General features: G+C 42.4%; 58 protein-coding genes (1 of these 58 running past the window's edge). 36 read left to right on the top strand and 22 right to left on the bottom strand.

The features are described from left to right. From AB4160_RS04270 to AB4160_RS04235, 8 genes are all read left to right on the top strand, one after another. On the top strand, nucleotides 1-627 hold the 3' portion of the coding sequence (locus AB4160_RS04270; protein ID WP_372003687.1) for a nitrite reductase. 12 nt of this gene lie to the left of the window's left edge; 627 of the gene's 639 nt are visible here — the last part of the coding sequence; its start codon lies beyond the left edge, outside the window; it ends in the stop codon at nucleotides 625-627. A 67-nt stretch (nucleotides 628-694) separates the two neighbouring features. Next, nucleotides 695-1,402, top strand: a complete 708-nt coding sequence (locus AB4160_RS04265; protein WP_102475886.1) for a 4Fe-4S dicluster domain-containing protein — start codon at nucleotides 695-697, stop codon at nucleotides 1,400-1,402. A 1-nt stretch (nucleotide 1,403) separates the two neighbouring features. Then, a complete protein-coding gene (nrfD, locus tag AB4160_RS04260) occupies nucleotides 1,404-2,351 on the top strand; it encodes an NrfD/PsrC family molybdoenzyme membrane anchor subunit (protein WP_303502688.1) in 948 nt (315 codons plus the stop codon). 105 nt (nucleotides 2,352-2,456) lie between these two features. Further along, on the top strand, nucleotides 2,457-2,957 hold the full coding sequence (locus AB4160_RS04255; RefSeq protein ID WP_303502687.1) for a nitrous oxide reductase accessory protein NosL: 501 nt from the start codon (nucleotides 2,457-2,459) through the stop codon (nucleotides 2,955-2,957). 110 nt (nucleotides 2,958-3,067) lie between these two features. Next, nucleotides 3,068-4,450, top strand: coding sequence for a nitrous oxide reductase family maturation protein NosD (gene nosD / locus AB4160_RS04250; RefSeq protein WP_102440248.1), 1,383 nt, complete (start codon nucleotides 3,068-3,070; stop codon nucleotides 4,448-4,450). Nucleotides 4,451-4,456: 6 nt separating this feature from the next. Then, nucleotides 4,457-5,359, top strand: coding sequence for an ABC transporter ATP-binding protein (locus AB4160_RS04245; protein WP_102440249.1), 903 nt, complete (start codon nucleotides 4,457-4,459; stop codon nucleotides 5,357-5,359). A 6-nt stretch (nucleotides 5,360-5,365) separates the two neighbouring features. Then, the gene (locus tag AB4160_RS04240; RefSeq protein ID WP_102440250.1) at nucleotides 5,366-6,190 is read left to right on the top strand and encodes an ABC transporter permease; all 825 of its coding nucleotides are present in this window, start codon (nucleotides 5,366-5,368) and stop codon (nucleotides 6,188-6,190) included. Between the two features lie 220 nt (nucleotides 6,191-6,410). Beyond that, nucleotides 6,411-7,688, top strand: a complete 1,278-nt coding sequence (locus AB4160_RS04235) for a transcriptional regulator (protein ID WP_372003684.1) — start codon at nucleotides 6,411-6,413, stop codon at nucleotides 7,686-7,688. 108 nt (nucleotides 7,689-7,796) lie between these two features. Here the strand turns inward: AB4160_RS04235 and fre are convergent, their stop codons facing one another. Both fre and ubiD read right to left on the bottom strand, forming a co-directional pair. Beyond that, nucleotides 7,797-8,495, bottom strand: coding sequence for an NAD(P)H-flavin reductase (fre, locus tag AB4160_RS04230; protein WP_372003683.1), 699 nt, complete (start codon nucleotides 8,493-8,495; stop codon nucleotides 7,797-7,799). A gap of 80 nt (nucleotides 8,496-8,575) precedes the next feature. Continuing rightward, nucleotides 8,576-10,057: a 4-hydroxy-3-polyprenylbenzoate decarboxylase gene (ubiD, locus tag AB4160_RS04225; RefSeq protein WP_102440093.1), complete on the bottom strand. Its 1,482-nt coding sequence runs from the start codon at nucleotides 10,055-10,057 to the stop codon at nucleotides 8,576-8,578. Between the two features lie 699 nt (nucleotides 10,058-10,756). On the opposite strand from ubiD, the gene AB4160_RS04220 reads away from it, so the two are divergent. Beyond that, the gene (locus tag AB4160_RS04220; RefSeq protein ID WP_372003681.1) at nucleotides 10,757-11,416 is read left to right on the top strand and encodes a hypothetical protein; all 660 of its coding nucleotides are present in this window, start codon (nucleotides 10,757-10,759) and stop codon (nucleotides 11,414-11,416) included. 1,158 nt (nucleotides 11,417-12,574) lie between these two features. Here AB4160_RS04220 and AB4160_RS04215 read toward each other — a convergent pair. The 13 genes from AB4160_RS04215 to AB4160_RS04155 all read right to left on the bottom strand — a co-directional run bounded on the left by AB4160_RS04215 (nucleotide 12,575) and on the right by AB4160_RS04155 (nucleotide 22,991). Continuing rightward, nucleotides 12,575-12,874 carry a transposase gene (locus tag AB4160_RS04215; RefSeq protein WP_102440095.1) on the bottom strand — a complete coding sequence of 100 codons (300 nt, stop codon included), beginning with the start codon at nucleotides 12,872-12,874 and terminating at the stop codon, nucleotides 12,575-12,577. A 476-nt stretch (nucleotides 12,875-13,350) separates the two neighbouring features. Beyond that, entirely contained in the window at nucleotides 13,351-14,712 is a 1,362-nt protein-coding gene (gene mgtE, locus AB4160_RS04210) for a magnesium transporter (protein WP_102440096.1), read from the bottom strand. Nucleotides 14,713-14,910: 198 nt separating this feature from the next. Further along, a complete protein-coding gene (locus tag AB4160_RS04205; RefSeq protein ID WP_102440123.1) occupies nucleotides 14,911-15,183 on the bottom strand; it encodes an HPr family phosphocarrier protein in 273 nt (90 codons plus the stop codon). 25 nt (nucleotides 15,184-15,208) lie between these two features. Then, nucleotides 15,209-16,057, bottom strand: coding sequence for an RNase adapter RapZ (rapZ, locus tag AB4160_RS04200; protein WP_102475893.1), 849 nt, complete (start codon nucleotides 16,055-16,057; stop codon nucleotides 15,209-15,211). Beyond that, complete coding sequence (gene ptsN / locus AB4160_RS04195; protein ID WP_102440098.1) at nucleotides 16,054-16,497, bottom strand: PTS IIA-like nitrogen regulatory protein PtsN; 444 nt, start codon at nucleotides 16,495-16,497, stop codon at nucleotides 16,054-16,056. The genes rapZ and ptsN overlap by 4 nt, the downstream gene beginning before the upstream one ends. A 2-nt stretch (nucleotides 16,498-16,499) precedes the next feature. Continuing rightward, entirely contained in the window at nucleotides 16,500-16,787 is a 288-nt protein-coding gene (gene hpf, locus AB4160_RS04190) for a ribosome hibernation promoting factor (protein ID WP_076539186.1), read from the bottom strand. A 23-nt stretch (nucleotides 16,788-16,810) separates the two neighbouring features. Next, nucleotides 16,811-18,295, bottom strand: coding sequence for an RNA polymerase factor sigma-54 (locus AB4160_RS04185; protein ID WP_102440099.1), 1,485 nt, complete (start codon nucleotides 18,293-18,295; stop codon nucleotides 16,811-16,813). A gap of 134 nt (nucleotides 18,296-18,429) precedes the next feature. Beyond that, the gene (gene lptB / locus AB4160_RS04180; RefSeq protein WP_076539182.1) at nucleotides 18,430-19,161 is read right to left on the bottom strand and encodes an LPS export ABC transporter ATP-binding protein; all 732 of its coding nucleotides are present in this window, start codon (nucleotides 19,159-19,161) and stop codon (nucleotides 18,430-18,432) included. Further along, nucleotides 19,161-19,871 (bottom strand): lipopolysaccharide transport periplasmic protein LptA, encoded by a 711-nt coding sequence (gene lptA, locus AB4160_RS04175; RefSeq protein ID WP_102440100.1) that lies wholly within the window; start codon nucleotides 19,869-19,871, stop codon nucleotides 19,161-19,163. Before lptA ends, lptB begins: the two co-directional genes overlap by 1 nt. Then, nucleotides 19,858-20,418, bottom strand: coding sequence for an LPS export ABC transporter periplasmic protein LptC (gene lptC, locus AB4160_RS04170; protein WP_303413838.1), 561 nt, complete (start codon nucleotides 20,416-20,418; stop codon nucleotides 19,858-19,860). The genes lptA and lptC overlap by 14 nt, the downstream gene beginning before the upstream one ends. Further along, nucleotides 20,415-20,981, bottom strand: coding sequence for a 3-deoxy-manno-octulosonate-8-phosphatase KdsC (gene kdsC, locus AB4160_RS04165; protein WP_076539176.1), 567 nt, complete (start codon nucleotides 20,979-20,981; stop codon nucleotides 20,415-20,417). Before kdsC ends, lptC begins: the two co-directional genes overlap by 4 nt. Nucleotide 20,982: 1 nt before the next feature. After that, on the bottom strand, nucleotides 20,983-21,960 hold the full coding sequence (locus AB4160_RS04160) for a KpsF/GutQ family sugar-phosphate isomerase (protein ID WP_076539174.1): 978 nt from the start codon (nucleotides 21,958-21,960) through the stop codon (nucleotides 20,983-20,985). Between the two features lie 68 nt (nucleotides 21,961-22,028). After that, complete coding sequence (locus tag AB4160_RS04155) at nucleotides 22,029-22,991, bottom strand: calcium/sodium antiporter (protein ID WP_102440103.1); 963 nt, start codon at nucleotides 22,989-22,991, stop codon at nucleotides 22,029-22,031. A gap of 183 nt (nucleotides 22,992-23,174) precedes the next feature. On the opposite strand from AB4160_RS04155, the gene AB4160_RS04150 reads away from it, so the two are divergent. The 7 genes from AB4160_RS04150 (at nucleotide 23,175) to murA (ending at nucleotide 27,853) form a co-directional block, all read left to right on the top strand. Beyond that, nucleotides 23,175-24,002 carry an ATP-binding cassette domain-containing protein gene (locus tag AB4160_RS04150; protein ID WP_102440104.1) on the top strand — a complete coding sequence of 276 codons (828 nt, stop codon included), beginning with the start codon at nucleotides 23,175-23,177 and terminating at the stop codon, nucleotides 24,000-24,002. After that, the gene (gene mlaE / locus AB4160_RS04145) at nucleotides 23,989-24,774 is read left to right on the top strand and encodes a lipid asymmetry maintenance ABC transporter permease subunit MlaE (protein WP_102440105.1); all 786 of its coding nucleotides are present in this window, start codon (nucleotides 23,989-23,991) and stop codon (nucleotides 24,772-24,774) included. The genes AB4160_RS04150 and mlaE overlap by 14 nt, the downstream gene beginning before the upstream one ends. A 73-nt stretch (nucleotides 24,775-24,847) precedes the next feature. After that, nucleotides 24,848-25,321, top strand: coding sequence for an outer membrane lipid asymmetry maintenance protein MlaD (mlaD, locus tag AB4160_RS04140; RefSeq protein ID WP_102440106.1), 474 nt, complete (start codon nucleotides 24,848-24,850; stop codon nucleotides 25,319-25,321). Between the two features lie 9 nt (nucleotides 25,322-25,330). After that, on the top strand, nucleotides 25,331-25,996 hold the full coding sequence (locus AB4160_RS04135; RefSeq protein ID WP_102440107.1) for a phospholipid-binding protein MlaC: 666 nt from the start codon (nucleotides 25,331-25,333) through the stop codon (nucleotides 25,994-25,996). Further along, the gene (locus tag AB4160_RS04130) at nucleotides 25,993-26,289 is read left to right on the top strand and encodes a lipid asymmetry maintenance protein MlaB (protein ID WP_076539162.1); all 297 of its coding nucleotides are present in this window, start codon (nucleotides 25,993-25,995) and stop codon (nucleotides 26,287-26,289) included. Before AB4160_RS04135 ends, AB4160_RS04130 begins: the two co-directional genes overlap by 4 nt. Before the next feature lie 25 nt (nucleotides 26,290-26,314). Then, nucleotides 26,315-26,566, top strand: coding sequence for a BolA family protein (locus AB4160_RS04125; protein WP_076539160.1), 252 nt, complete (start codon nucleotides 26,315-26,317; stop codon nucleotides 26,564-26,566). A gap of 27 nt (nucleotides 26,567-26,593) precedes the next feature. Continuing rightward, entirely contained in the window at nucleotides 26,594-27,853 is a 1,260-nt protein-coding gene (murA, locus tag AB4160_RS04120) for a UDP-N-acetylglucosamine 1-carboxyvinyltransferase (RefSeq protein WP_102440108.1), read from the top strand. Between the two features lie 110 nt (nucleotides 27,854-27,963). Here the strand turns inward: murA and degS are convergent, their stop codons facing one another. After that, the gene (gene degS, locus AB4160_RS04115; protein ID WP_102440109.1) at nucleotides 27,964-29,037 is read right to left on the bottom strand and encodes an outer membrane-stress sensor serine endopeptidase DegS; all 1,074 of its coding nucleotides are present in this window, start codon (nucleotides 29,035-29,037) and stop codon (nucleotides 27,964-27,966) included. Nucleotides 29,038-29,153: 116 nt separating this feature from the next. Then, the gene (locus AB4160_RS04110) at nucleotides 29,154-30,506 is read right to left on the bottom strand and encodes a DegQ family serine endoprotease (protein ID WP_102440110.1); all 1,353 of its coding nucleotides are present in this window, start codon (nucleotides 30,504-30,506) and stop codon (nucleotides 29,154-29,156) included. Between the two features lie 233 nt (nucleotides 30,507-30,739). On the opposite strand from AB4160_RS04110, the gene zapE reads away from it, so the two are divergent. The 8 genes from zapE to rlmB all read left to right on the top strand — a co-directional run bounded on the left by zapE (nucleotide 30,740) and on the right by rlmB (nucleotide 38,759). Next, entirely contained in the window at nucleotides 30,740-31,852 is a 1,113-nt protein-coding gene (gene zapE, locus AB4160_RS04105; RefSeq protein WP_102440111.1) for a cell division protein ZapE, read from the top strand. Nucleotides 31,853-32,094: 242 nt separating this feature from the next. Beyond that, complete coding sequence (gene rplM / locus AB4160_RS04100) at nucleotides 32,095-32,526, top strand: 50S ribosomal protein L13 (RefSeq protein ID WP_076539151.1); 432 nt, start codon at nucleotides 32,095-32,097, stop codon at nucleotides 32,524-32,526. Nucleotides 32,527-32,541: 15 nt separating this feature from the next. After that, a complete protein-coding gene (gene rpsI, locus AB4160_RS04095) occupies nucleotides 32,542-32,934 on the top strand; it encodes a 30S ribosomal protein S9 (RefSeq protein ID WP_076539149.1) in 393 nt (130 codons plus the stop codon). Nucleotides 32,935-33,101: 167 nt separating this feature from the next. Further along, a complete protein-coding gene (locus AB4160_RS04090) occupies nucleotides 33,102-33,290 on the top strand; it encodes a DUF2065 family protein (protein ID WP_303413844.1) in 189 nt (62 codons plus the stop codon). A gap of 67 nt (nucleotides 33,291-33,357) precedes the next feature. Next, nucleotides 33,358-34,653: an adenylosuccinate synthase gene (locus AB4160_RS04085; protein WP_076539144.1), complete on the top strand. Its 1,296-nt coding sequence runs from the start codon at nucleotides 33,358-33,360 to the stop codon at nucleotides 34,651-34,653. A gap of 194 nt (nucleotides 34,654-34,847) precedes the next feature. Next, on the top strand, nucleotides 34,848-35,501 hold the full coding sequence (locus AB4160_RS04080) for a tetratricopeptide repeat protein (protein WP_102440124.1): 654 nt from the start codon (nucleotides 34,848-34,850) through the stop codon (nucleotides 35,499-35,501). Between the two features lie 35 nt (nucleotides 35,502-35,536). Then, complete coding sequence (gene rnr, locus AB4160_RS04075; protein ID WP_372003678.1) at nucleotides 35,537-38,011, top strand: ribonuclease R; 2,475 nt, start codon at nucleotides 35,537-35,539, stop codon at nucleotides 38,009-38,011. 4 nt (nucleotides 38,012-38,015) lie between these two features. Next, nucleotides 38,016-38,759 carry a 23S rRNA (guanosine(2251)-2'-O)-methyltransferase RlmB gene (gene rlmB / locus AB4160_RS04070; RefSeq protein ID WP_102440114.1) on the top strand — a complete coding sequence of 248 codons (744 nt, stop codon included), beginning with the start codon at nucleotides 38,016-38,018 and terminating at the stop codon, nucleotides 38,757-38,759. 104 nt (nucleotides 38,760-38,863) lie between these two features. Here the strand turns inward: rlmB and AB4160_RS04065 are convergent, their stop codons facing one another. Beyond that, nucleotides 38,864-39,607 carry a YdiY family protein gene (locus tag AB4160_RS04065; RefSeq protein WP_198590856.1) on the bottom strand — a complete coding sequence of 248 codons (744 nt, stop codon included), beginning with the start codon at nucleotides 39,605-39,607 and terminating at the stop codon, nucleotides 38,864-38,866. A gap of 365 nt (nucleotides 39,608-39,972) precedes the next feature. On the opposite strand from AB4160_RS04065, the gene rpsF reads away from it, so the two are divergent. From rpsF to rplI, 4 genes are read left to right on the top strand one after another with little or no spacing between them, the layout of a single operon-like run. Next, nucleotides 39,973-40,377: a 30S ribosomal protein S6 gene (gene rpsF / locus AB4160_RS04060; RefSeq protein WP_076539132.1), complete on the top strand. Its 405-nt coding sequence runs from the start codon at nucleotides 39,973-39,975 to the stop codon at nucleotides 40,375-40,377. Between the two features lie 7 nt (nucleotides 40,378-40,384). After that, nucleotides 40,385-40,687, top strand: coding sequence for a primosomal replication protein N (gene priB / locus AB4160_RS04055; protein WP_076539129.1), 303 nt, complete (start codon nucleotides 40,385-40,387; stop codon nucleotides 40,685-40,687). Nucleotides 40,688-40,699: 12 nt separating this feature from the next. Next, nucleotides 40,700-40,927 carry a 30S ribosomal protein S18 gene (rpsR, locus tag AB4160_RS04050; protein WP_055023454.1) on the top strand — a complete coding sequence of 76 codons (228 nt, stop codon included), beginning with the start codon at nucleotides 40,700-40,702 and terminating at the stop codon, nucleotides 40,925-40,927. A gap of 30 nt (nucleotides 40,928-40,957) precedes the next feature. Beyond that, nucleotides 40,958-41,410 (top strand): 50S ribosomal protein L9, encoded by a 453-nt coding sequence (gene rplI, locus AB4160_RS04045; RefSeq protein WP_076539126.1) that lies wholly within the window; start codon nucleotides 40,958-40,960, stop codon nucleotides 41,408-41,410. 145 nt (nucleotides 41,411-41,555) lie between these two features. Here rplI and AB4160_RS04040 read toward each other — a convergent pair whose 3' ends face one another. Beyond that, nucleotides 41,556-43,754, bottom strand: coding sequence for a S46 family peptidase (locus tag AB4160_RS04040; protein ID WP_372003676.1), 2,199 nt, complete (start codon nucleotides 43,752-43,754; stop codon nucleotides 41,556-41,558). Nucleotides 43,755-43,907: 153 nt separating this feature from the next. Here AB4160_RS04040 and dnaB point away from each other — a divergent pair, with 153 nt between their 5' ends. From dnaB to AB4160_RS04015, 5 genes are all read left to right on the top strand, one after another. Beyond that, nucleotides 43,908-45,317: a replicative DNA helicase gene (dnaB, locus tag AB4160_RS04035; RefSeq protein WP_076539121.1), complete on the top strand. Its 1,410-nt coding sequence runs from the start codon at nucleotides 43,908-43,910 to the stop codon at nucleotides 45,315-45,317. A gap of 127 nt (nucleotides 45,318-45,444) precedes the next feature. Then, nucleotides 45,445-46,536 (top strand): alanine racemase, encoded by a 1,092-nt coding sequence (gene alr, locus AB4160_RS04030; protein ID WP_102440117.1) that lies wholly within the window; start codon nucleotides 45,445-45,447, stop codon nucleotides 46,534-46,536. A 69-nt stretch (nucleotides 46,537-46,605) separates the two neighbouring features. Beyond that, nucleotides 46,606-47,991: a hypothetical protein gene (locus tag AB4160_RS04025; RefSeq protein ID WP_372003674.1), complete on the top strand. Its 1,386-nt coding sequence runs from the start codon at nucleotides 46,606-46,608 to the stop codon at nucleotides 47,989-47,991. 947 nt (nucleotides 47,992-48,938) lie between these two features. Further along, nucleotides 48,939-49,082 (top strand): hypothetical protein, encoded by a 144-nt coding sequence (locus AB4160_RS04020; RefSeq protein ID WP_351124943.1) that lies wholly within the window; start codon nucleotides 48,939-48,941, stop codon nucleotides 49,080-49,082. An 85-nt stretch (nucleotides 49,083-49,167) separates the two neighbouring features. Beyond that, complete coding sequence (locus AB4160_RS04015; protein WP_372003672.1) at nucleotides 49,168-51,432, top strand: ankyrin repeat domain-containing protein; 2,265 nt, start codon at nucleotides 49,168-49,170, stop codon at nucleotides 51,430-51,432. 397 nt (nucleotides 51,433-51,829) lie between these two features. On the opposite strand, the gene AB4160_RS04010 is transcribed toward AB4160_RS04015, so the two are convergent. Both AB4160_RS04010 and AB4160_RS04005 read right to left on the bottom strand, forming a co-directional pair. Then, nucleotides 51,830-53,512 carry a hypothetical protein gene (locus AB4160_RS04010; protein ID WP_372003671.1) on the bottom strand — a complete coding sequence of 561 codons (1,683 nt, stop codon included), beginning with the start codon at nucleotides 53,510-53,512 and terminating at the stop codon, nucleotides 51,830-51,832. Between the two features lie 14 nt (nucleotides 53,513-53,526). Continuing rightward, the gene (locus AB4160_RS04005) at nucleotides 53,527-54,198 is read right to left on the bottom strand and encodes a hypothetical protein (RefSeq protein WP_372003670.1); all 672 of its coding nucleotides are present in this window, start codon (nucleotides 54,196-54,198) and stop codon (nucleotides 53,527-53,529) included. A 165-nt stretch (nucleotides 54,199-54,363) separates the two neighbouring features. Here AB4160_RS04005 and AB4160_RS04000 point away from each other — a divergent pair, with 165 nt between their 5' ends. Next, the gene (locus tag AB4160_RS04000) at nucleotides 54,364-54,561 is read left to right on the top strand and encodes a hypothetical protein (protein WP_372003669.1); all 198 of its coding nucleotides are present in this window, start codon (nucleotides 54,364-54,366) and stop codon (nucleotides 54,559-54,561) included. Between the two features lie 267 nt (nucleotides 54,562-54,828). Here the strand turns inward: AB4160_RS04000 and AB4160_RS03995 are convergent, their stop codons facing one another. Next, nucleotides 54,829-55,836, bottom strand: coding sequence for a helix-turn-helix domain-containing protein (locus tag AB4160_RS03995; protein ID WP_372003668.1), 1,008 nt, complete (start codon nucleotides 55,834-55,836; stop codon nucleotides 54,829-54,831). A 352-nt stretch (nucleotides 55,837-56,188) separates the two neighbouring features. On the opposite strand from AB4160_RS03995, the gene AB4160_RS03990 reads away from it, so the two are divergent. Next, nucleotides 56,189-56,920, top strand: a complete 732-nt coding sequence (locus tag AB4160_RS03990) for an NYN domain-containing protein (RefSeq protein ID WP_372003667.1) — start codon at nucleotides 56,189-56,191, stop codon at nucleotides 56,918-56,920. Between the two features lie 134 nt (nucleotides 56,921-57,054). Continuing rightward, nucleotides 57,055-57,624, top strand: coding sequence for a DUF6998 domain-containing protein (locus AB4160_RS03985; protein WP_372003746.1), 570 nt, complete (start codon nucleotides 57,055-57,057; stop codon nucleotides 57,622-57,624). The last annotated feature ends 47 nt before the right edge of the window (nucleotides 57,625-57,671 follow it).

The raw sequence follows: 57,671 nt of genomic DNA, 5'->3' as shown, positions 1-57,671 counted from the left end.
AATAAAGTGGCTGACGGTAACAATGGCGAGCATTGCCTTAAATATGATGAATTTAAGCTTGCTGGTTCTTATCAAAGTCCATTATGGATGTCAGTCGCTGTATTGATTTTTTCGTTATCTATATATGCTAGTGGAGGACATTTCCAAGGTTGGGATAAAGGTCAGGCAGATGAATCGGTGGATTACTTGATTGCAGCCAGTATTACTAAAGGGCGAGATCAAGTTCAGCAACAACCACAAAATGAATTAGCGCTTATTTCGTTAGCACAATCATATGCAGAAGGCGGTTTATATGCTGACTCTGTGACGACGCTAGATCAGTTAATTGAGCTAGTGGGTGCTGATGCTGAGTTATTAGGCATAAAAGCGACATCAATGTATTACCGAGATAGTCGTCAGTTTTTACCTGAGACCAAAATGGTCATTGATACAGCGTTGAGTTTTCAACGTGATGAGCTTAATACCAGATTGCTACTCGCAACAGATGCTTACCTTAAGGGTGAATATGTTGACGCGATAGATCACTGGCGCATCTTACTATCCAATCAAACTCAATCTTTTAATAGACAATCTATTAATAACGCAATTATGAAAGCCGAATTTAAATTAGATGAATTGAGTCGATGATTCGTCATTTGAATTTGCAGCGAACCAATAAATACCAGTCAGCGATAGCTGCACTAGGGAGGATGTTGTGAGTGAAAATATAGAAAGACGGAGGTTTCTAAAAGGTATTGGAGCTGCTTCTTTAATTCTGGGCCCTATGGGCTGTACTTCAGTTAAAGATGACAACGAAGATGCTAACAAACCTCATTACGTTATGGTGTTTGATCAAAATAAATGTGTCGGTTGTGGTGAGTGTAAAGAGGCATGTAATGTCGCAAATAACTTACCTGACGGCAAATCAAGAATGTTGATGGAACATCAATCTGGCGGTGTTGAAGGGCAAGCATGTCCACATTGTGGCAAAGAAGAGTGTAACTGCGAACGTAAGTTTGTTCGTGTTTCTTGTCAGCAATGTAAAAACGCGCCATGTGTCAGTGTATGTCCTACAGGTGCGGCACATAAAGATCCTAAAACAGGGATCGTCACCATGGACGCAAGTAAATGTGCAGGTTGTAAATACTGTATTGGCGCCTGCCCATACAATGCACGTTTTATTAATGAAGAAACTGATGTGGCTGATAATTGCGATTTCTGTTTAAACAGCAAATTATCAAAAGGTGAGTTACCAGCTTGTGTACAACAGTGTAAATATGATGCGTTGATCTTTGGTGATGCTAACGATCCAACCTCATACGTTAATAAATTATTAGCGGTGAAAGACTCTGTGCGTATGAAGCCTCAATTTGGTACTGAACCAAGCCTTCGTTACATTCCAGTTGTTAAGTTGGGGGTATAAGATGGACGGTTCAATGGAGTTTACCATGGGGCTATCTGAAGGGGTTGCATGGCCTTGGCCAATTGCTGTTTACCTTTTCTTAGCCGGTATTTCAGGCGGTTCTTTAGTGGTTGCTTTAGCAATTCGCTTTTTTAAAGGCCAAACTGAAACTACCCCACTGTATAAAGCTGCCAGCTTAATCTCGTTTGTGACGATTGCACTGGGTATGTTATGTCTGGTTTTAGACTTAACCAACCCATTGTTCTTCTGGCGTATCTTGGTGTTCTACAACTTCACATCTGTGATGTCAGTAGGGGTTATCGCTTTATGTGTGTACATCCCACTTACGGCAGTGTTGTGTCTTTATGCCTTTGAAGATGAAATCAAATCGATTCCAGCATTAAGCTTCTTGCTACCTATTATTAATATGCTTAAACCAGTTCGCAAACCTTGTGAAGTGACAGCATTAATTTTAGCGGCATCTGTATGTGCTTATACCGGTTTCTTGATTTCAGCGTTAATCCGCTTCCCACTGATTAATACTGCAGTTTTACCAGCGCTATTTATAGCGTCAGGTGTCTCAGCAGGTGCGGCTGCATCAAAAATGTTGTCGGTATTCTTGTTCAAAGAAGACATGCACAGCAGTGAACTTAAAATCCTTCATGGGGCTGAATGGCCAATCATGATTGCTGAAATTTTGTTTATCTGCATGATCGCAATGTCGCTTGCAACGGGTAATGCTGGTGCGCAATCAGCTTTTGAAGCATTTACAGCTGGTGTATGGGCAAATCTATTCTGGATTGGTGTTGTAGGTGTTGGGTTCTTAGGGCCTATCTTGCTTAACTTCGCCACAGGTAAAACCTTTAGCCATTCAGCTAAAGCATTTTACTTATCAGGATTTTGTGCCATTAGCGGCATGATGTGTTTACGCATGTTTATCCTGTATGCAGGACAAACATACGCAATTTAACGTTTGCCAGAATCACCCTCAAGCCACATGACTTCCCTTAGTTATTTTTGAGGGTGATTCTTTTTAATATGAATGATTTACCCAGTGTTTCAGTTGGAAATTGATATGAAAAAAATACTATCTTTATTATTGGTGCCATTTTTATTTGCTTGTACTCCCGAAAACATAGTGGCTGAAGTTGACCGTCATGCTCACCAAATTCATGAGCATGATCGCTGTCATATGTGCGGCATGATAATCACCAAATATCCTGGGCCTAAAGGCCAATTAAAGCTGAATAATGTCGCTAATGCCCCATCATTTTGCTCAACACGAGACATGTTCAGCTTTTTGTTACAGCCAGAAAATACCCGTCAGGTGAACCAAGTTTGGGTGCATGATATGGCCAAAACAGACTGGGATAATCCCAAAGATGAATTCTTTATTGACGGTAAAACAGCGACATATGTTTATGGCACCAGTCGACAAGCGGTGATGGGCCCAGCTGTAGCCTCATTTAGTACTGAACAAGCAGCGCAAGATTTTGCCCGTGAGTTTGGTGGGGCTGTATTGAAGTTTGACGACATTACCATTGAATTATTAGGCGAGAATATGAGCCATCATTAAGCCTATAAAAACAAAGGTGCTAGCTTGGTAAAGTATTAATGTTTTTAATTTATTAAAAGTCATTAGCTAAGCAAATTCAGATAATTGGTTAGATGAAAGTGAGAAACTCCATGGGTAAATTTGTATTGATTTGGTGGTGGATTATTGGTGTATTTACTGCACCTATTACGCTTGCTGATTCAATGGAAATAAATGTTAATCCACTAGTCAAATCTGTTTTATTGCAAGAGATTATTGACGACGCGAGTGCTCATGACCGCATTGCTTTGAGTAATCAAACCTATCTTGGTAATGCGATTATTAATAAGCCCCTCACATTAATCGGTCATCCCAGGTCAATTATTGATGCTCAAGGTCAAGGTAGCGCCATCACGATTGCCAGTAATGACGTCAATATTAAGCAATTAAACATTCTCAATTGGGGAGACGATCAATATGAACTGAATGCAGGCATATTGATTAATGATGGCATGACAAACATTGTGATCGCTGACAATGTACTCACTGGCGATGGCTTTGGCATTCGCGCCGATAATAGCCATCATATTGAAATTTCTCACAACCTGATTAGCGGCGATGCTGAACGCTTTGTATTGGATAGAGGCGATGGTATTTATCTAAAACGTGTGGATCATGCTGTTATCAATGGCAATGTAATTAAAGATGTAAGAGATGGCGTGTATCTAGAATCAGGTAAACACAGTTTAGTCACCAATAATCAATTTTCTAAGCAGCAATACGGTATTCATTACATGTATACCGAAGATGACGAAGCCTTTAATAATGCAGCCACAAAAGTCGATGGTGGTTACGCATTAATGAACTCTAAGCGGATTAATCTACATCATAATCAAGTTAATGGTGCTGCGATATTTGGTGTGTTGCTAAACATGACCAATGACTCAGACGTTCAAGCCAATCATGTGAATAATATCGTTAATGCAAACCCTAAAATGCCAACGGGCGATGAAGGTAAAAGCATGTTCATTTATGGCGCCCGTGATAACCGTGTTTATAACAATGAATTTGCTAATAGCGAAATTGGTATTTATATGGCGATGGGCGGCGAAGGCAATCAAATATATCGTAACCAGTTTATTAATAATCAAGCTCATGTGAAGTATGTCGGCGATACGATTGTTGAATGGAGTCATAAAGAACAAGGGAATTATTGGAGCGGTTTTATCGGTTGGGATCGAACAGGTGATGGGTTTAGCGAGCAAGCTTATCAGCCAAGCGATCATTTAGATCGTTTGTATTGGCTTTATCCTGAAGCGCATTTTTTATTGAAAAGTCCTGTGGCTTCTTTGCTGCGCTGGACTCAGCAGCAATTTCAAATTATGCCGGAAGCAGGTGTGATGGATAGTTTTCCAATGATGAGTCCGACTGCAAATTCCAATATTGGTTATGCCGCTGAACTAGCAGATTATTCATATGTAAATTCAAACATAGTTTCAACAACTCAGCCTTCTGAGCATTCGTTAAATAAGTAGGTTTTTATGCCAAGAAATTCAGTTATTCAGGTTCAGAACCTCATTAAACAGTACGGTGAATTTACTGCCGTAGGCAATATCAGTTTACAGGTACATGCGGGGGAAACGTTAGCATTGCTGGGGCATAATGGTGCAGGTAAATCTAGCCTGATAAAAATGCTGTTAGGCATAGTAAAACCCACATCGGGCCAAATTACCATGATGGGTAAAACGGTGACTCATGAGAAAGATCGCCGTCAGATCAATCTAGGTTACCTACCTGAAAATATCAGTTTATATGAAAAGCTCACCGGCAAAGAGGTGTTGAATTATTTTGCCGCGTTAAAGCGGATTGATAAATCAAAAGTTCTACAAGTACTCGAAGAGTTTGGCCTTGAGCATGCGCAAGATAATCCGGTTAAAAGCTATTCAAAAGGCATGAAGCAGCGTCTAGGTTTTGCCCAAGCAATATTGTCATCTCCTGATATTTTATTACTTGATGAACCTACAGTTGGACTTGATCCACAGGCCTCACTGTTTATGTATCAAAAGATTGATGAACTCAAACGCCAAGGTTGCGCCATTGTAGTGTGTACCCATGAGTTGGCAGTTGTTGAAGATAATATTGATCGTGCTTTTATTATGGCTAACGGCATGGAATTAGCCTCTGGCTGTGTAGAGACGTTGCGCCAATTAACAGACTTAAAAGTGTTGTTTAAAGGAGAGGAAATTAATCAAGCGATAGCAGAGGATGAGTTTTTAAATACATTGGCTGTGAATAATCAATTATTGATTCATCAGGTAGATAAGCCAAGAGTCATGCAGTATCTCACGCAGCATTGTGGCGTTTATAACTTCTCTATTGAAGAACCTGGTTTAAGTGATATTTATCATCACTGCATGAATAACCGTCAGCAAAACGTTGCTTGAGGAATTATGATGTTTACACCTATTTTAACCATCGCCAGTAAAGAAATTAAAGACAACTTTCGTAATCGTTGGGTTGTGTTTATCGGTCTGATATTAACTAGTTTATCCTTAATAATTTCATTTTCAGGTTCAGTTGTCACGGGTGAGTTAGCTGTTCCAGAGCTGCCAATGTTAATGGCCAGTCTAAGTTCCATTGGAGTATTTATTTTACCATTAACGGCTATTTTGTTGAGTTATGACAGTTTTATTGGTGAAGAAGAGTCTGGTACCTTGCTGTTGCTATTGTCATACCCTTTAAGCCGCAGTCAGATATTATTAGGTAAGTTTGTTGGCCATATCACTGTGCTAGCTTGCACTATTGTATTTTCTTTTGGATTAACAGCTGCACTTATTCATGTGTTTACTGGCACTGAATTGTCATTATTGTTGCCGTTGTTCTGTCATTTAGTGTTTAGCAGTATTTTACTGAGTATGTGCTTTGTATTAGTGGGTTATGTGGTGAGTTTGCAGGTGGCTGAAAAAGCTAAAGCCATTGCTATTTTATTGTTTATTTGGGTAGCGGTTGTATTGGTTTACGACCTTATTTTACTCACACTTATGGTAGCGGAAACTGTGGAGCTTTCTAGTCAACTTTTACAGGTAATGATATTGCTTAATCCAAGTGACATTTTCCGCGCTCTGATGTTAGTTGCTGCCCCTCAACAGGATACTAGCAGTAGTTTATCGTCGTTAGTTCAATTTCCTCTGTCTAACTTGTATATCGCATTAACAATATGGGTTGGGGTAATGATGTTGATTTCACAAAGTTTATTTCATCGGAAAATATTTTAACTGCAATGCTTAATTTTAGAGAATGAAATGGTTATTCATTCACAATGTTAATAGCAGTAATTAACAAAAATATATTTTGAGGTATATCTATATAAGTGTTTGTATTATCTGATTTTAAAATATTTTAAGACTGAGTCGGTAATCACATATTTTTGATAAGATATGAATTATGATTCATGTGATTTCAATTGACTCAATAGTAAAACTTTAGGTGCAGGCAGTGCTAAAAATTACTTCATATTTAACACTCGATACTTCAGCCAAGCAGCTGATTAATCATCTTAATGATGAGAAAACCAGTCTGACTTTTTCTGAAAATGCAGTATTAATTAAATTATTAGATAATAGCGAAGAAATCTGGACAAAAGAGCACCTATTGGCGGAAGGATGGCCTGATAGGGTGGTTGCGCCTACTTCATTAACGCAGTGTATTAGTACATTACGCCGTAAATTAGAACCTTTCTCTGAGATTCATTTAAAAGCTGTCGCAAGACGTGGCTACCAGCTTCATATTGATGAACGCAGCCATGTGAAAATGGTTTCTTTAACTGACTCCGGTACGATTAGAGCTGCTTTTTTAGATGTCAGTGTGATGGTGAAAATTGCTGGTGCGTTATTTGTTATTGGATTAATCATTCTTGCTTGGTATCAATGTGAGTACCATAAAGTCCTTAAAAATACCGCATTTTGGAGCAGTGACAAGCAAGTTGAGATTAATATTGGTGGCTTAGAAGAAAGCGCAACTTTATTATACAAAAACGATACTGATCAACTGCATAAATCTAAGTGGCAGAAACATATTGCGCCTGAAAGTAACTTTGTCCAAGGATTAAAGGGCTTTAGTGCTTTTGCATTGACCAATGGCAACAATTATTCATTTGCTGCTTGTCCTGGTTATTCATTAGATGATTGTGATGGTGTTGGGATTATCAATATCAATGCGCTATCTCCAGAGCCTGCTGGCTTGAATATGCGTGAATTTGTACCGTTAACTAAAAAAATGGAAGAACGTATTCGATTTAATCGAGTGCTGATCCCAAAAGATAGCATTGGCAATATTATCGAGCATCATTACCATGCTGACGTGTATTTTCCCGCAGCAGGTGAGAAGCTTATCCGTGGTGATTTTAGTCTCTCACTTGTCTATGACGGTGAAAAGAGTGGCCAAATCTATACCACGATCTGCATCACTGACGAAGATTGCAGTACGACGCCAATTAAATGGAAAACCCGTGGTACGTTTAATCAATATGAACAAACCATTGGCGATTATGAGGTTGACGTTTTCTATAGCAAAATAGCTCAAAAAGAGTTTATAAAGCCAGACTTCGTTACCCCGTCGGCAATGCGCTTTTACCGTGAAATTCGTCGAATGGATATTCAAGAAACCGAATTGATTTTCTTTAGAGTGCATTCCACTGAGAATACCGCTGTATGGATATTCCCTTTTATGGATGGACTTGTAGCTTGGTCTAAATATGAGAAAGTACAATTCTAGCCATTAGTTTAGCGTACTGAATAATTGAGTTTTAGTGCGAAGAAATAATGGGGGTAAACAAAAAGCCGACTAAAATAGTCGGCTTTTTAATGGGTAAATCAATTAGGCTTATTTGATAAATGCGAAGGCATCACCATAAAGGTGAGCTTCATCAACGCCCATTTCACGAAAGACTTCACGGGCGGCGCCGACCATATCGAAACGGCCAGCAATATAAATGTCGTAACCCACTAAGCTGATATGATCTTGGTTAATTTGCTCAAGCAAGTTGGCTTGTTTACCATTCCAGTTAGCTGTCGCTTCTTCAACAACGGGAATAAACTCTAACCATTCATGGTTTGCATGCCATTGGCGGGCAATTTCTTGGTAGTACATTGCTTGCTCGTTACGACAACCCCAGTAAAACTGTGTTTTTATTGTATGGCCGCTAGCAATTTGCTGCTCAATAATACTCTTAATGTATGAAAACCCCGTGCCGCCAGCAATCATGATGCGAGGGCGTTGGCTGTCTTGACGTAAAAAAGCCTCACCAGCAGGGGCTTCAATATCAATAAACTCGTTGTTTTTTAGGCGCTCAACCACTTGCATTGGGTAGCTTTCAGAAACAGCAGCGCCGATATGCAGCTCAAGCAGTTCTGCATTTGGTGCAGATGCTATTGAGAAAGGACGTTTGTCTTTTTCTCCCATAACGATGGATAAGTATTGCCCTGCTTTGAAGTCAAAAGGGACTTCTGGTTTAAGTATGACCTGAAAAACAGCATCATTAAATGGGGTGATCTTTTCAATTTTACAGCGAATGGTGTTCATCTAACATCCTTGGTAGCCCTTTCTTTGAAGGGTGTTTTTATTTTATTTGTAGGGTAGAGGGTTAACTCTTTAGCTGGGCATTATAGCGTTGGGCTATCATCAATACCTAATTCGTCCCAGATTTGATCCACTTTATCTTTGACTGCTGGATCCATCACAATTGGCGTGCCCCATTCTCTGTCAGTTTCGCCTGGCCACTTATTGGTCGCATCTAAGCCCATTTTTGAACCTAAACCGGCAATAGGCGAGGCAAAATCAAGGTAATCAATCGGCGTATTATCCACCATTACGGTATCTCTTGTTGGGTCCATACGGGTGGTAATCGCCCAAATCACATCTTGCCAATCGCGGCAATTGACGTCTTCATCAACGATGATGATGAATTTGGTGTACATAAACTGTCGCAAGAACGACCAAGCGCCCATCATTACCCGTTTGGCATGACCGGCATATTGCTTCCGAATTGAAATTACTGCCATGCGATACGAGCAACCTTCAGGCGGCAAGTAAAAGTCGATAATTTCAGGATATTGCTTACGTAAAATCGGCACAAAGACTTCGTTTAACGCCACACCTAACATGGCAGGCTCATCCGGTGGACGACCTGTGTAGGTGCTGTGATAAATCGCATCTTTACGCTGGGTCATATGGGTGACGGTGAAAACTGGAAACTTGTCTGTTTCGTTATAGTAACCAGTGTGATCGCCATAAGGGCCTTCTTCAGCCATTTCTTCAGGGTCAATATAGCCTTCTAAAATGATTTCGCTGGTGGCTGGGACTTCTAAGTCGCAACTGATGGCTTTGCACACTTCGGTGCGTTCACCACGCAGTAAACCCGCAAAAGCATATTCGCTCATTGAGTCTGGCACAGGGGTTACCGCGCCTAAAATAGTCACCGGATCGGCGCCTAATGCCACTACCACAGGGTAGCGCTCACCTGGGTGTTTTTCTTTGAAATCTTTAAAGTCTAATGCGCCGCCGCGGTGATCAAGCCAGCGCATAATCAGTTTGTTTTTACCTAATAACTGCTGGCGATAAATCCCTAAGTTTTGTCTTTTTTGGCGCGGACCTTTAGTAATGGTTAATCCCCAAGTCACTAGAGGCGCCACATCGCCAGGCCAGCAATGTTGTACCGGTAATTTGGTTAAATCCACCTCGTCACCAGTTAATACCACTTCCTGACAAGGTGGGTTACGTACTGTTTTTGGCGGCATGTTTAACGCTTGTTTGAACTTAGGTATTTTGGCAATAGCGTCTTTAAAGCCACTTGGCGGCTCAGGTTCTTTTAAAAAAGCTAGCAATTCACCCACTTCACGCAAAGCCAGTGGGTCGTCTTTACCTAACGCCATAGCAACACGTTTTGGAGTGCCAAATAAATTCACTAAAACTGGCATGTCGTTATTGGTTGGGTTTTCAAATAACAACGCAGGGCCGCCAGAGCGCAAGACGCGATCGGCAATTTCAGTCATTTCTAGATTGGGATCAACAGCATAACTAATCCGCTTTAGTTCACCATTAGCTTCAAGGTGATCAATGAAGCTACGTAAATCCTTAAAACTCATGGCTTATTCACTCTATTGTTAATCGCTCTTTGGGGCGCACTATAGCATTTTTCTAAAATAGGGTTAAGCGATGTTTATTTGTTGGTCGTTGATTTTAATTAACCTGCTCATAGCTATTGCCCGCGTATCTATCAGCATTTTTATAAAACTGGGTTAAGCGATGATTATGGGTTAGATGTTGATTTGAATTAACCAGATCGCGCCGGTATCTATGAGCATTTTTCTAAAATAGGGTTAAGCGATGTTTATTTGTTGGTCGTTGATTTTAATTAACCTGCTCATAGCTATTGCCCGCGTATCTATCAGCATTTTTATAAAACTGGGTTAAGCGATGATTATGGGTTAGATGTTGATTTGAATTAACCAGATAGCGCCGGTATCTATGAGCATTTTTCTAAAATAGGGTTAAGCGATGGTTATTTGTTGGTCGTTGATTTTAATTAACCTGCTCATAGCTATTGCCCGCGTATCTATCAGCATTTTTATAAAACTGGGTTAAGCGATGATTATGGGTTAGATGTTGATTTTTATTAACCAGATAGCGCCGGTATCTATGAGCATTTTTCTAAAATAGGGTTAAGCGATGGTTATTGGTTATAGGTTGTTTTGAGCTAGACTTGTTTATAGGGTAATTGCCATTTAATTGCCCTATATTAGCTGCTGTAGAAAATGCTGCTTAGGTACAAAGGGGGGCGTGAGATGAACAAAGAAGCACAACAGACACTGCCAAAGACCTGCTTTACGGCTTTATATCTGATGAGCTTAAAAGGGTATATCTCAGTAACTGTAGGCTTGAGTTTAATGCTTGGCATAAGCACTAATGCCCAAGGGGCTAATGCTCAAGACGCGAGTCCCCACAAGATTTCAGCTAGCATGCAAGCTTTTGATGGCTTGCCGCAACTGCGATATCTTACATCCGATCGTCATCATGGTCATTCACGTCATTCACGTCATTCACGTCATTCAGGTTCATCAGTGCGCTGGGGCGTCGGTGTGGGGTGGAATAACGGTTGGCGTTACCCTTATTATAATCGGTGGGGAAATCGATGGAATAATGGCTGGGGCTATGGCTGGAATAATGGCATAGGCTGGAATAACGGCTGGCAAACGCCCTATCGCTATGATTACTATGATCGCCATTACCGCAGAAACTATGTGCAACCGCAGCAACATCAAGTGGTGTCTCCACCGAAACGATCCACCACCAGTATTGAATACGCCAGTGGCTTAACCCAGCTACCTGAAAATGCCCGCGCTATCCAAAGAGACGGCAGAACAATTTATCAGTGGCAAGGGCAAGAGTATTACTTTGACTGGTCATCACAACGCTATATGAGATTAGCCGCAGAAAAAGACTAATTGAGTGGCGCTGTTTCTACATAGGCTGAGAACGTTTATAACGTTTAAAGATAAAAAAGCCCTGATGGATCCTTCCATCAGGGCTTTTTGTGCATTGTCTACCGACAAAATGTATCGGCATTAAAACTGTTGTTGATGAAAACTTATTCATTCGCTCACTACGAAAACTGGGGAGAGAAGCAGTTGCTCATGTCCAAATAGTCGTCAACGGACTCAATAGGTTTGATAGTAGAAAGCAATTCCATGAAGTAAGGGGTATAGAATGTTTTCATAATCAATAGTCGCTGGGGACGACCATCAATCAAATCAAAGCTATTGGTTGTTAAATTAGTTAATACTCGTAATACATCTCCTAGTTTATGCTTTTTAATATTTCCCCTTATGACTTCCATTCATCAGGGTTACGCTGTTGCTTGCCTACGACATATTATTGTTATTATTCCTTGTTGCAGGTATTCGATTCAGTGACCATGCAAGCATGGGGGAGAGTGCTGTCACCTTGTTGAAACGGATAAATTAGCCATGTTGATAGAAGTATTACCTTGGGCGCTTAAGCCCTAATAAAACCTCTATAGCTCACTGCTGGGGAACAGTTAGCAACACATCAAATCTGCCTGAATCTATCTCCAATCACCCTAGTGACATCCTTACTTTAGGGTGGTTTACCTGCCTGTAGGCATACCTGCGACTTATAATTATTGTTAGCCTTGTTGCAGGTTTCAATTCAGTGATACTGCAATCATGGGGGGAATGCAGTCACTGAGCTTGAATAAAATTGACAAGCTTGATTGTTTAAAAGCCTTTATCGTCGGAATATTAGCTTCTTAATAAGTGCACTTGGGGTGGTGCGCTTATCGAATCAAACCTGCCGGAACAGTCTTAAAATCCATTCGTTTCGTATTCACGGGCACCAATGACATCCTTTCATTAGCACCGGCCTTACACTGCCTTTTGGCATTCCTGCGACCTATTATTATTGTTAGTCCCTGTTGCAGGTTTTTAGCTTACATAGCTGCTTTATATCAGCTTTTTATGTAATAAAATTGACAAACCTGAGGGTGAACAGCTCTATATTTTACAATAGATTTGTCGCTAATTAATTGCCGATGGGGGCAGCGTTTAATTCAATCAAGTTTGTCGGAACTGTGTTAATCCCCACTAATTGCTATTAATCGATAACAGCTGCTGATTCAGCTGAGATAACTTAAGTTGTAAGTGAGCTATCTCTGACACTAAAGCGCTTTTCTGTTTAGCTTGTGTACGCTTGCGAGTGGTCACGCCCTCGGCATTAGTTTTTGATGTCATCGCGGTTTCTTTATTTTTAACCCATTGGTAAACCGTTTTTGCTGAGATGCAGTATTGCTTAGCAACATCAGAAATTAATCGATTATGTTGCTTCACTTCAGCGATCACTTGCTGCTGAAAGCTCTCGGGATAAAACTTTGTTTGTGCTGACATATTAGCTCCAAGCATTTAAAAGCGATTAACTTCGTCGGCTTAACGATAAGACTATTCTACTTCCCATAGGCTACAGCCTACATGCTTATAAAAGTGGCACTGATTACGACAAAGATTCAAACATGTGTGTAATAATTTCATCATCGACTCCTGCTGATATTCAAATTTATAAGGCTTAAATTTATCCACTAAATTGGTCAAATTAAAAGCTACCTCTTTAGTGATACGTAACTCAATGGAATACTTGTGCCAATTATGAAATAAATATTTTACCCTTTTATTACAGTGACTTATTTTTTTAAAGTGTTAGCTCTAAAAAGTGAGCGTGAAACATCTTGGTGCAAAAGTACTATTTTGGTGCGAATTGGTTTTAATTGGTAAACAAAAGTAACCATTAAAACTCTATGGTTTTAAGGCACAAAAAAGCGGCAATAAATGCCGCTTTTTATGCTGATGAGAGAGGGGGTTTTACGGCGCTACATTAAGAAAATGGTCGCTAAGCCTAAAAAGGCGAATAAGCCAATCACATCGGTGACTGTGGTTAGTACCATACCGCCAGCCAATGCCGGATCGATATTGAGTTTTTTAAGTATGAGCGGAATACTGGCCCCCGCTAGTCCGGCAACGGTCATGTTAATGAGCATCGCGCCGCCAATGAGACCGCCCAGTGCCATATCACCTTTCCATAGCCACACTGCAAAGAAGACCAGTACCGACCACATGAGGCCATTAAGAAAACCAATGGCTAATTCTTTACCGATAAGCCAACGGGAGTTACTTTGGCCAATATGACCCAAGGCGATACCACGAATAACCAGAGCTAAGGTTTGATTGCCTGCCACACCGCCCATACTAGGGACAATAGTCATTAAAATCGCGATGGTGGCAAATTGCTCTAACGTGCCTTCAAACATATTACTTACTGATGCAGCAAGTAAGGCGGCAAACAAGTTAATGGTAAGCCATAGCGAGCGTCTGAAGGTGCTTTTCATTACGGGGCCAAAGGTATCTTCATCGTCATCCATACCCGCCATCCCCATCATTGAGTGTTCGGCGTCTTCACGAATAACATCGACCACATCATCAATGGTAATACGGCCTAATAATTTTTGTGCTTCATCTACCACTGGGGCCGAAATCCAGTCATGGCGTTCAAATAATTGCGCCACTTCATTATCAGGCATGTCCACAGGGATGCTTTCTAATTCAGGATCCATGATGCTGCGAATGGTTGAATTAGGATCACAGGTGAGTAGATCGGCAAGGCGCACCCCACCAAGCACATGATCGTTGCGATCAACCACATATAAGGTATCTGTGGTATCGGGTAAGTTGCCGCGCTGGCGCAAATAGCGTAATACCACATCAATATTAACGTCAGGACGCAAAGTGACCGTATCTGTATTCATGATACTGCCAGCGGTGTCATCAGGGTATGACAGTGCTTGTTCGACGCGATGGCGGTCTTGACTGCTCATGGATTGCAGTACTTTTTTATAAACAGCATCTGGCAAACTTCTTAAGATGTAAGCCAAGTCATCGGTATCCATCCCTGAGGTGGCTTGGGCTACTTTTTCTGGGGTCATAGCGCTGATGAGTGAATCTTTTAACTCTTCACCGAGTTCTTCTAGGATTTCACCCGCTTGCTCATGATCAATCAGTTGCCATAACACTTGACGAGTTTTCGGCGGTGATGATTCAAGAATTAATGCCACATCGGAGGCGGCCATGTCATGAAGCATATTTCTGACATGAACAAACATACCGCTACCTAATGCTTGTGTAAGCTGATTAAGACGTTGTTCGGTCAGTTCGCTGTCGATGACTTCAATACCCATTGGCTACTCCTGAAAAGACGATGATGAAATGTTAACTTAACTCACCGGAAAGAATGAAGAAATTTCTAATATCTGATGGCTTGATGCGCAATTCATAAACACGCTAATACTGCTTGGTGGTGTGTTGAGTATAGCTAATAAAATAATGGTAAAGGTGAGTCGCTGTGTTTCCTTGGAGATGTTACTGGGCGCAGGCGGTTAGCTTTCTTCGTCAAATTTATCGTTGATTAACTTGCATACGGCCTCAAGGGCTTTTTCTGCATCACGGCCTTGAGCTTCAACAGTAATGATTTTACCAATGCCACTTTCTAACATTAATAACCCCAATACGCTGGCAGCACTGGCTTGTTTCTCACCTTGGATAAGGGTGATAGTTGCGTCAAACTCGGTAGCTAAAATTGCCAATTTAGTCGCCGCTCGCGCATGCAAGCCTAGCTTGTTACTGATGGTAATTTGCTTTGAATAGGCCACCGTTTTGGCTGGCGTTGTGGTTAGCTTATTCAATGCCAAGCTCTCTATGGCGGGCGCTGACTTTGTGCTTAGAGTTGTTGAAACGTTTAGCGAGCTGATCGGCAATATAAACCGAACGGTGCTGACCGCCGGTACAACCAATGGCAATGGTCAGGTAGCTGCGGTTATTACGCTCTAAATGTGGCATCCAAGTGTCAAAAAGGTTTTCAATTTGCCAGATAAACTTATTCACCAAAGGCTGTCGCTCTAAGAACTCTTGCACGGGCGCATCTAGGCCTGTGTAGGGCCTTAACTCAAGCTCCCAGTGCGGATTCGGTAAAAAGCGCACATCAAACATAAAGTCTGCTTCAGCCGGCATGCCATGCTTAAAGCCAAATGACTCAAAATGTACCACTAATTCTTTATCAACACTGCCTAGCAAGATTTGCCGAACATGATCGCTCAATTCGTAGATATTAGTTTGCGAGGTGTCGATATAGTGATCAACCATTTTGGCTATGGGTTCGAGTAACCGCCCCTCAAGCTTAATGGCTTCTTGTAACGAAATTTGATTCTTAGACAGTGGGTGTAATCGGCGGGTCTCACTAAAACGCTTCAGTAACACTTTATCGTTGGCGTTTAAAAAGAAACTGGTAATGCTGGTATCGTCAGACAGTAAAGCAATTTGCTCTTTGAGTACTTTGCCTTGCTCTTCGATATTACGCACATCGACGCTAATGGCGACAAGCTCGTTACTATCTTTAAGCTGTTCAAGCAGGCTGCCAATCAGTGGCAGTGGCAGGTTATCAACACAGTAATAACCTAAATCTTCAAGCACTCTCAGTGCGACTGATTTTCCTGAACCTGAACGTCCCGATACGATGACAAGTTTCATGCAGTAATAACCTGATAAAGTTCTGTAGCGTCATGACTCTTTCGAAGTCGTTTAAGTATCAATTTATCACTGAGTTTCTCTGCCATGCTAGATAATGTGCTTAGGTGTTGCTGGCACTGATCTGCAGGTACAAGAAGCGCAAATAAAATATCTACAGGTTGCTTGTCTATGGCATCAAAGGCGATTGGCTCTTCGCATTTGATTAAAATAGCAATGGGTTCTTCGATATTATCTAAGCGCCCATGTGGAATTGCTATGCCATTTCCTATACCTGTACTGCCCATTTTTTCACGCGCTATTAGACTTTCAAAAATAGCCTGTGAAGAAAGGGTTGGGTACTGGGCAGCCATTAAATTGCTGATTAATTCCAGTACCTTTTTCTTACTGCCCGGAGTGGCACAGGTAGTGCACGCCGGCTGCAGGATGGTACGAAGTTCCATCGTTAATGCTTAGTGAGTTTCTCTTTATGTTTAATTACCTGACGGTCTAGCTTATCTATCAGGGCGTCTATTGCCACATACATATCAGCGTTACGCGATACAGCAAACACTTCACCGCCTTTTAGGTGCAGTTTGGCTTCGGCAATCTGTTGTAGCTTTTGAACATCGAGCACAACGTGAACATTATTGATCTGTTCGAAGTGTCGTTCAAGCTTTGAAAATTTTGTTTGCACGTATTCCCGTAAAGATTGAGTTATTTCAATATGGTTTCCAGTCAGGTTAATTTGCATAGGTCATCCTCCAATAACAAAAGTTATAAGCTTTTGCGTTGGTTTGAGGGAGGGATGAGCATTGCCTCTCGATATTTGGCTATCGTACGTCGAGCAACGTTAATCCCTTGTTCAGCCAATAGTGTCGCCATTTTACTATCACTAAGAGGCTTTTTCGGGTTTTCTGCAGCTACGAGCTTTTTAATAAATGCGCGAATTGCTGTAGAAGAGCATTCTCCACCATCATCGGTACTTACATGGCTTGAGAAAAAATATTTTAGTTCAAAAAGTCCACGGGGGGTATGCATGTATTTTTGGGTCGTGACCCGTGAAATGGTCGACTCGTGCATTTCAACCGCTTCAGCAATATCATTGAGCACCATCGGCTTCATGGCTTCTTCACCGAACTCAAAGAAACCTTGCTGAAATTGTACGATACAGTTAGCCACTTTTAGTAAGGTTTCATTACGGCTATCGATGCTTTTGATAAACCATTTAGCTTCTTGTAAATGACCACGAATAAATTGGCTGTCAGCTTGGCTTGAACCGCCTTTGGCCATAGCTGCATATTGCTGGTTAACGCCAATTTTAGGCATGTTATCGGGATTTAGCTCGACCACCCAGCGACCATTCTTTTTAAGTACAGTAACATCAGGAATGACGTACTCATCTTTAATGGGGGTAATTTGCAAGCCTGGACGTGGATTGAGCGTTTGAATAAATTCAATGGCTTCACGTAAATCATCTTCTTTAAGCTTGGTTTTACGCATCAGTAACCTAAAGTCACGACCGGCGATTAAATCAAGATGATCTTTAATCAGTAACTTAACATTATCTATGCAAGGAATTTCATTAGGGTATTGGCCTAATTGAATTAATAGACACTCACTTAAATCTCGCGCTGCAATGCCGACGGGATCGAAGTGTTGTACCCGTTTAAGTACAGCTTCAACTTCATCGAGTTCGATATCGTCAGTGCCTAAGGATTGCAAAATGTCTTCAACGCTCTGGGTGAGGTAACCGCGCTCATCAATGGCATCAATAATGGCGGTTGCAATCACTAAGTCATTTTCAGAAAAGGGAGTGAGGTTTTTTTGCCATTCAAGATGCTCATACAAGCCTTCACTGGTTTCGCCTTGAAACGGCATATCATTACCGCTCGATACTGCGCCAGAGCCAGAAGTAGGCGAGGCGGTATACACCTCATCCCATGTGGTATCCATAGGGAGTTCTTCAGGCATAGAATCTTTAGTGAGCGATTCAGTGGTATCAACCGTTGAGGTGTCTTTTTCTATGGTGACTTGGCTATTATCACTAAAATCGGTGTCAGTTTGCAGGGCGTTTTCTTTTACGGGCTCTTTGGCTTTAGTGAATTCGTCTTCAAGCTCTAATAGCGGGTTTGAATCAAGTGCTTGTTGAATTTCTTGCTGTAGCTCCAATGAGGAAAGTTGCAATAAGCGAATCGCTTGTTGCAACTGTGGGGTCATGGTTAAGTGTTGACCCATTTTGAGTTGGAGTGAGGCTTTCATGTACCGCTTGTCCCTAATTGAATTACATCATCGCGACGAACAGTGTGGGCGCTAGTTTATGATCCTAGAAAAATAGACTAGATTAAGGTTTGTTGTTGGCCGCGAATGCCATACTAAAAACTGAATAGTGCTAACTATAGCTTGAATTGTTCACCTAAGTATACCGACCTAACTTGCTGATTGACTAAGATCTCAGCAGGTGTTCCTTCAGCAATCAAGTTTCCGTGACTCACAATATATGCTCGCTCACACACATCAAGTGTTTCACGGACATTATGGTCGGTAATTAGCACCCCTAAACCACGGCTTTTAAGTTGTTGAATAATTTTCTTGATGTCGATTACTGAGATAGGATCTACCCCTGCAAAAGGTTCATCTAATAAAATAAACTTAGGATTTGCCGCTAATGCGCGTGCAATTTCAACTCGGCGACGCTCGCCTCCCGATAACGCCATACCTTGGCTATCACGGATATGAGTTATGTTAAATTCTTCTAATAAATGTTCCAGTTCTTCAATGCGCTGCTCATTTGATAAGCTTTTGCGAGTTTGAAGCACTGCCATTATATTATCGTGTACTGTGAGCTTACGAAAAATACTGGCTTCTTGAGGTAAGTAGCCAATGCCTTTTCGGGCGCGCAAATGCATTGGATCTGCGGTTAAATCATCTTCATCGATCAGAATGCGGCCCTTATCACTTTTGACTAGGCCTACGACCATATAAAAGGTGGTGGTTTTACCCGCACCATTAGGGCCAAGTAAGCCAACAATTTGGCCGGTTTTTACCGTCAGGCTGACATCTTTTACTACCTGGCGACTTTTATAACTCTTAGCGAGATTTTCAGCGGTTAACGTAATTTGGGTCATTAGTCATTTTGCTCAGCTGCTGGGGCTGACAATGTCGCCTGCGCCTCAGCGTTAAGTGATTCAGTTACTTCGGGTGTTTCAGTTGAGTTCACAGCCTCTACAGCAGATAAATTGTTGTTTTCAATTATAGCTGGTGGCGTGTCATCACCGGGTTTAGCGCTGTCTGGTAAATGTGGTTGCTCATCTTTTTTCTTTTCAGAATCAATCAAGTCTGGGTGACTTTCTGGTTGAAAAATAGTGATAACCCGATCTTCACCAGTACCGGTGCTTTCAGCAATTAACTGCTGCTTTTCAATGTTGTAGCTAATTAGGTTACCAGTAACCTGGCTACCCGCTTGGTCCAATTTAGCATTACCCGTTAAGGTTAAAATGCTAGTGGCAAGCTCATATTTAATTTCATCGGCACTGGCAGTACCAATACGGCCATCATCTAACTCTTGGGAAAATGTCGCAGGGTTACCTGTGGCAACCATGGTTTTTTGGGTGCCGCTTTCGGTGCCAAATGCGCGTAATTCGTCGGCATTAATGTTAATCGACCCTTGAGTCACATTAACTGGGCCATAGAAGATGACCTGATTGTTTTTTATGTCAGCTTTTTGGCTCACAGCTGCGACTTTAAGCTCTTGCTGTAAATCGCCTTCTTTTGCATAGGCGCTGGCAATACTGACTACACTGAGTAGTGAGGCAATCAAAAGTTTACTTTGCTTCATACGTTCCTTCTACTTGACTTAAAAGTTCAAGTTCTTGAGCATTTAAATCAGCATACAGGCCTAAACCTTGTATATTAAAATCTGACCCAGTAACAAAAATTTGTCTATCTGAGGTCAAAATCATGGTGTTCATATCGAGTGCCAACATGGTGGTTGTCAAAGATTGTAATGGCTCGTCGATGTTTATTGCATCAATAATAACATTATTTTCTAAAACTACTTTGCCTGTTTCATTATTCAGCTTGCCTAAATCTGCGCTTAATTGCCATTCGGCTTCACCATTTTCAGGATAAATAAGGTAGACAGGCTCAGTAAACATGGTTTCATTACTTTGCTGAAAGTGCTCCATGTATTTCGCTGAGACTCGGCTTTGCACTAAACCTTGCTCATTAAATTCAGTGGTGCGTAAGTCATTGGCGATAAAATCAGGGCGAGCAGGGGCAGGCAATTTACTTGCCTCCATCTGACTACGTTTAACTTGTACTTGCCAATAAAGGACTAAGGCTGCGCCAAAAAATCCGATAATAGCGAAGGTCACTCGGCTCATATACTCATTCCGTGGGCATTTTCAAACTTATCTTGGCTAAGTAATAGCAAATCGGTGAGTTCACGTAATGCGCCATTTCCGCCGTTAATGGTGGTGGTCATATGGCAATGTTGTTTAACATAAGGATGGCCATCAGCCACACAAACTGCAAGGCCAACCTGTTTCATCACAGGTAAGTCAACCATGTCATCACCAATATAGGCGACTTCATCTGGGCTAACGCCATAGGTATCTAACAGGCTTTGGTAAGGCACTAGTTTATCATCAACACCCTGATAAATATGAGTGACACCTAAAGCGGTCATTCTATTTTCCACAATGGCAGATTTACGCCCGGTTATCACAGCAACATGAATATTACTGGTTAAAATAGAGCGAATGCCATAACCATCACGGGTATGAAATGCTTTTAACTCTTCCCCTGCATTACTTAAATAAATACGGCCATCGGAAAATACCCCATCGACATCGCAAATAAGCAGCTTAATTTTTTTGGCTTTTTGCCAAACATCATCAGAGATTGGGCCGTAAAAACCTTGGTGCAGTGTTTCGTGTAATGACATGTTAAATGACTCCAGCTTTAACCATATCGAGCATGTTAAGTGCGCCGACTGGGCGTTGGTTCTCGTCTACGACAATTAAACCGTTAATACTTTTTTCTTCCATAATCTGTAATGCTTGCGCGGCTAAAATACCTGGGCTGATGGTAATGCAGTTGGTTGTCATTACATCGGCAATAGCGGTAGTACGCAGGTTCACTTCAGCATCGATGACGCGGCGTAAATCACCGTCAGTAAAGATCCCGACTAGCTTGTCTGCATTATCGATCACTGCAGTCATACCTAAACCTTTATTTGAGATCTCATATAGGGTTTCAGTAATGCAGAGCTCACTTTTCACCTGTGGAATATCAGCGCCTTTGTGCATTACATCGCTGACTTTAAGTAATAGTTTACGACCTAAAGAGCCACCAGGGTGGGATAGGGCGAAATCATCACGGGTAAAGCCTTTCGCTTGCAATAATGCTACGGCCAAGGCGTCACCCATCACCAAGGTTGCCGTGGTGCTTGATGTTGGTGCTAGCCCTAATGGGCAGGCTTCTTCAGGCACTTCAATACATAAATGCAGTTTAGATAGCTTGGCCATATTGGATTCTGGTTTACCCGTAATCGCGATTACCGGGACACCCATGCGCTGTATAACGGGCATTAAGGTGAGAATTTCACTGGCTTCACCAGAATTTGATATGGCTAAAATAATATCATTTTTTGCCAGAGCGCCTAAGTCGCCATGGCTTGCTTCGCCAGGGTGAACAAAAAATGCAGGCGTGCCTGTGCTGGCGAGTGTGGCAGAAATCTTATTGCCAATGTGGCCAGATTTGCCCATGCCCATGACAATGACTTTGCCTTTACATTCTAAAATGAGTTCACAGGCTTGGCCAAACTCGTCTGAGTCTACATATTGATAAAGGTTATCTAATGCTGCCTTTTCAATATCAATGACTTGACGACCCCATTGGCGCAATTGTGTTTGTTCTGTCATATGTATCTCTCTATTGTCCAAAGCGATTTCGGGTTACGCTTTGGTGAGTCACACATCTTTATGCCCCATTATTGTGATTGAAATAAGACAACTTGGTACGCAATAAAGACGATTAATAAAAGGGCTCCATGCCAGCGAGTAAGCTGCTTTTTAGCGCCACTCGATAATACCAGTACTGCTAATGCGGTGCTGGTTGCTAGTACCATGTAAAAATCTCGACCGCTTGCATTTATGTCGATTTCACCTGGGGCAATCAGCCCTGGAATGGCCAGCACTGCTAAAATATTAAAAATGTTTGAGCCAACAATATTACCAATCGCGAGGTCGTCTTCTTTTTTTAGGACGCCAGCGATGCATGCTGCTAGTTCCGGTAAACTGGTGCCAATGGCAATAATGGTCAAGCCGATGACCAGATCTGACAAGCCAAATGTCTTGGCAATGCCTACCGCGCCCGTCACCATCCAGTCTGCCGAGAGTGGCAATAACACCATACCAACAATGATCCAGATAATAGCATGTAATGTGGGTACATTTTTAGGGATCTCTGCGTCAGACTCATCAGCTAGGACATCTTTTTTCTTATTTCGCATCGCGCTCCAAATGAAATAGCCCATCAAGGCGAAAAATGCGATTAATAATACCCCACCTTCAACACGGGTGAGCATGCCGTCGTGAATAAGGTAGCCAGCTAATACGGTTGCCGCAATCATGATTGGAATTTCACGCTTTAAGGTTTCTGAGCGAACTGAAATAGCCCCAAACAATGCGGTAACCCCTAATATCAAGGTGATGTTAGCCACGTTTGAGCCGAGCACGTTACCAATTGCAGTATCGCTCATGCCTTCCATTGATGCGGTGGCAGCAACCAGCATTTCTGGCGCTGAGCTGCCCATGGCCACAATGGTTAAACCGATTAACATTGGTGGCAGGCCTAAGTTTCTAGCAAAGGCGGCAGCTCCGTAAACAAAGCGATCTGCGCTCCAAACTAATGCGCCCAATCCGACGATGAGCATCATGATATTAAAAAGCATCTTGTTCCAATTATTTGAGTTATGGCGATATTTTTGTCAGATATTAACAAAAATCATCGCTATTGCGAAAATTGTTAGGGATTGTAACGCATGGTGATTGATTTGTTGTAGGTTCTTACACAATTTCGTACACTTCAGCTCTACATCTCGTTCTCTAGGAAGGCTATTATTTCCTCTATAGACATGTCTACTCCAAGTTTAGAGCCCACTAGGTCAGCCCTTGTAGAAGTTAAGAACATGGGCTTTAGCCGAGGGACTAAGGTTATCTTTGATGATATCAGTCTCAGCATTCCAACTGGCAAAGTGACCGCCATTATGGGGCCAAGTGGCATAGGTAAAACCACCTTACTTAAACTTATCGGCGGTCAATTAACCCCTGATAGTGGTGAGGTGCTTTTTGCTGGGCAAAACATTCACCAACTGAAGCGGCAACAATTATTTGAGCAGCGAAAGCGCATGAGTATGTTGTTTCAAAGTGGGGCGCTTTTTACCGATATGAATGTGTTTGATAATGTGGCGTTTGCGCTGCGTGAGCACTCAGGGTTAGCTGAAACTATTATTCGTAAGATTGTGTTGATGAAGCTGCAAGCCGTGGGGCTGCGGGGCGCCGCTCTGATGATGCCCAATGAGTTATCCGGCGGCATGCAGCGCCGAGTTGCATTGGCGCGGGCGATAGCACTTGAGCCTGAAATGATTTTGTATGACGAGCCTTTCGCCGGTCAAGATCCTATTTCGATGGCGGTGCTGGTGAAATTGATTGGCGAATTATCTGAAACATTGAGGCTGACTTCGGTGGTCGTGTCCCACGATGTGGATGCAGTATTGAGTATTGCCGACTATGTTTATGTTATCGCCGAGAAAAAAGTAATCGCTTCAGGCACGCCTGCTGAATTACGGGCTTCAACCAATCCACAAATTGAGCAATTTATTCATGGAGCACCCGATGGGCCGGTGGCTTTTCATTATCCAGCTGAAGACTATCAACAGGAGATGTTAAGTGGACGTGATTAACTTTATCAGTAATATTGGCCGCTTTGCTTTGGATTTTATTTCAGGTCTAGGCCGAGCAGGGCTGATGTTATGGGGCGCTATTGCCCGTTGGCCGAATGTTAAAAAAGATATTGGCTTAATCACCAAGCAAGTTTATGTGTTGGGTGTTCGCTCCATGGTGATCATCATAGTCTCTGGCCTGTTCATCGGTATGGTGCTGGCATTACAAGCTTATACGGTACTGGCTGATTTTGGCACGGTCGAAAGCCTAGGGCCCATGGTGGCATTGAGCTTATTAAGAGAGCTTGGTCCTGTGGTTGCGGCATTACTTTTTGCCGGGCGCGCAGGCTCGGCATTAACCGCTGAAATTGGCTTAATGAAGTCAACCGAGCAGTTATCAAGCTTAGAGATGATGGCGGTTGACCCTTTACACCAAATCATAGCGCCACGTTTTTGGGCGGGGGTTATCACCCTGCCATTATTAGTGATGATGTTTTGTCTTGTTGGCATTATCGGCGGTCATTTAGTGGGAGTTGAATGGAAAGGCATTGATAGCGGCTCTTTTTGGTCAATTCTGCAAGCATCGGTTGAGTGGCGCCAAGATATTGTAAATTGTTTAATCAAAAGTGTGCTTTTTGGCGTAGTGGTAACCTGGATATCTTTATATCGTGGTTATGAAGTCATTCCCAACCCCGAAGGCATTAGCCGAGCGACCACATCCACTGTGGTTCAGGCGAGTTTAGCAGTGTTAGCGCTCGATTTTTTACTGACAGCGATTATGTTCGGCAATTGATGTTAACTGCTGAGTGTTAGCGGGAGGTAAGTTGGGTAAATTTTGCATTCATTAATTAAAGTGGTTTAGTCGTATGTTGACACGGAAAATAGAGTTATTGGTTGGATTGTTCTTATTGTCAGGCTTAGTGGCATTTTGTGTGCTGGTATTTAATGTGGCCAATGTTGAGCTTAAGCCTAATCAGGCAACTTACAGTTTACACGCTGAATTTAGCAATATCGGTGGCTTAAAAGTACGCTCGCCAGTGAAAGTGGGCGGGGTGGTTGTCGGAAGGGTAACTGATATTCAGCTCGACCCCAAAAAGCTTGTACCGATAGTGAGCATCACTATGGATAAGCAATATGATCAATTTCCAGAGACCAGCAGCTTATCGATTTTAACTGCAGGTTTATTGGGTGAGCAGTTTTTGGGGTTAACCCCAGGCTTTATGGATGATGATATTGAGATGCTCGCTGATGGCGATAAAATTTATGACACGCGCTCAGCATTAGTACTGGAAGACTTAATCGGTCAGTTAATCTATAGCATGTCATCGGATGATAAGTAGGAGCGGTATATGAAGCAGTTTATTCGCGTTATGTTAAGTGTCTTTTTATGGTTAAGCATCAGCCCGCTTGGTGCTGCAGAGCTGACGACTGATGACATAGATACCCGTGATCCGTTCAAGCTAGTGCAGCAAGTATCAGAGAAAACCTTTGCGCGTTTTGATAAAGACAAAGCCCTCATTGACAATGATTTAAGCTATTTAAAAGTTATCGTTCGCGAAGAGCTTATGCCCTATGTTGATTATAAATACGCCGCGTATAAAGTGATGGGGCAATACCTGCGTGACACGACTCCTGAACAACGTCAGCGGTTTGTGGATGCTTTTGAAGGTTATTTAGTGGCTACCTATGCCCAAGCCTTTACTGAGTACACTGGTCAGCAAGTACAGTTTTTCCCGGCTGCTGATTTTAGTAACGAGAAAATGATCGATGTCCGCGTCGAAATTATTGAAGATGGTCGCCCGCCCATTAAAGTGGTGTTTAAAGCCAGACGTCTAAAAGATGACAGCTGGAAAGCGTTTGATTTGGTGGCGGAAGGCGTGAGTTTACTGGCGTCAAAGCAATCAGAAATTTCCAATTTAATTCGCCAAAAAGGCGTCGATAAGGTCATCGACATGCTTTATGAGCGCACCAACCAAGATATTCGCTTAGATCAGGACGAGGGTAATGCTGCGTGATTGAATTTTCACAGCAAGGTGATATTTGTCACCTAAAAGGGCAATTAACTCAGGTTGAGGTCAGAGAATTGTGGCCAAATCAACAACAATTGTTTACTGATACGACTCAAGTGTTAGACTTGTCTGCTTTAGAGTATGTTGACAGTGCAGGCGTGGCCTTATTGCTTGAACTAATATGTTTAGGTCATTGTCATGGGGACAACACTCAGCCAAGGAGCTTGGCTAATCCGAGTAAGCATCTAAAAAAACTTATCGAGTTGTATGATTTAGAGTCCTTTTTCATAGAACAATAGCATTGAATTTAAGGTAGCACATTTCATGGATTGCAAAGTAATTGAGCAGATTTTATCAGAGGCGTTAACCCTAGATGAAGTACATGTGACTTCAGATGGTAGCCACTACAAAGTGGTTGCAGTTGGCGAAATGTTCGACGCTATGAGTAAAGTGAAGCAGCAGCAGACCATTTATGCACCACTGAATGAACATATTGCCAGTGGTGAGTTACATGCGCTTACTATCAAGACTTTTACGCCGACTCAGTGGAAGCGTGAAAAATTATTTAATATGTAAGCGTAATACTGAGTGTAGAGAATTAGTGTGGATAAATTAACAATACAAGCCAGCAAGCCCCTTGCCGGAGATGTGACCATCTCTGGCGCCAAGAATGCGGCTTTGCCGATCCTGTTTGCTGGTGTTTTAGCTGAAACTGACTTTAATATTTCGAATGTACCTAACCTTCGCGATGTAAAAACAACCTGTGAATTACTTCGCTGCCTTGGTGCTGATGTCACTGAGTTAGGCAATAGCCAATATCGGATCTCAACCACTAATCTCAAAGAGTTTTGTGCGCCATACGATTTGGTTAGAACCATGCGCGCCTCTATTTTGATTTTAGGGCCGTTACTGGCTCGATTTGGTACCGCTGATGTTTCATTGCCTGGTGGCTGCGCGATTGGCGCAAGACCTGTGAACTTGCATTTGCAAGGGCTAGAGCAAATGGGCGCTACTATTGAGGTAAAAGAAGGTTACATTAAAGCCAGAGTTGATGGCCGCTTAAAAGGCGCGCATATCTTTATGGATATGGTCAGCGTTGGTGCCACTGAAAACCTATTGATGGCTGCGACCTTAGCTGATGGTGAAACCATTATTGAAAATGCCGCTCGCGAACCTGAAATTAATGATTTAGCACATTGCTTAATTGCAATGGGCGCAAAAATTACCGGTGTTGGCAGCGCAACCTTGCGTATTCAAGGGGTTGAGAAACTCTCTGGTTGTAACCACAGAGTGATGCCTGATCGCATCGAAACCGGCTCATTTTTAGTGGCTGCAGCCGTGACGCGCGGAAAAATTCGCTGTCTAAGCGCTGATCCTTCAAGCCTAGAAGCAGTTCTGGCAAAACTTGAAGATGCTGGCGCGGTGATTAATACTGGCGACGATTGGATTGAACTTGATATGCAAGGCAAGCGCCCTAAAGCGGTTAATATTAAAACTGCGCCATATCCTGCTTTTCCGACGGACATGCAAGCGCAATTTTGTGTGTTAAACGCATTAGCTGAAGGCACCAGTCATGTGACTGAAACGATTTTTGAAAATCGTTTTATGCATGTACCTGAGTTAAGCCGTATGGGCGCTGAAATGGAGCTAGAGGGTAACACCTGCATCATTAATGGTATTGAGCGCATGAACGGTGCGCAAGTGATGGCGACAGATTTACGCGCTTCAGCGAGTTTAGTGATTGCAGGCCTTATGGCTGACGGTACGACAACCGTTGATCGTATATATCACTTAGATCGTGGTTATGAGCATATCGAAGAGAAGTTTAAAGCCATCGGCGGTGAAGTGGTTCGTATTGCATAAGCTGTAGATTGCTTAAGTTGTTTGCCAAAGCTTTATAGTAAAGAATAAAAAGTCAGTTACCTAAGGTAGCTGACTTTTTTATGATTAAATGGTTAAGTTGTAATTTGTGCTTAAGGTTCGACAGCCTTCTCACCAATAATCACTGGCACATCATAAGACTTACCTTCACGGATGATGGTCATTGTGATGCTATCTCCGGGCGCTGTTTCAGCAATTCTATCCATCAGCATTTCAACCCCAGGAACACTCTCTTCTGCATAAGCGATAATCACATCTCTTGGACGCAGTTTCGCATCTGCCGCAGGCCCTTTGGGATCAACAGCGGTGACCAATACGCCTTTTAAATCCGGTAAGTTGAGGATTTGCGCCATAACAGGGCTTAACGGCTCGCCTGAAATCCCTAACGCGCCACGAATAACGCGGCCATTTTTAATCAACTTTCCCATAATGCTGTGAGCCAGTTTAATTGGGATGGCAAAGTTAATACCGTGCCCGCCACCTTCATCACCGATTTGAAATGCCGCAGTATTAATACCAATTAGTTCGCCAGTGGTGTCGATAAGTGCACCGCCAGAGTTACCGGCATTAATGGCTGCATCGGTTTGTAAGAAATCAAGATAGCCTGAACTTAAGCCGTTTCGGCCGGTTGCACTGATAATACCTTGGGTAATGGTTTGGCCTAAGTTGTAAGGGTTACCAATGGCAAGTACCACATCGCCCACTTGTGCAGGTTTGGATAAATTGATCGGCACGATAGGTAGATTATCGCCTTCAATTTTAAGGACCGCTAAATCGGTGACTGGATCTGAACCGACAACTTCTGAGGTAAATTTTCGGCCATCTTGTAGCGCGATAACAATTTCATCGGCTTTTTTAATCACATGGTAATTGGTTAAAATGTAGCCTTCTTTACTCATGATAACCCCAGAACCCAAGCCTTGAAGCGAGCTTGAATTTAATGGGCTATTTTGATCTAAACTAAGGCTATAAATATTGACCACAGCAGGGGCTGCTCGACGAACGGCTTTAGCAAAGGATAAGTCATTGTGGTGCTGGGTAGTGGTTAAGCCATTATTGAAATTACTGTTGTTGGTTATCGAAGTAACAAATATGAAAGCGGCCGCCATGACTAATCCAAATGCCACAGCTTTGGTCAAATATAAAATTGTGTCTTTGAAATTCATTGGCTGACTAAATTATGAAAAAGTACCCAAGATATTATCATGATTAAAAAAATTAAGCATCGTAACAGGGCTACGATGCTTATTGGGTAAAACAACAGGGTTTATTCGGTGCTGCTTTAACGCAGTACCAAGTAAAGCAGCTTATTGTCACGCAATATTTTCAATGCGACCGCGCCTTGCTGAGTCTTTAGCTGCTCTTTTAAGTCTTTAAGGCTTTTTACTTTACTGCGATTTAGCCCGACAATTAAATCGCCTTTCTCGAGTCCATTTCTGGCGGCTGGCGATCCTTGAGCCACTTCAGCAATTTCAATACCTTTACGGCTATTACTTAACTCAGCCCCTTCAAGCATTGGGTGTAATGCATCAGCACTGGTGCCTGAACTGCTATTTGACTCACCAAGGGTGACATTAATGGTTTCATTATCACCATCGCGAATGATGCCAATTTTAACTTTAGCACCAGCGCCCATAGTGGCGACCTTTGCTCGCAAGGCTTGGAAGTTTTTAATCTGCTTACCATTGACACTGACAATGATGTCACCCGCTTCTATACCTGCTTTGTCTGCGGCGCTATCAGGCATGACTTCACTAATAAAACCGCCATGCTGGGTTTCTAGACCAAATGCTTTGGCCAATTCGTTATCTAAGTCTCGGCCCATAACGCCAAGCACGCCACGTTTAACTTCACCATGCTCAATAATTTGATTAATTAGGTTGTTAACCATATTAGCCGGAATAGCAAAGCCAATACCGACGTTGCCACCACCGGGGGCCACAATGGCGGTATTAATACCGATTAACTCACCGTTAAGATTAACCAAGGCGCCGCCTGAGTTACCACTATTAATCGCGGCGTCAGTTTGGATAAAGTTCTCCAGCATTTCAATCCCTAAACCGCTACGGCCCAAGGCGCTAACAATACCTGAAGTCACGGTTTGCCCTAAACCAAATGGGTTACCAATGGCGATAGCAAAATCGCCGACACGGATATCATCAGAGTTGGTTTGTTTCACTTGGGTAAGGTTTTTCGCTTCTATTTGTAATAGCGCAATATCAGATTCAGGATCTGAGCCAATGAGTTTTGCGTCAATCTCACGGCCATCATGCAGACCAATTTTAATTTCATCAGCACCATTAATAACGTGGTTATTCGTGACGATGTAACCCTCTTTGGCGTTAATGATGACCCCTGATCCTAAGCCTCTAAAAGGGCGTTCACGCACTTGTTCTTGGGGGGCGTTAGGGCCAAAGAAATATCGAAACACATCGGGAATTTGTTGTTTAGAGGTTTGGGTGCCGCTGACTGCAACAGAGACGACAGCGGGAGTTGTTTTTTCTAGCATGGGAGCGAGGCTAGGTAGCGCTTGACCATTAACAGTTTGTGGAATTGCAGCTTGGGACAACGCCGGCATTAACGATAAAGAGGCGGATAATATCGCTGCTGAAACTAAGGTTAATTTGGGTTTCATTGTTTCTTGCTCCTTGAAAATTAATCTTTGCTTATACACATATTATGGGTGACTGGCGTAAATACAACTTCAGTTTAGCTGTATTGACTATATAACCTCGGAGTGTTCTAAGTTTCAATAAGTTCAGCCATCATTAACAAAGGTTAATTTTTATGTGGTTTACCGTTACGCCGGCTAAGGGTGATATGTTATGGTTGTGTGGAATTTTCAGCAGTATATAGAGAGTAGTCCCCGTGTCGCAGTTAAGCCCTTGGCAGCATTACCAGCAAGATTTAACCCGTGAAGGTTTCTCCCATGATTTAGCCCAAGAGCAAGCGGTAAAGTCATTGCAACGTGTTTATGAAGAACTTATCGCAGCCGATGTTCAGCAGTCCTCATTGAGTCGGCTTTTAGGTTCAATCGGCCTTAAAAAATCAGCCCCTAGCGTCAAAGGTTTATATTTATGGGGCGGAGTAGGTCGTGGTAAAACTTACTTGATGGATACTTTTTTTGATGCGCTGCCAACAGAGAAAAAACTGCGGGCCCACTTTCATCGCTTTATGCACCAGCTACACCATGACTTAGGCGAACTTGACGGTGTTCAGGACCCATTAATCACTATTGCTAACAAAATGGCGCAGCAATATAACATCATATGTTTCGATGAATTTTTTGTTTCTGACATTACCGATGCCATGTTATTGGGCACCTTGTTCCAACACTTATTTAAAGAAGGGGTCGCGTTAGTGGCCACCTCAAACATCATTCCCGATGACCTCTATAAAAATGGCTTACAGCGCGCAAGATTTTTACCCGCAATCGCCTTAATAAACCAAAACTGCGAAATCCTTAATGTGGATTCGGGTATTGATTATCGCTTACGAACCCTTGAGCAAGCTGAGATTTACCACTACCCACTGGATGAGCAGGCTGACACCAACTTGTTAAGCTATTTTGCCCAGCTTGCTCCAGAATCAGAAGTATTCACTGACGCCATTGAAATTGAAGGCCGTGAGGTGAATATTCGCCAGCAATCCCAAGGGGTGCTATTGGCCAACTTTAGAGACTTATGTGACGGCCCTCGATCCCAGCGCGACTATATGGAAGTGGCTCGTTTGTACCATACCGTTCTATTAAGTGGGCTTGAACAAATGGGCTCAGCCACAACCGGTGATGATATTGCTCGGCGATTTCTCGCGATGGTAGATGAATTTTATGAGCGTAATGTGAAGTTAATTATTTCTGCTGAAGTTTCATTAGAAGATATTTACACAGATGGTTTACTCAGTTTTGAGTTTAGACGCTGCCGCTCAAGATTGATTGAAATGCAATCACATGACTATTTAATGTTGGAGCATTTACCATAAATAGTTATTGAGGGATGAAATCAGCTAAAGCACCAGAGAAGTTTTTTAGAAAACTATCAGAAATTAGGTGATTTTTAACTCAGCTTTGTCTATAATCCGCCACCTGCCCTCGTTACTCCACCGAATTTGGGTGGACGATTTAAACCAATTTCAGCTCGAAGGGGCTTTGAAATGGTCATTGTGTTGTTTGCATTCCGCATTCAGCATTGAGACAGAATTTTAAACATTGGGTTTTTGTAAAAATGAAGACTACATTTACTGCTACACCAGAAACAGTCACACGTGACTGGTTCGTCGTTGATGCCGAAGGTAAAACTTTAGGTCGTATCGCTACTGAAATTGCTACTCGTTTACGTGGTAAGCACAAGCCAGAGTATACTCCTCATGTTGACACTGGTGACTACATCATCGTTATTAACGCTGAGAAAGTTACTGTGACTGGTAACAAAGCTAAAGGCAAAATTTACTACTCACATACAGGTTTCATCGGTGGTATTAAGCAGATTTCTTTTGAAAAGCTGCAAGATCATAAGCCTGAAATGATTATCGAGAAAGCAGTTAAGGGTATGTTACCAAAAGGTCCTTTGGGCCGTGCTATGTTCCGTAAGCTTAAAGTTTACGCTGGCACTGAACATAACCATGCTGCACAACAACCTCAAGTTCTTGATATCTAATACGGGAGTAAGCTAATGTCTGCAACTCAGTACTACGGCACTGGCCGTCGTAAAACATCAACTGCTCGCGTATTCGCTAAAGCAGGTAGTGGTCAAATCGTTGTTAACCAACGTCCACTAGATGTATATTTTGGTCGTGAAACTGCTCGCATGGTTGTTCGTCAGCCTCTAGAGCTAGTTGAAATGACTGACAAACTTGACATCTATGTAACTGTTAAGGGCGGTGGAACCACTGGCCAAGCAGGTGCAATTCGTCACGGTATTACTCGTGCATTGCTTCAGTTAGACGAAGCTCTACGTCCTTCTTTACGTTCTGCTGGTTTCGTTACCCGTGATGCTCGTAAAGTTGAGCGTAAGAAAGTTGGTCTACGTAAAGCACGTCGTAAGCCACAATTCTCAAAACGTTAATACGTTTTCAGAATTCAAAAAACCCAGCTATATGCTGGGTTTTTTATTGGCTTTTTTTAGGTAAAAACGCCAATTAGTCATTCGATGTAATGCGATGATCGCTTAGAAGCGTTATGGTGTAGTCGATGTTTTTTGCTAATGTGTAAACCAAATAGTGGAACTAGACCATGAATTTTCAAATGTTGATGTTTGCCATGGGGCTTGTTTTGGTACTTGAAGGTATCGGACCCTTATTATTTCCGCGGCAATGGAAAAAATATTTAGCCGAATTTTCGATGCAAAATAAGAATACTCTCAGGAGGTTAGGTGGCTGCCTAGTCTCTGCCGGCATAGTACTATTAATAATTTTCGCATAAAATACTTGCATATTACCCCCTAAAATCTGTTAAAATTCGCCTTTATACCGCAACCTTGCAGCAGACGATGGGCAAAAACGTAGTAGTACTCGGCACTCAATGGGGTGACGAAGGAAAAGGTAAGATTGTCGACCTTCTAACAGAACAGGCAAAATATGTAGTTCGTTACCAAGGCGGCCACAATGCTGGTCATACTCTGGTAATTGACGGCGATAAAACCGTACTTCACTTAATTCCGTCAGGGATTTTACGTGATAATGTGAAATGCATTATCGGTAATGGTGTGGTATTGGCTCCTGATGCTTTGATGAAAGAGATCAACATGCTTAAAGAGCGTGGAGTTCCTGTCGAAGAGCGTCTTCTTATTTCAGAAGCATGTCCACTGATCCTACCTTTCCATTGTGCTCTTGATGTAGCTCGCGAAAAAGCGCGCGGCAATCAAGCTATCGGTACAACGGGTCGTGGTATTGGTCCAGCTTATGAAGATAAAATTTCTCGTCGTGGTCTACGCGTTGGTGATTTATTCAATGCAGAGTTATTCGCAGTTAAATTAAAAGAAGTGATGAAATATCACAACTTTATGCTGACTGAATACTATGACTGTGACGCAGTTGATTATCAAACTACCCTTGATGATGCATTAGCAATTGCTGATTATCTTAAGAGTATGTGTACTGATGTTACTGAATTACTTGATACAGCCCGTAAAGCGGGTGAGCCTATCTTGTTTGAAGGTGCACAAGGTACATTACTTGATATCGACCATGGTACATACCCATATGTGACTTCATCAAACACTACAGCAGGTGGCGTCGCTACCGGTTCTGGTTTTGGTCCTCGTCACTTAGATTATGTTCTAGGTATCATGAAAGCTTACACTACACGTGTAGGTGCAGGTCCTTTCCCAACAGAGCTTGAGAATGAGATCGGTGATTACTTAGGTCATAAAGGCCAAGAGTTTGGTGCAACTACTGGTCGTAAACGTCGTCCAGGTTGGTTAGATGCTGTGGCAATGCGCCGTGCAGTTCAAATCAACAGTGTTAGCGGCTTCTGCCTAACTAAACTTGACGTTCTTGACGGTCTTGAAGAAGTTAAGATCTGTGTTGGTTACCAGTATCCTGATGGAACTGTAGAAACTGTTACGCCACTTGCAGCTGAAGGTTACGAACAGGTTACTCCTGTATTCGAAACTATGCCTGGCTGGAGTGAGTCTACCTTTGGTGCTACTTCAATTGAGCAACTGCCACAAGCAGCGCTTAATTATATTGCTCGTATCGAAGAGTTACTTGAAGCGCCTGTTGATATCGTATCAACCGGTCCTGACAGAAACGAGACAATCGTATTAGTTAATCCATTTAACTAACACATAAAAAGGCCGCTATTTAGCGGCCTTTTTAATATGCAGAATTAACAAACCTTAGACGATAAAATTGAAACTGTAACTCCGCGCAATTTCTCTTCTTTTTACTGCTTTTTTAAAATCATTTTGGCAATTCAAATAACCACTAAATATTGTTGTTTGTGCAGTTAATACTCAAGATATAGGCTATAATGCCGATGCATAGAGTAACTAAAGTGTCATTGAGAATCGTTATGCTGCGTTTATGTTTGTTGGTGTTGTGCTTACTGCCGAATTTAGCTGTTGCTGAATTAACCGCGGTGGATATCTATGGTGATGAGCAATTAATTAAATTGATCCGCAATGATGTTTATTTAAAGCAAGTTAAACGCGATGACTGCCAACTAGTGCAAGATATTGAAGCTAGAGCAGAAGTACTCCAGCAGCCCATGTATCAGTTTTTATGGGCCGAAATGCTCAACCATGGTGTGTGTGTAGATAAACACGCTTCCCGTGGCATGGCGTTATTACAAACTGCTGCAGAGCAAGGTAGCGCTGAGGCGATGCTGAAACTGGCCGAATATTACTATCACGGTGAAATGGTAGTGCAAGACAAAAATCGAGCAGTGCAATATGTGATGCCGGCAGCAGCCAATGGCGATCTGCCTGCAAGATTGATGTTAGTTCGCCTATACGGCGAAGGTTATGGTAGCCCTGTTGATTATCAATTAGGTTACCATTGGTTATATAACAGCGTATTTAATGATGCCGCGACACAGAAAAAAGCCACATCATTATTGCAGATGTTAGCCGCTAAAATGCCCGCCAGTATAATAGAGCGAGCACAGCAGCCACAGCTGCACAACCGCTAAGACTCCCACGAGGGAGTAAATTATTTGGAAATTGAATGATCATCGATCCTCATTTTGAGAGAGAGCAAGACAAGTACGAAAACCCAATCCCAAGCCGTGAATACATACTAGAGTATTTGCGTGAGCAAAAGTCACCTGTCACCAGAGAACATATCGCCGCCGCGCTAAAAATGGTTGATGAAGACCACTTAGAAGCGTTAAGAAGACGACTGCGCGCCATGGAGCGTGATGGGCAACTGGTTTATACCCGTGGCCATAGTTATGGTCTTCCTGAAAAAATGGATCTGCTTACCGGTACGATTATCGGCCATCGTGATGGTTTCGGATTTTTTAAATCTGATGAAGGCGGTGACGATCTCTTTATTAATAATCGTGATATGCAGATGTATTTTCACGGTGATAAAGTGTTGGCGCAAAAAGCAGGTTCCGATCGCCGTGGACGACGTGAAGCGCGTATCGTTCGTTTAGTGCAGCAGCGCAGCGCGCCATTAGTCGGCCGTTATCATGTTGATGCTGGCATGGCATTTGTGATTGCCGATGACAGACGCATTACCCAAGAAATCTTGATTGCCAAAGAAGACGCTAATGGCGCCAGAGCTGGCGACGTTGTTGTGCTTGAATTAACCCGTCGTCCTGGACGATTTGTTAAAGCGGCAGCTAAAGTGACCGAAGTGCTCGGTAAAACAATGGCGCCAGGTATGGAAATTGAAATTGCTCTGCGCAATTACGATTTGCCTCACAAATGGTCAGCTGTTATTGAGAAAAAACTTAAGCGCATTCCGGATGAAGTCCCAGAGTCTGATAAACAAGGTCGCGTCGATTTAAGACATTTACCCTTAGTGACCATTGATGGCGAAGATGCCCGCGATTTTGACGATGCTGTTTATGCCGAAACTAAACCTAGCGGTGGCTGGCGTTTATGGGTCGCTATTGCTGATGTAAGTCACTATGTGCGTACAGACTCGGCATTAGATGATGAAGCGAGATCCCGTGGTAACTCAGTGTATTTTCCATCGCAAGTTATCCCGATGCTACCAGAGAAAATCTCTAATGGTTTGTGTTCACTAAATCCCCATGTTGATCGCCTTTGTATGGTGGCTGAGATGACCATTTCAGCTGCGGGTAAACTATCGGGTTATAAGTTTTATCCGGCAGTGATGCACTCACATGCGCGTTTTACTTACACGCAAGTGGCAGCCATGCTAGAAGGTGGCAAGATTGCCCCTGAGCATGAAGCTTTGTTCCCGCATCTTCAGTGTTTACAGTCGTTATATTTAACCTTAAATGAGCGCCGCGCAGAACGTGGGGCGATTGCGTTTGAAACCGTTGAAACCCAGTTTGTGTTTAACGAGCAACGTAAAATTGAAGCAATTGTGCCCCGTAGCCGTAATCAGGCACATAAAATCATTGAAGAATGTATGATTTTAGCCAACGTCGCTTCAGCTAAGTTCGTCAAAAAGCATAAAGGTGAAGTGTTATACCGTGTGCATGAGTCACCTTCAGAAACCAAGTTGGCAAACTTCAAAGAGTTTCTGGCAGAACGCGGTTTATCAATGAATGGCGGCACTGAACCTACGCCGTCAGATTATCAGGACTTAATGCTGAAAATTGCAGATAGACCGGATGCTGAATTGATCCAGGTAATGTTACTGCGCTCAATGAGACAAGCGATATACACCCCTGATAATGACGGTCACTTTGGCTTGGCATTAGAAGAGTATTCACACTTTACCTCGCCTATTCGTCGTTACCCTGACTTAGTCTTACATCGCGTTATCCGTTATTTGTTAGCGGCAGAGCAAGGTGAGATGAAGCAGAAGTGGACCCCAGAAGGTGGCTACCATTATCTACTTGAAGAGCTAGATAAACTGGGCGAAGAGTGTTCAACTACTGAGCGCCGTGCAGATGAAGCCACACGTGATGTCAGCGACTGGCTCAAATGTGAATACATGCAAGATCATGTTGGTGATGAATTTGAAGCTGTCATTGCTTCAGTGACCAATTTTGGTTTGTTTGTACGTTTAAAGGATTTGTATATCGATGGCTTAGTGCATATCTCAAGCTTAGTCAGCGATTATTATCAGTTTGACCCAATGCGTCAGCGTTTGATTGGCGAAAACACCCGCAAGGTTTATCAAGTGGGTGACGAGGTCAATGTCAAAGTTGCCGCGGTTAACTTAGATGATCGTCAAATCGATCTGATCATGATTGGTGATCACGGTAAGAGCCGTAAGAAAGCCAATAAGAAGCCATTAACAGCCAGAGAAAGAGCCAATCTTGAAGGCGCTAAAATGGGCGCATCAGCAAAAGGTGAGCCAGTTGCAGAGTCGCCAGCAAAGGGGCGTTCTGGCAAAGCGGGTAAAAGCACAGCGGGCAAAGCGAAAAAATCTGCCACTAAAGGCGGAAAAAAGCGCAAGCCTGCAGCTAAAGCTGCAAATAGTTCAGCGGCTGGTGTAACATCACCGGCTGCTAAAAAACCATCGACTAAAGCAAAGCGCAAGAGAAAATAAGTAAATGAAAAAACAAGATATCATTTTTGGCATTCACGCAGTAGAAGCTTTGCTAAGCAACTCACCTGAACGCGTCATTGAAGTTTGGGTATTACAAGGTCGTGATGACGAGCGTTTATTACCATTAATCAAAAAAGCGACAGAGTTTGGTGTGTCTGTACAAAGTTCAGGTCGTAAAGTACTAGATGACAAAGCATCGAGCACTCAGCATCAGGGTATTGTTGCACGAGTTAAAGCTGCTAAAATCTTGGCTGAAGCGGACTTAGATGCTTTATTAGAAAAGACAGACCTACCATTTTTGTTAATTCTTGATGGTGTCACTGACCCACATAATCTAGGTGCTTGTTTACGTAATGCCGATGCTGCCGGTGTACAAGGGATTATCGTACCAAAAGATAACTCGGTGGGACTGACGTCAATCGTGAGCAAGGTTGCTTGCGGCGCGGCTGAAACGATTCCATTATTCCAAGTTACCAACCTTGCCCGTACTATGCGTCATATTCAGCAAAAAGGGGTGTGGATTATTGGTGCCGCCGGTGAAGCGGATTGTGAGTTATACCAAGCAGACTTAAAAGGGCCTTTAGCCATTGCGATGGGCGCAGAAGATAAAGGTTTACGCCGTTTAACCCGTGAAAGCTGTGATTCAATAGTGTCAATCCCGATGGCGGGAAGTGTCTCAAGCTTGAATGTATCAGTGGCAACCGGTATTTGTTTGTTTGAAGCTGTGCGTCAACGTTTAGTGAAGTAATTTACTGAGCTGATCAGCAGATAGTGGAACGGGCCTTAAGGCCCGTTTTTTGTATCTGGAATGTTGAAAAGGCTCATTACAGGCCGCTGTAACGGCGTTGCAATTTATTGGAAAGTATATAGCAAGTTAAATGTGGTGATGGTATCGGTTTTTACACTGTCTTCAGGAACTACCGCTGTGTATCTCACGTTCACCCCGAGTTTAAAGGCCCAGTCCTGTAAAAAGGTATTTCTGTAACTGACGTCTAAGGTCAAGGTATTGTTATCTTCACCCACTTCAGAGGTCAAATCGGCATTGAGGCTGGTATATTCTTGCAGTTTCACATTGTACTTGGCGGCGGTACGCAAAATGATGTCTTGGTTGGCTGCAGGGTTTAAGTCTGTATCTGTTGCTTTGGGTAAGTCATAACGGTAACCGGGGCCGACTTCTATGCTCAGGCTCTGGGTATAGTTTGAGAGTAAATCAAAACCATAACCGGTAGAAACCGTCGACAGTTTGGTATAACTACCAAAATCATCCCAGGTAAATTCACCGCGGCCAAAAATATAGCCGCTTTCTAGCTTATAACTCGACTGGGCAAATACATCATACTTTTCAGCCGTGGTAGAGTCTTTATCTGCGGCGTAATACACCTTAAAGGTAAATTCCTGACGGGCTTTTTCAGTATCGTAATTTAAGTAGGTGCGGCCGTTGAAGTTTTGCGATTGGTTATTACCAGTATTGAGTTGCATACCGGCTTCAATTTCAGCCTTAAAGTCACTGGGAGGCTCTTTATAGTCTGGGGGAACAAGTGCCCACGCTGAAGACGTTGTGAGAAGAGAAGACATAAAGATACAGACTTTTTTCATTACGTTGTTTCTATATAGTTATTAGGAACGCCTGAAATACGGATGAAGCGCCATAATACCTGTATTCGCAGTGGCTGCAAAGCGCTCAATGGCTTCATCTGTGTATTCAATATCAAATTAAATTTCACGCTGGTTATTGTTTTTTGCTGGGTATTTTCATTATTTACCGTCATTGCTGTCAACGCCTGCTTGAGTGAGTTAATCAGTTAAAGGTAATAAAGCATGCACCACACAAGTATTGCTTGAGTTTTGTGCGGGCTTTATGTATCATCCCGCGCTTAAATCAGTCATTTAATTCCGTTCCTTGCCTCCAACTTGGTCTGACTGAGCCACACGTGAGGCTAATTAACCGTAAGGAGCAATAAATGCGTCATTATGAAATCGTATTTATGGTTCACCCAGATCAAAGTGAACAAGTCCCAGGTATGATCGAGCGTTACAGCAGTGTAATCACTGATGCTAACGGTACTATCAGCCGTTTAGAAGATTGGGGGCGTCGTCAATTGGCTTACCCAATTCAAGACCTACATAAAGCTCACTATGTTCTTATGAACGTAGAAGCAACTGCAGAGTCTATCGAAGAGTTAGAAACAGCTTTCCGTTTCAATGACGCTGTTCTGCGTAACATGGTAATGCGCACTAAAACTGCTGTTACTGAAGCTTCTCCAATGGCTAAAGCAAAAGATGAGCGTGATTCACGTCGTGCTCCTACTGCTGCACCAGCTGCTGAAAAAGAAGTTGAAGCAAGCGCTGAAGAAACTGCTGAATAATTAGTCTGTGATTAATCACTTAGTGTTGACCGGAACGATAACTCGTTCAAAGCGTTTTGATAGTCCCAGCGGCATTCCCCATAAGGTGATTACGCTAGAACACAAAACACAGCGGTATGACGATCAAATGTTGAGAAATGTTTATTGTCTGATCCAAGTCATATTAAGTGGTAAGCGCTTTAACAGCGTAACAGAAGAATTAAAAGCAGGTGTGCAGGTCCAAGTTGAAGGGTTTATCTCTTTACAACAAGGGCGAAATGGCCAAAATAAATTGGTTTTGCATGCCGAAAATGTCGAATTGAAAACTTAGGAGACTGTCAACATGGCACGTTATTTCCGTCGTCGCAAGTTCTGTCGTTTCACCTCTGAAGGTGTTGCAGAAATTGATTACAAAGATATCGTTACTTTAAAAAACTACGTAACTGAAAGCGGTAAGATTGTTCCTAGCCGTATTACTGGTACTAGTGCTAAATATCAACGCCAACTAGCTCGCGCGATTAAGCGTGCTCGTTATCTTTCTCTACTGCCTTACACTGATTTACATCAGTAATCGCAGTATTTAAATCAGAGGAATTAGATAATGAACGTTATTCTGCTTGATAAAATCGCTAACCTAGGCAACTTAGGTGACCAAGTTGCTGTTAAAGCTGGTTATGCTCGTAACTTCCTTTTGCCACAAGGCAAAGCTGTTATCGCTAATGACGAAAACGTTAAAGTTTTCGAAGCACGTCGCGCTGAATTAGAAGCTAAATTAGCTGCTGAATTAAGTGTTTGTACTGCTCGCGCTGAAAAGCTTGCTGCATTAGAGTCAGTTGTTATCGCTTCTAAAGCTGGTGACGAAGGTAAATTATTCGGTTCAGTGGGCAACCGCGACATCGCTGATGCAGTTACTGCAGCAGGCGTTGAGCTAGCTAAAGCTGAAGTACGTCTACCTTTAGGTGCTTTACGCAACCTAGGTGACTTTGAAGTTGAAGTTCAACTTCACACTGAAGTTAAATCAGTAGTTAAAATCTCTGTTGTTGCAGAAGATTAATAGCTCATTGATTTAAATAAAAACACCGCCAATTGGCGGTGTTTTTTTATGTCTTAATTTTAGGCTTTTAAGGCTTCAGCTTTACCTGTAATGAGAGTGGTCAGGGTCACCCCAAGCTCGTTTGCACAAGTTGGGGCGTGATACTCTAATTTCTTACTAGCTCTAACTCATCAATCAAGTTTTGGGCGTGATCAACTTTATCCATCATCCATAGGATGTAACGAAAGTCTACGTGTACTGCACGGGTTATCGTTGGGTTAAAGAACCAATCTTTAGTAATCGCCTCGTAAGTTGAATCAAAGTTCAAACCTACTAACTCACCTTTACCGTTAAATACCGGTGAACCTGAGTTACCACCTGTAGTGTCAACACTGGATAAGAAGTTAACCGGCACTGAGTTAAATTCTTCTGGCGTATCTAAACAAGAGAATAAACGACAAATCCATGAGCGTGGATCTTGATAAACCGATGCGACAGAGTGCTCACCGTTATCATTGGCTTTAATTGCCGTTAATAGCTTTTGTGGCGCGTTATATGGATCTTCGCCAGTATGTTTAGCCACTATGCCTTCGAGACGGGTAAAAGGCTGCTTATAGAGTGCATCTGCAGACTGATAACCATCGACCATGCCGTAGGTGATCCGTAAGGTGCGATTGGCATCTGGATACACAGGCCAGTCATTGGCTTTGTAATAGCTGATGATGGCTTTCATGTATTCAGGGCGAGCGGTTGATAACTTACCTTTTAAAGTGTTTTCGGCTTTTTCCTGTGCCATGTTGGTGTCGTGCAGCGCTACCGCTAAGCGAATAAACGGATCTGAGCTGGTTTCAAAGGCTTGGGCGTCTTTGTTCATCCAAGCTAAACGCTGCTCTTTATCCATTAAAGTGGTTAAGGCGTAATAGGCATCTAATTTTGCTGATAATGCCTCAGCATCAGAGATCTTATTCAGTGCGTTATCAAGAATTTCAACGCGCTGATTTTGCCCCATGTAAGCGTTCAAGTCTTGTAGCCACAAGGTTTTATCGACACTGGCATCAAAACTTCTATCAAGGCGTTTTAAGTTAGCGGCAAACATTTTCATATCACGCTGCTGAAACCCTTGCTCACGCTCTGCATCGGGCAGTTGTTTTTCTTTGGCTAAACGATAGAGCTTTTTAGCTGCGGCAAGTATTGCACTTGATTGGGCATTATTAAAATAATAGTCAGTTTGAATGAGGTTATTTTGCTCAGCCAGTAATGCTTCTAATTCACCAATCAATTGATGGTTAGCATTGGCGTCTTTTTTAAGCCAAGCTAAGAAGTTATCTTCACGTGATTGTTTGATACCGACAATATCTGTGGCTTTAAAACCATCGAGTAACCCGTTCAGTTTTTTCATTCTGTTTGCCATGGAGGCAAGGTTACCGGCGTATTTAATCGCAATGGCGTTATTGTCGGCAGCCATTTGATTAATGGTGTCGATTTGCAGTTGATAGCGCTTAGCGTAGGTTGGATACATCCAATCACTGGCAAACTCTAACTCGCTGGTTAGGCGGTAACGACTGGTCGCTCCCGGATAGCCTGCGGCAAACACGCCATCTCCGGCTTTAACGCCATCAGCATTTATTTTAAGATAACTTTTTGGCTGATAAGGCACATTGTCTTCGGCATAACTTGCCGGCTGACCGTCTTTGCCCACATAGGCACGTAAGAAGGTAAAATCGCCCGAGTGGCGTGGGTATTCATAGTTATCAATATCGCCGCCAAAAGCCCCTACGCTTTCAGGTGGTGCGTATACTAGTCTGACATCACGAATAATGAGTTGTTTAATTAAGTAATACTCAAGTCCATTATGAAAGCTGCTGACTGAACAACGGTAGTTTTCGTCGGTTTCGCAGTCTTTGATTAATGCTTTACGGTTTGATTGGATATCTTCATAACGGCTAAGAGGATCGCGACTTAAATTCGCATTCACTTGAGAAGTGACATCCGTTACCTTCTCAGTGATGTATAATCGCTCATTAGGGCCTGCTGATGGCTCCTCTTTTTTAGTATTAGCTAGAAAGCCGTCTGCTAAGTAATTATGTTCAGTTTTGCTGTTATATTGGATGGCTCGATAGGCACAATGGTGATTGGTCACAACTAAGCCTTGGGGAGAGACAAAACTGGCGGTACAATAGCCCAGACCCACAACCGCATTCATTGGATACTGGGTTAAATCTGCAAGCTGTTTAGCAGGAATATCGATGCCGCGTTGTGCTAATTTATCTGCAATAGAAGGCATTTGATAGGGTTGCCACTGACCTTCATCGGCATAGGCAAATCCAGAAGACAGCACAAGGGCTGCAACGAGTGCATAACGCATGTTCTTTCCTTATTTTTTATTATTTATTGTTGTTATTTATTCTGATTGTTTATCCGTGTTGGGATAAATGTTACGCGATATCATTGTACTACATGTTTGCATGACCTCGGTGTTATACCATATTTACAAACAGGTTGGGAATTGGGAGTTTTAATGTCACAGAAAGGTCCTTTTAAAGCCAGAGAAAGGTTCAAAGATGCTCAAGTTGATGCGCTGAAATTACCGCCGCATTCAATTGAAGCTGAGCAATCGGTTCTTGGTGGGTTGATGCTTGATGCTGAGGCCTGGGATAGAGTGGCTGAAGCGCTTGTGCCCGAAGATTTTTATTCTCGCTCCCATCGGATGATTTACGCTGCGATGAGCCGTTTGGTTGAAAGCAGTCACCCGATTGATTTGATCACCGTATCAGAGCGCCTGGAAGTTGAAGATCAACTTGAAGACGCTGGCGGCTTTGCTTACTTAGGTGAAATTGCCAAAAACACCCCGAGTGCGGGTAATATTTTATCTTATGCCGATATTGTACGTGAACGAGCTGTTGTACGTGACATGATTGGTGTTGCCCATGAAATTGCTGATGCAGGCTATAACCCTGAGGGTCGTAACTCCAGTGATTTACTGGATTTAGCGGAAACTAAAGTTTTTAAAATTGCTGAGTCGCGTGCTAATGCCAACGAAGGCCCTGAAGGGATTAAATCGATCCTTGAAAAAACCGTCGACAAAATTGAGCAGTTATACAATAACCCCCATAACGGTGTGACCGGTGTATCAAGTGGTTTTACCGATCTTGATAAAATGACCGCCGGCTTCCAATCGGGTGACCTTGTTATTGTGGCGGCACGTCCTTCAATGGGTAAAACCACCTTTGCGATGAACTTGTGTGAACAAGCAGCCATGAATGAAGATAAACCTGTGCTTATTTTCAGTTTAGAGATGCCATCAGAACAAATTATGATGCGTATGCTGGCATCACTTGGCCGGGTTGATCAAACTAAAATTCGTACCGGTCAGTTAGATGATGAAGATTGGGCGCGTGTTTCTTCAACCATGGGGATTATGCTTGAGCAAGGCAAAATGTATATCGATGACGGTTCAGGCTTAACGCCGACAGAAGTGCGAAGTCGTGCCCGTCGTATTGCGCGTGAGTATGGCGGTTTATCAATGATCATGATTGATTACTTGCAGTTAATGCAGGTGCCTTCATTAAAAGATAACCGTACCTTAGAAATTGCAGAAATCTCGCGCTCACTTAAATCCTTAGCCAAAGAACTAGAGATCCCGGTCATTGCGTTATCACAGCTTAACCGCTCGTTGGAGCAACGTGCTGATAAGCGCCCAGTTAACTCTGACTTACGTGAATCAGGTTCAATTGAGCAAGATGCGGATTTGATCATGTTTATTTATCGTGATGAAGTGTATAACGATGATTCAGAGCAAAAAGGTGTCGCTGAAATCATTATTGGTAAACAACGTAACGGCCCGATTGGCCGCGTGCCGCTGGCGTTCCAAGGCCAGTTCTCGCGTTTTGATAATTATTCTGGCGCACAAGTCTTTGATGAAGATTAATCTCATCAGATAGGTATTTAGTCTTTGCGTTAGTCGTACCGAAAAGCCTCTGTTTTAACGCAGAGGCTCATTTTTTAGTCTTGTGTTGCTCAATTATTTGAATGAAGCAATCAGTAAGGTTAGTTATTTGAAACCATTTCCCCGTGCTGAAATTAGTCGTAAAGCTTTGCAAGCTAACCTTGCAAGGCTGCGTGAAATTGCGCCCAACAGTAAAGTCATGGCTGTGGTTAAAGCCAATGGTTATGGGCATGGCTTGCTCAACGTGGCCGAGTCTGTCGCTGACTGTATTGACTGCGCCGATGGATTTGGACTGGCGCGACTTGAAGAGGCGCTTGAATTACGCCAAGGCGGTGTTAACGCTAAGCTACTGTTGCTTGAAGGTTGTTTTCGTCAATCTGACTTACCCACATTAGTTGAGCATAAAATTGATACCGTGGTGCATCATGAGTCGCAATTGGTGATGTTAGAGCAATCGACACTTACTGCGCCCATTACCGTCTGGCTTAAAATTGATACAGGCATGCATCGTTTAGGCTTTGGTATTGAACAATTCAAGGCTGTTTATCAACGCTTAATGGCTTGCCCACAAGTTGCCAAACCTATTCATTTAATGACCCATTTTGCTTGTGCCGATGAGCCTGATAACCCCTTAACCCAAGTGCAAATTGATGCTTTTCAGCAGTTGATTAACGATTTACCTGGCGATCGAACGTTAGCTAATTCTGCCGCTACGTTATTTTGGCCTCAAAGCCAGTGTGACTGGATAAGACCAGGTATCGCACTCTATGGGGTATCGCCTGTACTGGGTGATAAAGGTGTTCATCATGGGCTAGTTCCCGCAATGGAGTTAGTGTCAAACCTTATTGCGGTACGTGAGCATAAAGCCGGACAAAGTGTTGGCTATGGCGCTTATTGGACTGCAAAACAAGATACTCGTCTAGGCGTGGTTGCCATAGGTTATGGCGATGGTTATCCGCGCAATGCCCCTGAAGGTACCCCCGTGTTGCTTAATGGCCGCAGAGTGCCCATTGTTGGTCGAGTCTCTATGGACATGCTGACCGTTGATTTGGGGCTTGATGCAACTGATAAGGTCGGGGATTCAGTGCAGCTGTGGGGTAAAGGGCTCGCTGTAGAAGAAGTGGCAGAGCACATTGGCACCATTGCTTATGAGTTAGTAACTAAACTCACCCCAAGAGTCGTGGTTGATTTACAAGATTAATCTCAATTTAATTAATGGTTTATAGCCTAGAGCTTGAATCTTAAATTAGTCATAGATAGGAAGTGTTAAGTGCAGTTGTATAAATCAGTCGTTATGATTTATTGCGTGTTTTTTAGTATCGACAGTGTCGCCCAGTCTGAAGCTATTCACTCCGTAATTTCAAATGATCCAGAGTATGTGACTGCCAGTAAAACCACAACGAGTCATCGCCCTGATACAGAAGTGGTTGTAGAGACTGAGCTTATTTCTGAGATAAACCCACAGTCACAGCAACAAAATACTGCTGAAAAGCCGTCTGCGGTAACGCCCTCTGAAAAAGCACTGTCTCCAGAATTTGTCGCTGTGCCAATTGTCTTTTCAACTGAGACCTTGAGCACCACATTCGGCGCAGCAGGTGTCCTTAAGCATGCCGGTCAACCGCAAGCCGTAGCATTAGGCATTGGCTTATACTCTGCCAATGACAGTTGGCTAAGTTATGCAGGTTTTTATCATTATCAATTGCCAGAGCTTGATCAATGGTTATTTAGTGCCGAATTGTTTCGTGGTCATTACGAGCAAGGGATATATTACTTGCCCAATAGTGACCTATACGAGCCAAAAGCCAATGACATCAGTCGAGTCATTAGTGTCGGGGATGAAGGCTTTAACAAACTGACCATGGAATATGTATTACCCATCGCCAGAGGTAAGCATGGCGCTGCAAACGCGCTTGGGAAAAACACCACACCAATTAGCTGGAACCCATTAGAGTCAGGTGTTAGCTCTATCAGCTTAACCCCGTTTAGCAAGTATCGAGAGCTTGAAGCATTAGCCTATTTAGCCGACGAAGCCCGTGGTGTTGAGCTTGCTTTTAATTGGGATAACCGCGATGCCAAACTAAATAGCACCGAGGGTGGTCAAACAAATCTAACCATCACCAAAGGCTTTAGTGTCGATGATGATCCAAGCTGGTTGATGTGGGAATTTGAACAAAGCGCATTTATTTCTTTTGGGAGTAACAGTTGGTTTGAGCAACAAGTGCTCGGGATTAATTTCTACTTAGCGGATACCCCAAGTTGGGAGCAAGATTATAAACAACAGCAATTTCAGCAGCCTCCTAGTTTTGCTGGGGTGTCATTAGGTGGCTTTGATCGTTTGCGCGGTTACTCTTCAAAGCAGTTTACTGGCCGCAACGCAGTCAATTATGCCCTAGAGTATCGAGTCACACCTCAATGGCAGCCACTACAATCACTGCCGGTGTTTAATCTATATAACATTCCTTGGTGGCAGTGGGTATTATTTGCCGAAGCTGGCAATGTGGCTGATGAATTTACTTTAACTGAACTGCATGATGATATGAAAACTAACTACGGCGCAGGCATACGTTTTGAAGTTGAAGGTATAGTGATAAGAACCGACTTTGTTACTGGCGGTGATGAAAGTCAGTTTTGGGTTATGGTTAATCAAGCATTTTAGTTTCTTGGTGATGAAATTAGTGGCTGCTGATATTAATTAGCCGTTTGTTAATGATATAATCACTAGTTCGTTTTTTAGTAAGCATCATATTTTATTAATCGTTGATTTTCTTCGATAAGGTACCATTTTGGCTCTAACAACACTCAACCGCTCAATTTCAATCGCTCCAATGCTTGATTGGACCAAAGTGTAATTAGAACCGCTTGTTTTTAAACACCTTTATCAGTTTCGATTTTCCCCGTTCCCCTATTTAGTCCCCCCGCGGAGAGGTGAATAAAGTCTATATCGCAAACTTAATTACGATGCCTTTTATAGTAGCTAATGATGCTTTAACAATAAAGTGAAAGGGCTGATTTATGTCCTAAAATATTGGTGCTTTGTTCATTCTGTATAAATTTCTGTTAGCCGTTTTCATCTTCTTATTAGTTTAAAATATGCTAGCTATTAACTCATAAAAGCACCTGTAAAGTTTATCTTTAGAAGGCAACGTTACAAGGTGTTTTTAAGTCATAACAGAGGTGGGGATAGCCACTTTATTCAGGTTTTGAAGTGTGATTTTGGAGTGTGCTCTAAACTTACACTTGATCAAAATTATCTTATCAGGCAGAAGAAATAACCATGTAATTTTATGGTAATCGTTATTAACGTGGTATCTATCCGGCGCCTGATTGAAATCTCTAAGTTAGATCTTTTGATCTCGTTTATGCCTCTAGTTGAGTTAGAACCAGGAGTCGAGCGAATATTGAACGCCTGGCTTTCTATACCTGTGCTAATGGGAAAAGTCTGATTCTGTTACCTTTTAAGTTAGCACTACAAACATCGTAAGCACGCAACAAGCTGATAGCAAAGAGTAATTCTAATAAGAAAAAAACTCTCCACTTACCAAGCTGCGTGAGCTTTGCTTCCTTGATAGTTTATGTGTGTTCAAACAACAAGGAGAAATGAACATGTCTAAATCTAAATCAGCACCAATGACACCATCGGCAGCAGCACGCATTCAAAGCGGACAAGCTAAAGCAAATGGCGGGCAAGTGGCTAAAGGTAGTTTCACGGCAAGAGCACAGGCAGCAGCTGCTAAAAATAGTAAATAGAGTACAGAAGGTGGGCAAACAGTCCACCTTATCTATTACGCCTACGCCAAAATATTGCAACAACAAAGGACATTGAACGTTCAGTATGACTAGTAAAACAAGCGACACACCTTATTACTCAGTTCAATACCTGCTTAGGGAGTTTTCCAAAGGTTTAGGAACGAAGAACCTGGCTGGGAAGAAAATCGATGATGCGTGTAAGAACGCTGAAATTAACCCGTATCACCTCGAATCATTAAAGAAAGCGCTAATTCATGATCCGCTGAGTAAGTATGTAAACATTTACTTTGCTGATCATGTTTTAGAGCAATTCGAATGCATTACGGATAGTTATCTGAAATTGATAAAAAACGTACCACTGGATGGCGTCAATATAGAAATATCCAGGCAGTTTTTAGACCGATTCTTTATGACGTTCGCTATAGCTGAAATATGTACGGATGTTCTGGATGGCATGAGGCTATCACCTCGAGATGTCGCTCGTAGTGATAAAGCACTGATGTCCATTGTCCTAGAAAAATTGAACGGCTCAACTGAGTGGCAACAATTTATTATCAATAGCTCTGAATATCAAAAAGAGCGATTACGCATCTGGTCTTTAGGACCAGGTTCAGAATTACCTGAGCTTACCAGCATTGCCTCTTTGGGGAAGCAATGGGAAAGTGGCAATAGCTGGGGAACGTTCAAGGCTCGCTTGATTACCGCGAGACTGTGGGACTACTTTTTCTACCGTGGTGGATACACCGATCTGGCTATGCTCAGAGAACAGTCGCCTAAAGAATGTTTGGTTGTATTAGTCGAAAGCCTATTAAAGATCATTCATCAGGGAACTGCTAAATATCAGCCAACCATGCCAATAGCCCTGAAGTTGTTTGGGTTACTTCGTCTAAGAGTTCTAAAAACTGCAGGTGCTCAGGATCAATGTTTGTCGTTGCTACAAGAACTTAGGAAACAGCAACTAGATCTTGATGTTAATAATGAGACTACCTACTACTACCATTGGATGAAAGCTCGTTATAACCTGCATTCAGGAAAGTTAACTGAGGCCATTGAAGACTACAAGCTTGCGTTTGAACAGGTCATATACAGGCAGGGCGAGAACGCTGAGAAAATAATTGTCGAGGCAATTGTAGCGGCGTGTCGAGCTCCCAAACCTGACAAAAGTTTTATCAACCGACTGCGACGAATGGCCGTGGTGATGAAAATCGACTTTATGCCACCAGACCTAAGTAATGATACATTTAAGACTAAGCCCCAAGATATTGACAACTGGGAGATCTCTGCATTTAGCAAGTATTTTGATGCATATTTTACTAAGGAATCTTTTTTTACTGGGGCAGATTATCCTGAGAATCAACACCACAATTGTGGCGTTTGGATGATAGATGAAACGAGTAATAAACTAGATATTAACAAGCCGAATAAGATGCTATCTGTGGGTATGAATGGCGGACTTATCAAGAAAATGCCCCAGCTTGTTTACTTTGCTATGCTGGGTGATATTGAGTTGGTATCAGCCTTGATGGATGCTGGAGCGGATGTTAATAAGCTTTCTTCGAGCAATGAGTCTGCTATTTTGATGGCAATACAAGAGATGCAGGTCAATTTGACGCCATTGAACTCAATGTGTAATGAGGCATTCTATTTATTGAGCCAATATCCTCACAGGAAAAGCGTGTTGGATGCGCTGACAGACAAGAGAAAATTGTCCCCTCTTGGGTGTGCTGTTCAGACCGGGCGGCCAGACATTGTGAAGAAAATACTTCAGATGGGAGCCTCTGTAGATAGAAGGCACGATATCATTGGGGAGACACCGCTTTATACGGCAATTGGGCTTATTTCCCATCATACCAGGTCTCAATTGAAGACTTCTCAAAGTGAGAGCATGAAGTATTCCGAGATGAGCCTGCAATCTGCCAGAGCTTATGGTGCAGGATTGCTTCCCCATGATCTTCAGCACTTAAAACGGGTGATGTTAGAACAAGAGAATGATCCCATGTTTTGTGAAATTATTGAGGAATGTAAAGAATATGGAAAGAGAAACATTGCTAAATATTCAACGGCGGAAGGTTTTAGAGAAATTGCTAAGCTCTTGATTGAGTATGGCGCGAATCCTAATGCTAAGCATGATACCGCAATGCTTGGCTATACACCTTTGATGCTAGCTGTAGAGTTAGATGAAGCTGAACTAATAGAGGGCATGTTGGACTCAAAGCATCACCAGGTTGATTTTGGGTCTACTTGCGTAGACTCTCGAACTCGCCAGCGAGTAACTATCGATAGATTGATAAGAAACTGGCGCTCGTTGAAAGTGGGTAAAATGTTGGTAGCTAGATTTAATTTAGCGTGATAATGCACATCGGTCTAACAGTTTTCGCGGTCACCTAATTGCCGTATTGTGAGGTGTTAAGTGCTTGAAGTGACTACCTCCTCTTAGTTTTTTGCCAAAAGGAAGAGATTAAAGTCAACTTAATGGTAACGACAATTATCATGGTATTAGCGTACCATACATTCTGCCCCATTATGAGTTTAGGCAAATGAACATCTCGTTTAACCTATTGCTAGTTTAACTAAATTTTTCTCATGTATTTATGATACCTAAGGCTGTGAGGGAGATCTGCTCTGAAAAAAAAAGGCAACTTCCATAGCTCTACGTGATTGAATCTACCGAAGAGAACAGAGTGCCAATGACACTCTGCAATCCATACAGAAAGATATTGCTATTAGATTAGCTAGGTACCAGCTTGCTAGGCGAGAACAGTCACCATTTGAAGCATTTCGTCTTTTGTATCTTCAACTTTAAGTGCCAAAATTTCATCTATTCGGTTCAACCTTGCCTCTTTTTTCAGCCCAAATAGATCCATTTTATCTAGAAGGTGCATAACTAAAGCTGTAAGTACGGCAGTTAGTACAGATGAGATAAGAATTGACCATGGTTCAACCAAGCCCAATGAATCTAACCACGCCTCAATTCCAATACTGGCAAAGATACTTAAAGAACCAGCTGCAACTTTTAGTATAGCGTCACCCTTTTGGGCGCTCGAGGCGTTTTTGTCACGCAATATTGGGATTGCTTGCATGAGTATCTTGATCCCCTCTTTAATGGTTCTGGCTATTGCTTTAAACACGCCCACAAAGCAATTTACAATCCCCTCAAGTAACATGGATACAAAGCTCTTCATGAATGAAAATACTCCACCTTTCAATTCATTACCAATCTGAGAAACTGCGAAACTTTTAATCCGGTTAACTCTAATGGTTAGGGCTTCTTTGAATGAGGATGCGTTAACGCCGTCCTCTATCCCTTTTATGAGGCAGTCTTGAAGCTCAAAATAAATGGGCTTGATAATAAACAGGATAGCATCACCAATGGACTGGTGACCTGCTGCTTCAACAGCATCCTTTGATAGCTTCTTTTGTACATTTTTGTTGTTAACCAGGTTGTCAGCAACCTTCTTATTTGTTTCTGAATCCATGGCTTTTTGAGCAGTGTTCTGCTTGTTAACCATGTTCTTTCTGACTTCAATTTGCTCTGGGGTTAGCTCTGTCCTTTTGCCATTTTTGTCCTCAGCGTAACCTTGCTTAATTTCTTGCTCTAATTGAGGTTGAGATTTGGCAAACTTACCGACTTTAGCACCTCTATTGTTTTCTCGGCTAGTGACAACTAAATTTTCCTCAACATTAACAATTTCTTTAATGTCATTATCTGTCAGTCCTTTATTTGCTTTAAGCTTATTGCAAACCTCGTTACACGGTACGGCATGATCAGTTTCTGCGCTTTGATTACTCTGACCCTCGCTTTTCGCATGTTTTTTATAGCTATAAATTGGTTCGCCACCATAACTGTCTTGCGCAGTTGAATTTCCGTCAAAATGCCCATCTTTAGCATCGTTCATTTTTTTGCCGTCGCGCATGTTTATTTGAGAGTCACCGCGAGTAAGCTCTCCATTGCCATAGGAAGATGTCGCGTCGTACTCGGCAATATTCTGGCGCTCTGTAATGTTTTCTGTATAACTATCGAGTGTAAAGCTGCTCTTGGAGGGGGTATCGTAACTGAATGATTTACACTCGCTGTAAAGCCTTGTTGCTGTTATTCCTTGCTTAGTGCCTATCTTGAAAGCTCTCATTGTGCCGTCGATTAAGCTCAAGAATACAGGCTCTAAGATGTGCCCTTTTGGATCACCATCTATCTCTTTTGTTATTTCATCAAGAAGCGTATTCATTTCTTCGCTGGTAGCACTGGCATCAAAACTTAATATACGTTTAGATAGTTCTTGAGTCACATCGGCGTAGGCGTGAAAATCAGTATTAACTTCACCAGTCAGGTGCCTGTTGCCCTCAATGCTGTTTGGCACACTTTTTAAATGAGATCGCTCTTGCAACCTGCGTAACCTATCCTGTCTTGCTTTTAGTTTATGTAAATCATCCATGTGAACTCACTTAGTTATGCCGCTAAACTTTCCCAAGCAACAATAAACTCTTCTTCATGCTCGTTGATTTCGTCGTCAGCCAATACCACCATCATCACGATGTTTCCAAAAATCTTTAAATATTCACTGGTGTTAAAGTCGTTCTCTTCGATTAGATTCCACACGGTAATTAAGTTTGGAGGAGTTTCGTACCATGACTTGATTCGTTTTTGAGTCATCTCAGACAGAACCTTTTCTCTACCTAGACCAGCAACTAAAACCTCAATATCTTCTTTTTCTGCATCACAGATTTCATGATCTGCATTGGCGGCACAAATGCCAACCGCAAGAGCTGTAACAAGGAATTGCTCGCGGCTCTCTACGTCCTTCAAAATGCTCTCTAACTCAGCCTTCATTTTATCAAGCTCGATGGTATAACGTCGGGTCGCGATCTGCTCACCTTCACGTTTTGCCTCACGTTGAACTTTATCTAGTTTTTCTTTGTCTTCACTCGCACTGTATTTATCTATCGCAATGCCTGCAGCTGCACCAGCAACACCTGCGCCAGCAGCAACAGCACCCGCACCAGACAAAGAAGCGGCGAGTGTTAATGCGCCAACCACAGAGCCTCCACCAGTAAAGGGGGCCGCGGCAACAGCCCCCACCCCTACTACGGCACCACCAATGATTTTTGCCCAAATTCCCATAATTAATCCTTTTTCTATGGTTAAAAATAATAAAGTAATTCATAAGGTAATACATATAAAGGATATTCTCTAGGTAATATGAATCATCTTACGCAACAGTACGATTTTCATTGGCAATTCAGAGAAAGTGATAGGCATGTTTTTGAGTGCAGTAAGTAGTCGAACATGGCTATAACATTAGAGTTAATGATGGCTTATTCAGTTAAGACTCCAGAATACCAGACCGAATTAATTCGCTGCCAAAGGGAGGAAATGGCTAGCTCAGAAATGTTCAGAACGAGTTGTGACTATAGTGGCTGTATGCTAGCTAAAGCCAACTTAGCGGTAACAGTAATTAACCTAATGTTTGTAGTGGAACACTAGGTTTAGCTATTGTCTTGAGGCATAAAAAACTATAAACACGGACAAGAACACGCCCTAAAGAAGTGTTCTTGTCCTTATTTACATCGCCTCACAACTATTTTTTAGGAGGCCTCGCGGGATTGTTTCCTCTAGCGGGTCCAGAAGGGTTGCCTGTTTTGCTAGGTGCGTTTTTGAGTGTATTCATTTATTTATCCTCTTTTAGTGTCCCTAATAAAAGTGAAGGAACGTCACTTATAACAATTTTTCTTTTGATATCAACTTGTTTTATCAAGCAAAAATCTGTGCCGGAGTCATCGGCGTAACAGTTCTGTTATAGCTCATAGGGTTTGAATAGGTAACGTGTACAGGGCCTTGCTTGCCAGCGTGTCGCTTATTGATCGAAGTCGCGAGGGATTCTCGGTGCTTATAAGTCCATGGAGCAAGGTGTAACTCTCCATTACAATCCTGCCAGATCCTAGAAATAACAAGGCTGACATTATCCATTAGTTCGGAGTCAATTTTTAATGCGCCCAGTAAAGTGGAAGATAATGAGGCATTCACTTTGGCTTTGCGTTGGGATAGCCATTCTCCGAGAGATATAGCTAAATCCGAGTCATCTGCTATCAACTGATATCCTTCGCATATCCTCTGCTCCCCTTCTGCATAGTGGAAAAATTCCACTCGGTATTGTGGCTCAACACCATCTGGGACTATGGGCTTGGCGTTGATTGTCACGTCATAGGCCGTTTCGTAGATCAATTGTTCGACATCAATTGCCCAGAACATGTCATCTATAGCATCTGTTTCATCCCAGAGTAGCCCCATACTCTCATCATAATGAACAGGTCGAAACTCCCAGGTCATTTCATTGCCACCTTGGAAATGGTGCTCTATGGTTACAGCCCAAGGTAAGTCCTTACTCTGTACATGTAACGTTGTTGACTCACGTGGTTGGCTATCAAACGGCATTGCAGAGTGTTTAATTTCAGTTAACAATGAGGCAATCTCATGCCTTACTCCAGTAACTCTACCATCCTGAATCACAAGCCAACCAATACGCTCAGAGTCGGGAGTCTGTAATAGACTGTCCAATGGTACGCAAAGTACAGCAGCTATCTTTTCAGCATTTTTTAGTTTAGTTTCCATTGTATTATTAGCTTCTTCGATGCGCTGTATCTGTCTACTCGACAAACCAGTTTGTTCAGCAAGACCTTCTTGACTCATTCGACGTTTTTCACGTAAACCTTTTATTACGGTAGGACTTAAATTCACATTTAGGCTCATTTCAAATTCCATTGGTGATGTATTGAAGCCAGTTTAATTAAGACAGTTCGTCTTGACCACGACACGGAGCACGACATTAACCATTATTTTGCAGAAGCCTATTGGGGGTGGGCTTGCTAGGGTTATCAAAGTTCGCTCTCAATCGCAGCGATGAACTACATAATAGGAGTGCCTATTATCTACATAGCTTTACACGATCTAAGTCTTGCTATATCTCTAGGGGGAAATTACTTAATTTCAATTTAACGAAAAAGTAATTTTTATGGTATTGATCTACCTCACTTAAATTGAGTGCTGACATATTTAGTAGTGTGATATTGTTGATGACATGAGTAGCACTCAAGTTGTAAAGCAAGGAATGCGAATGAAGGATAAAGAAAAAATAGCTCTTTTTATCGATGCTGATAATGCCCCAGCTGCCAAAATTGATGTGATTTTGTCTGAGCTGGCGAAGTATGGTGTAGTCAATATCCGTAAGGCTTACGGGAACTGGAAGAGTCCAAACATCAAGTCATGGGAAGATGTATTACATGAGTATGCCATACAGCCGATTCAGCAATTTGATCTTACTAAAGGTAAAAATGCCACTGACATAGCATTGGTCATAGATGCCATGGATGTCTTATACACTAAAGACGTCGATATCATATGTTTGGTGTCATCTGATTGTGATTTCACCCCTTTAGTAACTAGGGCTCTTGCTGATGGAAAGTTTTTGATTGGGTTTGGTGAGCGAAAAGCACCTAGCGCTTTCGTAAATAGTTGTTCCCGTTTTTTGTATCTAGATGGATATGTGCAAGAGGATGAAGACTTACCTAAGCCAGTTAAAAATATCAAAAGTGATACTAAGCTTATTAATCTTCTAAGGCAGGCTATTGAAGCTGTAGAGGAAGATGATGGATGGGCAATGCTTGGTCCTGTAGGTAAACACATTTCTAATCAAACTTCTTTTGACCAACGTAATTACGGATATAAGAAACTCAGTGAGCTGTTTGCCGCGATTGATTTATTTGAATCGAAGGTGACTCATGGATCTGTGATATGGATAAGAGATATTAAAAGAGCAAAGCTGCAAACAAAGAGATTATCATCATGATACTCAATGAAATAACTACTAGGTCATTACTATGGCATTAACTCAGATGCAAGTGATTCAATCTTTAGGTGAGGCAATGACCTGGCTAGAGAGAGCTTAACTGGGACGTTCCTCCTACTGAATTACGGCACTTAATTGGTCGAATTGGTGAACTGTATGTTGCCCTAATTACTGGGGGGCAGATGGCTACTGAAGTTAATCAAGCAGGTTATGATGTCGTGGGAAGTAATGGCGAACGGATTTCAGTAAAAACAACTGCACGTATGGTATCAAGTGGACACATTTCCTTTAATGTGAATACTTTAAATTTAGTCGATAGAGTCATTATCTTAAGAGTCAATACAGAAGAAATGCAAATCGAGACACTGTTCGACGGTGCCGTAAATGATGCCGAAGCTATGATGAATACGAACGATGCAAAAAAGAGTTCTATCTCTATGAGTAAACTTTTGACACAGAAGCCAATAGAAAGAGAATTGTCTAAAGTGTCAGAAAGTAAATGGCGTGAGTATGAGCTTATCGAGTTGGAAAATGGCACGATAGAAGTTTGGTTGAATGGCGTTTTAGTATCACCTTCAAAACCTCATCTAAGAGCTATTGCTAAGGAATTAGGCGTACCTGTTTTGAATGGTAACGGTAATCCACACAATACTAGGCAGTTGGGAAGTTTGTTGATAAAAGCTACAAGAGTTGATTTGAATTGAAATTTATCTTATTTAATTTAGGTAGTTAAGCTGTACTGGTCAACCCA

Origin of the sequence: Shewanella sp. 10N.286.51.B8 (assembly GCF_041469325.1) — a bacterium.
Taxonomy (GTDB): Bacteria; Pseudomonadota; Gammaproteobacteria; order Enterobacterales; family Shewanellaceae; genus Shewanella.
Note: the sequence above shows the minus strand (reverse complement) of the source record. Positions and strands in the feature narration are given on the sequence as shown.

Coding starts and splice junctions, on each gene's coding strand:
- rplM (WP_076539151.1), top strand. CDS start 32,095: ATGAAGACTACATTTACTGCTACACCAGAAACAGTCACACGTGACTGG.
- lptA (WP_102440100.1), bottom strand. CDS start 19,871: ATGAAGCAAAGTAAACTTTTGATTGCCTCACTACTCAGTGTAGTCAGT.
- AB4160_RS04245 (WP_102440249.1), top strand. CDS start 4,457: ATGCCAAGAAATTCAGTTATTCAGGTTCAGAACCTCATTAAACAGTAC.
- rapZ (WP_102475893.1), bottom strand. CDS start 16,057: ATGAAACTTGTCATCGTATCGGGACGTTCAGGTTCAGGAAAATCAGTC.
- AB4160_RS04215 (WP_102440095.1), bottom strand. CDS start 12,874: ATGTCAGCACAAACAAAGTTTTATCCCGAGAGCTTTCAGCAGCAAGTG.
- rplI (WP_076539126.1), top strand. CDS start 40,958: ATGAACGTTATTCTGCTTGATAAAATCGCTAACCTAGGCAACTTAGGT.
- AB4160_RS04135 (WP_102440107.1), top strand. CDS start 25,331: ATGAAGCAGTTTATTCGCGTTATGTTAAGTGTCTTTTTATGGTTAAGC.
- AB4160_RS04010 (WP_372003671.1), bottom strand. CDS start 53,512: ATGGATGATTTACATAAACTAAAAGCAAGACAGGATAGGTTACGCAGG.
- rnr (WP_372003678.1), top strand. CDS start 35,537: ATGATCATCGATCCTCATTTTGAGAGAGAGCAAGACAAGTACGAAAAC.
- rpsR (WP_055023454.1), top strand. CDS start 40,700: ATGGCACGTTATTTCCGTCGTCGCAAGTTCTGTCGTTTCACCTCTGAA.
- fre (WP_372003683.1), bottom strand. CDS start 8,495: ATGAACACCATTCGCTGTAAAATTGAAAAGATCACCCCATTTAATGAT.
- ptsN (WP_102440098.1), bottom strand. CDS start 16,497: ATGGAACTTCGTACCATCCTGCAGCCGGCGTGCACTACCTGTGCCACT.
- AB4160_RS04240 (WP_102440250.1), top strand. CDS start 5,366: ATGATGTTTACACCTATTTTAACCATCGCCAGTAAAGAAATTAAAGAC.
- AB4160_RS04005 (WP_372003670.1), bottom strand. CDS start 54,198: ATGGGAATTTGGGCAAAAATCATTGGTGGTGCCGTAGTAGGGGTGGGG.
- kdsC (WP_076539176.1), bottom strand. CDS start 20,981: ATGTCATTACACGAAACACTGCACCAAGGTTTTTACGGCCCAATCTCT.
- lptB (WP_076539182.1), bottom strand. CDS start 19,161: ATGACCCAAATTACGTTAACCGCTGAAAATCTCGCTAAGAGTTATAAA.
- rpsI (WP_076539149.1), top strand. CDS start 32,542: ATGTCTGCAACTCAGTACTACGGCACTGGCCGTCGTAAAACATCAACT.
- rlmB (WP_102440114.1), top strand. CDS start 38,016: ATGAAAAAACAAGATATCATTTTTGGCATTCACGCAGTAGAAGCTTTG.
- lptC (WP_303413838.1), bottom strand. CDS start 20,418: ATGAGCCGAGTGACCTTCGCTATTATCGGATTTTTTGGCGCAGCCTTA.
- ubiD (WP_102440093.1), bottom strand. CDS start 10,057: ATGAGTTTTAAGGATTTACGTAGCTTCATTGATCACCTTGAAGCTAAT.
- nrfD (WP_303502688.1), top strand. CDS start 1,404: ATGGACGGTTCAATGGAGTTTACCATGGGGCTATCTGAAGGGGTTGCA.
- AB4160_RS04020 (WP_351124943.1), top strand. CDS start 48,939: ATGTCTAAATCTAAATCAGCACCAATGACACCATCGGCAGCAGCACGC.
- mlaD (WP_102440106.1), top strand. CDS start 24,848: ATGTTGACACGGAAAATAGAGTTATTGGTTGGATTGTTCTTATTGTCA.
- AB4160_RS04220 (WP_372003681.1), top strand. CDS start 10,757: ATGAACAAAGAAGCACAACAGACACTGCCAAAGACCTGCTTTACGGCT.
- AB4160_RS04150 (WP_102440104.1), top strand. CDS start 23,175: ATGTCTACTCCAAGTTTAGAGCCCACTAGGTCAGCCCTTGTAGAAGTT.
- degS (WP_102440109.1), bottom strand. CDS start 29,037: ATGAATTTCAAAGACACAATTTTATATTTGACCAAAGCTGTGGCATTT.
- AB4160_RS04040 (WP_372003676.1), bottom strand. CDS start 43,754: ATGCGTTATGCACTCGTTGCAGCCCTTGTGCTGTCTTCTGGATTTGCC.
- hpf (WP_076539186.1), bottom strand. CDS start 16,787: ATGCAAATTAACCTGACTGGAAACCATATTGAAATAACTCAATCTTTA.
- AB4160_RS04160 (WP_076539174.1), bottom strand. CDS start 21,960: ATGACAGAACAAACACAATTGCGCCAATGGGGTCGTCAAGTCATTGAT.
- AB4160_RS04065 (WP_198590856.1), bottom strand. CDS start 39,607: ATGAAAAAAGTCTGTATCTTTATGTCTTCTCTTCTCACAACGTCTTCA.
- AB4160_RS04110 (WP_102440110.1), bottom strand. CDS start 30,506: ATGAAACCCAAATTAACCTTAGTTTCAGCAGCGATATTATCCGCCTCT.
- dnaB (WP_076539121.1), top strand. CDS start 43,908: ATGTCACAGAAAGGTCCTTTTAAAGCCAGAGAAAGGTTCAAAGATGCT.
- AB4160_RS04090 (WP_303413844.1), top strand. CDS start 33,102: ATGAATTTTCAAATGTTGATGTTTGCCATGGGGCTTGTTTTGGTACTT.
- AB4160_RS04015 (WP_372003672.1), top strand. CDS start 49,168: ATGACTAGTAAAACAAGCGACACACCTTATTACTCAGTTCAATACCTG.
- AB4160_RS04185 (WP_102440099.1), bottom strand. CDS start 18,295: ATGAAAGCCTCACTCCAACTCAAAATGGGTCAACACTTAACCATGACC.
- AB4160_RS04085 (WP_076539144.1), top strand. CDS start 33,358: ATGGGCAAAAACGTAGTAGTACTCGGCACTCAATGGGGTGACGAAGGA.
- AB4160_RS04155 (WP_102440103.1), bottom strand. CDS start 22,991: ATGCTTTTTAATATCATGATGCTCATCGTCGGATTGGGCGCATTAGTT.
- AB4160_RS03990 (WP_372003667.1), top strand. CDS start 56,189: ATGAAGGATAAAGAAAAAATAGCTCTTTTTATCGATGCTGATAATGCC.
- AB4160_RS04080 (WP_102440124.1), top strand. CDS start 34,848: ATGCATAGAGTAACTAAAGTGTCATTGAGAATCGTTATGCTGCGTTTA.
- AB4160_RS04000 (WP_372003669.1), top strand. CDS start 54,364: ATGGCTATAACATTAGAGTTAATGATGGCTTATTCAGTTAAGACTCCA.
- AB4160_RS03995 (WP_372003668.1), bottom strand. CDS start 55,836: ATGGAATTTGAAATGAGCCTAAATGTGAATTTAAGTCCTACCGTAATA.
- AB4160_RS04125 (WP_076539160.1), top strand. CDS start 26,315: ATGGATTGCAAAGTAATTGAGCAGATTTTATCAGAGGCGTTAACCCTA.
- nosD (WP_102440248.1), top strand. CDS start 3,068: ATGGGTAAATTTGTATTGATTTGGTGGTGGATTATTGGTGTATTTACT.
- mgtE (WP_102440096.1), bottom strand. CDS start 14,712: ATGGGTATTGAAGTCATCGACAGCGAACTGACCGAACAACGTCTTAAT.
- rpsF (WP_076539132.1), top strand. CDS start 39,973: ATGCGTCATTATGAAATCGTATTTATGGTTCACCCAGATCAAAGTGAA.
- AB4160_RS04255 (WP_303502687.1), top strand. CDS start 2,457: ATGAAAAAAATACTATCTTTATTATTGGTGCCATTTTTATTTGCTTGT.